At 72.5% G+C, this 57,086-nt stretch carries 49 protein-coding genes and 3 tRNA genes (2 of these 52 cut by a window edge); 28 read left to right on the top strand and 24 right to left on the bottom strand.

Translation table 11 applies throughout. From position 1 onward, the window contains the following. Positions 1-275, bottom strand: the beginning of a protein-coding gene (locus tag ACFZBB_RS03445) for a PTS transporter subunit EIIC (RefSeq protein ID WP_391117284.1). Its footprint begins 1,024 nt before the window's first position; only the first 275 of its 1,299 coding nucleotides appear in the window; its start codon is at positions 273-275; its stop codon lies beyond the left edge, outside the window. A 216-nt stretch (positions 276-491) separates the two neighbouring features. Between ACFZBB_RS03445 and ACFZBB_RS03440 the strand changes: the two genes are divergently transcribed. From ACFZBB_RS03440 to rdgB, 5 genes are all read left to right on the top strand, one after another. After that, positions 492-725 (top strand): glucose PTS transporter subunit EIIB, encoded by a 234-nt coding sequence (locus tag ACFZBB_RS03440; protein WP_188282159.1) that lies wholly within the window; start codon positions 492-494, stop codon positions 723-725. Between the two features lie 165 nt (positions 726-890). Further along, the gene (gene rph, locus ACFZBB_RS03435; RefSeq protein ID WP_355343104.1) at positions 891-1,622 is read left to right on the top strand and encodes a ribonuclease PH; all 732 of its coding nucleotides are present in this window, start codon (positions 891-893) and stop codon (positions 1,620-1,622) included. A 32-nt stretch (positions 1,623-1,654) separates the two neighbouring features. Continuing rightward, positions 1,655-1,915, top strand: a complete 261-nt coding sequence (locus ACFZBB_RS03430) for a type II toxin-antitoxin system prevent-host-death family antitoxin (RefSeq protein ID WP_391117282.1) — start codon at positions 1,655-1,657, stop codon at positions 1,913-1,915. Beyond that, positions 1,912-2,181, top strand: a complete 270-nt coding sequence (locus ACFZBB_RS03425) for a type II toxin-antitoxin system RelE/ParE family toxin (RefSeq protein WP_391117280.1) — start codon at positions 1,912-1,914, stop codon at positions 2,179-2,181. Before ACFZBB_RS03430 ends, ACFZBB_RS03425 begins: the two co-directional genes overlap by 4 nt. An 11-nt stretch (positions 2,182-2,192) precedes the next feature. After that, entirely contained in the window at positions 2,193-2,798 is a 606-nt protein-coding gene (gene rdgB, locus ACFZBB_RS03420; protein ID WP_391117278.1) for an RdgB/HAM1 family non-canonical purine NTP pyrophosphatase, read from the top strand. A gap of 52 nt (positions 2,799-2,850) precedes the next feature. Here rdgB and ACFZBB_RS03415 read toward each other — a convergent pair. Together ACFZBB_RS03415 and bcp are read right to left on the bottom strand one after the other, a co-directional pair. Further along, positions 2,851-2,937, bottom strand: a tRNA-Leu gene (locus tag ACFZBB_RS03415). A gap of 76 nt (positions 2,938-3,013) precedes the next feature. Continuing rightward, complete coding sequence (bcp, locus tag ACFZBB_RS03410) at positions 3,014-3,481, bottom strand: thioredoxin-dependent thiol peroxidase (protein WP_391117276.1); 468 nt, start codon at positions 3,479-3,481, stop codon at positions 3,014-3,016. Between the two features lie 112 nt (positions 3,482-3,593). Between bcp and ACFZBB_RS03405 the strand changes: the two genes are divergently transcribed. Then, on the top strand, positions 3,594-3,926 hold the full coding sequence (locus tag ACFZBB_RS03405) for a DUF3618 domain-containing protein (protein WP_355343113.1): 333 nt from the start codon (positions 3,594-3,596) through the stop codon (positions 3,924-3,926). A gap of 61 nt (positions 3,927-3,987) precedes the next feature. Next, on the top strand, positions 3,988-4,290 hold the full coding sequence (locus ACFZBB_RS03400) for a co-chaperone GroES (protein WP_188282170.1): 303 nt from the start codon (positions 3,988-3,990) through the stop codon (positions 4,288-4,290). 137 nt (positions 4,291-4,427) lie between these two features. On the opposite strand, the gene ACFZBB_RS03395 is transcribed toward ACFZBB_RS03400, so the two are convergent. Next, complete coding sequence (locus ACFZBB_RS03395) at positions 4,428-6,713, bottom strand: transglycosylase domain-containing protein (protein WP_391117274.1); 2,286 nt, start codon at positions 6,711-6,713, stop codon at positions 4,428-4,430. Between the two features lie 328 nt (positions 6,714-7,041). Here ACFZBB_RS03395 and ACFZBB_RS03390 point away from each other — a divergent pair, with 328 nt between their 5' ends. The 3 genes from ACFZBB_RS03390 to ACFZBB_RS03380 all read left to right on the top strand — a co-directional run bounded on the left by ACFZBB_RS03390 (position 7,042) and on the right by ACFZBB_RS03380 (position 9,875). Then, positions 7,042-7,845 carry an ABC-2 family transporter protein gene (locus ACFZBB_RS03390; RefSeq protein ID WP_355343119.1) on the top strand — a complete coding sequence of 268 codons (804 nt, stop codon included), beginning with the start codon at positions 7,042-7,044 and terminating at the stop codon, positions 7,843-7,845. Between the two features lie 187 nt (positions 7,846-8,032). Then, positions 8,033-8,797, top strand: coding sequence for an ABC-2 family transporter protein (locus ACFZBB_RS03385; protein WP_391117524.1), 765 nt, complete (start codon positions 8,033-8,035; stop codon positions 8,795-8,797). Between the two features lie 127 nt (positions 8,798-8,924). Beyond that, positions 8,925-9,875 carry an ATP-binding cassette domain-containing protein gene (locus ACFZBB_RS03380; protein ID WP_391117272.1) on the top strand — a complete coding sequence of 317 codons (951 nt, stop codon included), beginning with the start codon at positions 8,925-8,927 and terminating at the stop codon, positions 9,873-9,875. A gap of 137 nt (positions 9,876-10,012) precedes the next feature. Here ACFZBB_RS03380 and ACFZBB_RS03375 read toward each other — a convergent pair whose 3' ends face one another. Both ACFZBB_RS03375 and ACFZBB_RS03370 read right to left on the bottom strand, forming a co-directional pair. Next, entirely contained in the window at positions 10,013-11,155 is a 1,143-nt protein-coding gene (locus tag ACFZBB_RS03375; RefSeq protein ID WP_391117522.1) for a N(5)-(carboxyethyl)ornithine synthase, read from the bottom strand. A gap of 204 nt (positions 11,156-11,359) precedes the next feature. After that, complete coding sequence (locus ACFZBB_RS03370; protein WP_391117270.1) at positions 11,360-12,493, bottom strand: aminotransferase class V-fold PLP-dependent enzyme; 1,134 nt, start codon at positions 12,491-12,493, stop codon at positions 11,360-11,362. Positions 12,494-12,849: 356 nt separating this feature from the next. Here ACFZBB_RS03370 and ACFZBB_RS03365 point away from each other — a divergent pair, with 356 nt between their 5' ends. The 4 genes from ACFZBB_RS03365 (at position 12,850) to rox (ending at position 18,333) form a co-directional block, all read left to right on the top strand. Further along, positions 12,850-14,397: a DUF445 family protein gene (locus ACFZBB_RS03365; protein WP_391117520.1), complete on the top strand. Its 1,548-nt coding sequence runs from the start codon at positions 12,850-12,852 to the stop codon at positions 14,395-14,397. Positions 14,398-14,430: 33 nt separating this feature from the next. Beyond that, positions 14,431-15,327 (top strand): class E sortase, encoded by an 897-nt coding sequence (locus ACFZBB_RS03360; RefSeq protein ID WP_391117268.1) that lies wholly within the window; start codon positions 14,431-14,433, stop codon positions 15,325-15,327. A 433-nt stretch (positions 15,328-15,760) separates the two neighbouring features. Next, positions 15,761-16,615: a fumarylacetoacetate hydrolase family protein gene (locus ACFZBB_RS03355; protein WP_391117266.1), complete on the top strand. Its 855-nt coding sequence runs from the start codon at positions 15,761-15,763 to the stop codon at positions 16,613-16,615. A gap of 290 nt (positions 16,616-16,905) precedes the next feature. Next, on the top strand, positions 16,906-18,333 hold the full coding sequence (rox, locus tag ACFZBB_RS03350) for a rifampin monooxygenase (RefSeq protein ID WP_391117264.1): 1,428 nt from the start codon (positions 16,906-16,908) through the stop codon (positions 18,331-18,333). Positions 18,334-18,379: 46 nt separating this feature from the next. Here rox and ACFZBB_RS03345 read toward each other — a convergent pair whose 3' ends face one another. Both ACFZBB_RS03345 and ACFZBB_RS03340 read right to left on the bottom strand, forming a co-directional pair. Continuing rightward, entirely contained in the window at positions 18,380-18,862 is a 483-nt protein-coding gene (locus ACFZBB_RS03345) for a heme-degrading domain-containing protein (protein WP_391117262.1), read from the bottom strand. Next, a complete protein-coding gene (locus ACFZBB_RS03340) occupies positions 18,859-19,923 on the bottom strand; it encodes a Gfo/Idh/MocA family oxidoreductase (RefSeq protein WP_391117260.1) in 1,065 nt (354 codons plus the stop codon). Before ACFZBB_RS03340 ends, ACFZBB_RS03345 begins: the two co-directional genes overlap by 4 nt. 56 nt (positions 19,924-19,979) lie before the next feature. Between ACFZBB_RS03340 and ACFZBB_RS03335 the strand changes: the two genes are divergently transcribed. From ACFZBB_RS03335 to ACFZBB_RS03310, 6 genes are all read left to right on the top strand, one after another. After that, entirely contained in the window at positions 19,980-21,416 is a 1,437-nt protein-coding gene (locus tag ACFZBB_RS03335) for an ROK family protein (protein WP_391117257.1), read from the top strand. Between the two features lie 69 nt (positions 21,417-21,485). Then, positions 21,486-22,187, top strand: coding sequence for a UTRA domain-containing protein (locus ACFZBB_RS03330; protein ID WP_391117254.1), 702 nt, complete (start codon positions 21,486-21,488; stop codon positions 22,185-22,187). A 155-nt stretch (positions 22,188-22,342) separates the two neighbouring features. Then, entirely contained in the window at positions 22,343-22,594 is a 252-nt protein-coding gene (locus ACFZBB_RS03325; protein WP_391117252.1) for a hypothetical protein, read from the top strand. A 226-nt stretch (positions 22,595-22,820) separates the two neighbouring features. Next, on the top strand, positions 22,821-23,600 hold the full coding sequence (locus ACFZBB_RS03320; RefSeq protein ID WP_391117250.1) for an HAD-IIA family hydrolase: 780 nt from the start codon (positions 22,821-22,823) through the stop codon (positions 23,598-23,600). 290 nt (positions 23,601-23,890) lie between these two features. Continuing rightward, positions 23,891-24,502, top strand: coding sequence for a hypothetical protein (locus ACFZBB_RS03315; RefSeq protein WP_391117247.1), 612 nt, complete (start codon positions 23,891-23,893; stop codon positions 24,500-24,502). Positions 24,503-24,507: 5 nt separating this feature from the next. Beyond that, positions 24,508-25,188 (top strand): class F sortase, encoded by a 681-nt coding sequence (locus tag ACFZBB_RS03310; protein WP_188283612.1) that lies wholly within the window; start codon positions 24,508-24,510, stop codon positions 25,186-25,188. A gap of 205 nt (positions 25,189-25,393) precedes the next feature. Here ACFZBB_RS03310 and ACFZBB_RS03305 read toward each other — a convergent pair whose 3' ends face one another. Both ACFZBB_RS03305 and ACFZBB_RS03300 read right to left on the bottom strand, forming a co-directional pair. After that, positions 25,394-25,942: a hypothetical protein gene (locus ACFZBB_RS03305; protein ID WP_391117245.1), complete on the bottom strand. Its 549-nt coding sequence runs from the start codon at positions 25,940-25,942 to the stop codon at positions 25,394-25,396. Positions 25,943-26,140: 198 nt separating this feature from the next. Further along, positions 26,141-26,824: an ANTAR domain-containing protein gene (locus tag ACFZBB_RS03300; RefSeq protein WP_391117242.1), complete on the bottom strand. Its 684-nt coding sequence runs from the start codon at positions 26,822-26,824 to the stop codon at positions 26,141-26,143. Positions 26,825-27,332: 508 nt separating this feature from the next. On the opposite strand from ACFZBB_RS03300, the gene ACFZBB_RS03295 reads away from it, so the two are divergent. Next, positions 27,333-30,329, top strand: coding sequence for an FAD-linked oxidase C-terminal domain-containing protein (locus ACFZBB_RS03295; protein WP_391117240.1), 2,997 nt, complete (start codon positions 27,333-27,335; stop codon positions 30,327-30,329). On the opposite strand, the gene ACFZBB_RS03290 is transcribed toward ACFZBB_RS03295, so the two are convergent. From ACFZBB_RS03290 to ACFZBB_RS03275, 4 genes are read right to left on the bottom strand one after another with little or no spacing between them, the layout of a single operon-like run. Further along, positions 30,316-31,467, bottom strand: coding sequence for a SpoIIE family protein phosphatase (locus ACFZBB_RS03290; protein WP_391117238.1), 1,152 nt, complete (start codon positions 31,465-31,467; stop codon positions 30,316-30,318). The two genes, ACFZBB_RS03295 and ACFZBB_RS03290, sit on opposite strands and share 14 nt — an antisense overlap. Beyond that, positions 31,464-31,835 carry a monovalent cation/H(+) antiporter subunit G gene (mnhG, locus tag ACFZBB_RS03285; RefSeq protein WP_355343185.1) on the bottom strand — a complete coding sequence of 124 codons (372 nt, stop codon included), beginning with the start codon at positions 31,833-31,835 and terminating at the stop codon, positions 31,464-31,466. Before mnhG ends, ACFZBB_RS03290 begins: the two co-directional genes overlap by 4 nt. Continuing rightward, entirely contained in the window at positions 31,832-32,251 is a 420-nt protein-coding gene (locus ACFZBB_RS03280) for a monovalent cation/H+ antiporter complex subunit F (RefSeq protein ID WP_391117236.1), read from the bottom strand. The genes mnhG and ACFZBB_RS03280 overlap by 4 nt, the downstream gene beginning before the upstream one ends. Continuing rightward, positions 32,248-32,790 carry a Na+/H+ antiporter subunit E gene (locus tag ACFZBB_RS03275; protein WP_355343191.1) on the bottom strand — a complete coding sequence of 181 codons (543 nt, stop codon included), beginning with the start codon at positions 32,788-32,790 and terminating at the stop codon, positions 32,248-32,250. The genes ACFZBB_RS03280 and ACFZBB_RS03275 overlap by 4 nt, the downstream gene beginning before the upstream one ends. A 235-nt stretch (positions 32,791-33,025) precedes the next feature. Between ACFZBB_RS03275 and ACFZBB_RS03270 the strand changes: the two genes are divergently transcribed. Beyond that, positions 33,026-34,435, top strand: coding sequence for a M1 family aminopeptidase (locus tag ACFZBB_RS03270; RefSeq protein ID WP_391117233.1), 1,410 nt, complete (start codon positions 33,026-33,028; stop codon positions 34,433-34,435). Positions 34,436-34,449: 14 nt separating this feature from the next. Further along, on the top strand, positions 34,450-35,265 hold the full coding sequence (locus ACFZBB_RS03265) for a pentapeptide repeat-containing protein (RefSeq protein WP_391117231.1): 816 nt from the start codon (positions 34,450-34,452) through the stop codon (positions 35,263-35,265). Between the two features lie 181 nt (positions 35,266-35,446). On the opposite strand, the gene ACFZBB_RS03260 is transcribed toward ACFZBB_RS03265, so the two are convergent. The 5 genes from ACFZBB_RS03260 to ACFZBB_RS03240 form a co-directional block, all read right to left on the bottom strand. After that, a complete protein-coding gene (locus tag ACFZBB_RS03260; RefSeq protein WP_391117229.1) occupies positions 35,447-37,117 on the bottom strand; it encodes a Na+/H+ antiporter subunit D in 1,671 nt (556 codons plus the stop codon). Beyond that, a complete protein-coding gene (locus tag ACFZBB_RS03255; RefSeq protein ID WP_391117227.1) occupies positions 37,114-37,599 on the bottom strand; it encodes a Na(+)/H(+) antiporter subunit C in 486 nt (161 codons plus the stop codon). Before ACFZBB_RS03255 ends, ACFZBB_RS03260 begins: the two co-directional genes overlap by 4 nt. Continuing rightward, entirely contained in the window at positions 37,596-40,862 is a 3,267-nt protein-coding gene (mbhE, locus tag ACFZBB_RS03250; RefSeq protein ID WP_391117225.1) for a hydrogen gas-evolving membrane-bound hydrogenase subunit E, read from the bottom strand. The genes ACFZBB_RS03255 and mbhE overlap by 4 nt, the downstream gene beginning before the upstream one ends. 133 nt (positions 40,863-40,995) lie before the next feature. Continuing rightward, positions 40,996-41,069, bottom strand: a tRNA-Lys gene (locus ACFZBB_RS03245). A gap of 83 nt (positions 41,070-41,152) precedes the next feature. Continuing rightward, entirely contained in the window at positions 41,153-44,899 is a 3,747-nt protein-coding gene (locus ACFZBB_RS03240; RefSeq protein ID WP_391117222.1) for a S8 family serine peptidase, read from the bottom strand. Positions 44,900-45,026: 127 nt separating this feature from the next. Here ACFZBB_RS03240 and ACFZBB_RS03235 point away from each other — a divergent pair. Continuing rightward, positions 45,027-45,100: transfer RNA gene (locus tag ACFZBB_RS03235), tRNA-Lys, on the top strand. Between the two features lie 98 nt (positions 45,101-45,198). On the opposite strand, the gene ACFZBB_RS03230 is transcribed toward ACFZBB_RS03235, so the two are convergent. Further along, positions 45,199-45,954: an IclR family transcriptional regulator C-terminal domain-containing protein gene (locus ACFZBB_RS03230; RefSeq protein ID WP_391117220.1), complete on the bottom strand. Its 756-nt coding sequence runs from the start codon at positions 45,952-45,954 to the stop codon at positions 45,199-45,201. A 299-nt stretch (positions 45,955-46,253) separates the two neighbouring features. Here ACFZBB_RS03230 and ACFZBB_RS03225 point away from each other — a divergent pair, with 299 nt between their 5' ends. Further along, a complete protein-coding gene (locus ACFZBB_RS03225) occupies positions 46,254-47,537 on the top strand; it encodes an MsnO8 family LLM class oxidoreductase (RefSeq protein ID WP_391117218.1) in 1,284 nt (427 codons plus the stop codon). A 270-nt stretch (positions 47,538-47,807) separates the two neighbouring features. After that, complete coding sequence (locus tag ACFZBB_RS03220) at positions 47,808-49,544, top strand: glycosyl hydrolase family 18 protein (protein WP_391117518.1); 1,737 nt, start codon at positions 47,808-47,810, stop codon at positions 49,542-49,544. Positions 49,545-49,671: 127 nt separating this feature from the next. Here ACFZBB_RS03220 and ACFZBB_RS03215 read toward each other — a convergent pair whose 3' ends face one another. Continuing rightward, positions 49,672-51,495 (bottom strand): EAL domain-containing protein, encoded by a 1,824-nt coding sequence (locus ACFZBB_RS03215; RefSeq protein WP_391117215.1) that lies wholly within the window; start codon positions 51,493-51,495, stop codon positions 49,672-49,674. 252 nt (positions 51,496-51,747) lie between these two features. Between ACFZBB_RS03215 and ACFZBB_RS03210 the strand changes: the two genes are divergently transcribed. Further along, a complete protein-coding gene (locus ACFZBB_RS03210) occupies positions 51,748-53,091 on the top strand; it encodes a M6 family metalloprotease domain-containing protein (RefSeq protein WP_391117213.1) in 1,344 nt (447 codons plus the stop codon). Between the two features lie 4 nt (positions 53,092-53,095). Further along, positions 53,096-54,394 carry a M6 family metalloprotease domain-containing protein gene (locus ACFZBB_RS03205; RefSeq protein WP_391117211.1) on the top strand — a complete coding sequence of 433 codons (1,299 nt, stop codon included), beginning with the start codon at positions 53,096-53,098 and terminating at the stop codon, positions 54,392-54,394. A gap of 20 nt (positions 54,395-54,414) precedes the next feature. On the opposite strand, the gene ACFZBB_RS03200 is transcribed toward ACFZBB_RS03205, so the two are convergent. From ACFZBB_RS03200 to lysX, 3 genes are all read right to left on the bottom strand, one after another. After that, positions 54,415-54,843, bottom strand: coding sequence for an OsmC family peroxiredoxin (locus ACFZBB_RS03200; protein ID WP_391117209.1), 429 nt, complete (start codon positions 54,841-54,843; stop codon positions 54,415-54,417). A 70-nt stretch (positions 54,844-54,913) separates the two neighbouring features. Next, positions 54,914-55,966 (bottom strand): polysaccharide deacetylase family protein, encoded by a 1,053-nt coding sequence (locus ACFZBB_RS03195; RefSeq protein WP_391117207.1) that lies wholly within the window; start codon positions 55,964-55,966, stop codon positions 54,914-54,916. A gap of 129 nt (positions 55,967-56,095) precedes the next feature. Further along, positions 56,096-57,086, bottom strand: the end of a protein-coding gene (gene lysX, locus ACFZBB_RS03190; protein WP_391117204.1) for a bifunctional lysylphosphatidylglycerol synthetase/lysine--tRNA ligase LysX. 2,294 nt of this gene lie beyond the right edge of the window; only the last 991 of its 3,285 coding nucleotides appear in the window; its start codon lies off the right edge, out of view; the stop codon is at positions 56,096-56,098.

Raw genomic sequence — 57,086 nt, 5'->3', positions numbered from 1 at the left:
GCCATGCCGATGGCCACACCCACGCAGAACAGCAGCGGCAGACCGATCGAGCCGTCCAGCAGCGCGCCGCCCGCGCCGACGAAGACCCTGGCCACCCGGTCCCAGCCGAGGCCGTCGGAGCCGAAGACGTCCGGCTGGCCCAGCCGGTTCAAGATGCCCGCGGCGGGCAGGACGGCGATCGGCAGCTGGAGGCTGCGGCCCATCTTCTGGAGCCCTTGGAACAGCACGCTCAACCAGGGTTTGCGGGGCGCCGCTGACGCGGTGGCCGAACTCATTCGGTGTCCTCCCTGACTGCTGCCTGCGGGCGTTCGCGTACAGTGGCCGTACATTGGTTTAGACCACTTGCGCACAGGCGACGCCCGTCCGGCAGGGGGGCGCCGCTGAGCGCCATGGTGGTCCACCCGGGGGTCAACCGCCCGTGAAGTTGGGCCAACCGTGCGTTACCGTGACATATCGGACTCACGGTGGGTCAGGGAAACAGGAGACAAGAGATGGCCAGCAAGGCTGAGAAGATCGTCGCCGGTCTCGGCGGACTCGACAACATCGAAGAGGTCGAGGGCTGCATCACCCGGCTGCGCACCGAGGTACGGGACCCCTCCCTCGTCGACGAAGCCGCCCTCAAGGCGGCGGGCGCCCACGGCGTCGTCAAAATGGGCACCGCCATCCAGGTCGTCATCGGCACCGACGCGGACCCGATCGCGGCGGACATCGAAGACATGATGTGACGCGGCGCCCGCGCTGAACGTCCGAGGACCGCGTCACTCCCGTGGCGCGGTCCTCCCCGTTCCCGCCGACGGCCGCGGTCGGACCCCCGGCGGCTTCCGGAACGCCCGTGACGACCGCGACCACCCGGTCCTGCGCGGCGGCCTCACCCGGATAGGCTCACGCGCATGTCACGATTCGACGGCCGCACCCCTGACCAGCTCCGCCCCGTCACCATCGAGCGCGCGTGGAGCAAGCACGCCGAGGGCTCCGTCCTCGTCTCCTTCGGCGACACCCGCGTGCTCTGCACCGCCAGCGCCACCCAAGGCGTACCCCGCTGGCGCAAAGGCAGCGGCGAAGGCTGGGTCACCGCCGAATACTCCATGCTCCCGCGCGCCACCAACACCCGCGGCGACCGCGAGTCCGTCCGCGGCAAGATCGGCGGCCGCACCCACGAGATCTCCCGCCTGATCGGCCGCTCCCTGCGCGCCGTCATCGACTACAAAGCCCTCGGCGAGAACACCGTCGTCCTCGACTGCGACGTCCTCCAGGCCGACGGCGGCACCCGCACCGCCGCCATCACCGGCGCCTACGTCGCCCTCGCCGACGCCGTCACCTGGATGCAGACCAACCGCCTCATCCGCGCCAAGGCCCAGCCCCTCACCGGCACCGTCGCCGCCGTCAGCGTCGGCATCGTCGACGGCGTCCCCCTCCTCGACCTCGCCTACGAAGAAGACGTCAAGGCCGAAACCGACATGAATGTCGTCTGCACCGGCGACGGCCGCTTCGTCGAGGTCCAGGGCACCGCCGAAGGCCAGCCCTTCGACCGGGCCGAACTCGACGCCCTCCTCGCCCTCGCCGTCAACGGCTGCGCCGACCTCACCGCCGCCCAGCAAGCCGCCCTGGCGGCCACCGCCTGACGCGTGTACACGCCGCGGTGTACACTGCACGCATGACCGACATCGTCACCGTCAGAGAAGCGCGTGCGAACCTCGCCGAGGCGATCGACAAGGCCGTTGCGGGTGAGGCGACCGTCATCACCCGCAACGGTCAGCCCGCCGCGGCCTTGATCCCCATCGCCGACTACGACGCGCTGGAAGACGCGGCCGACGAACTGCTGGCCCGCGAAGCCGCTGAGCACCTGGACGAGCCGACCGTATCGATGTCCGAGGTGCTGGCTGACCTGTTCCAGGAAGGCACGCCTGCCGCGTGAAGTACGCACTGCGCTTCACGGTGTCAGCCCAGCGGCAACTCCGCGCGATCGACCGCACAGCCGCGATGACCATCCTCACCGCTCTCACGCCACTCGGCGACGATCCCTACCGTGCCGACGTGAACGTCAAGAAACACACGGGCCGGCACGATCTTTACCGCCTGAGGGTCGGCGATTTCCGGATCGCCTACCAGGTCGACGACGGCCAACTGGTCGTCCTCGTGGTCCGAGTCGGCCACCGCAGAGACGTCTACCGCAACTTGTAGATAATTCCCCCATGACCCGCCGCCTCGTACTCGCCACCCGCAACGCACACAAGGTCACCGAACTCCACGCGATCCTCGCCGACAGCGGCCTGGACGTGGACCTCGTCGGAGCCGACGCCTACCCCGAGATCCCCGACGTCAGGGAAACCGGCGTCACCTTCGCCGAGAACGCCCTGCTCAAGGCGAGGGCGCTGGCGGCCGGCACCGGACTGCCCGCCGTCGCCGACGACTCAGGACTCTGCGTCGACGTACTCGGCGGTGCCCCCGGCATCTTCTCCGCCCGCTGGGCGGGCAAGCACGGCGACGACGCGGCCAACCTCGACCTGCTCCTCGCCCAGCTCGGCGACATCGACACCCCCCACCGCGCCGCCCACTTCACCTGCGCCGCCGCCCTCGCCCTCCCCGACGGCACCACCCGCGTCGTCGAAGGCCGCCTCCGCGGCACCCTGCGCACCACCCCCGCCGGCACCAACGGCTTCGGCTACGACCCCATCCTCCAGCCCGACGGCTCCACCCTCACCTGCGCCGAACTCACCCCCGCGGAGAAGAACGCCATCAGCCACCGCGGCCAAGCCTTCCGCGCCCTGACCCCCCTGATCGCCGAGCTCCTGGCCTGACCCCGCGCATGGCAATGGCCTGCGACTCGACCTTTGAATCGCAGGCCATACATGGTGCGGCCGGTGGGATTCGAACCCACACGGGATTTCTCCCACTGGGATCTAAACCCAGCTCGGCTGCCTGTTACGACACGGCCGCGTGCAACCTCACCATGATATCGACCCGGTGTCGTATGCGGTACGTGGTCCCACCCGCCCCTGCGTACGTGGTCACGTCAGATGGAGAGGTCCTTGAGGAGTTTGGCGACGTGGCCGGTGGCCTTGACGTTGTAGAAGGCGTGGGCGACTTTGCCGGATTCGTCGACGATGACGGTGGAGCGGATGACGCCGGTGACGGTCTTGCCGTAGAGCTTCTTCTCCCCGAAGGCGCCGTAGGAGGTGAGGACGGCCTTGTCGGGGTCGGCCACCAGGGTGACCTTGAGGGATTCCTTCTCGCGGAATTTGGCGAGCTTTTCCGGCTTGTCGGGGGAGACGCCGATGACGTCGTATCCGGCGGAGGCGAGGACGTCGAGATTGTCGGTGAAGTCGCACGCCTGCTTGGTGCAGCCGGGGGTGAGAGCGGCCGGGTAGAAGTAGACGATGACCTTGCGGCCGCGGTGGTCGGCGAGGGAGACGGGCTTGCCGTCGGCGTCCGGAAGGGTGAAGTCGGGGGCGGTGTCGCCGGGGGCCAGGCGCTCGGACATGGGGGAAACTCCTTGTGCAATGGGGCGCATTCGGGGGTGCCGACGGGGCGCGGGCCGCGTCGTACTGACAGACTGTCCGAACGCTACCGAATCAGGCGATGGAGGAACCGCGGTGTCGGAAGGGTCGGAAGTCAGGACGGCCGCCCAGATCGAGGCGGAGATCACCCGCAGGCGGCAGGATCTGGCGTCGACGCTGGACGAGATCGCGGTACGGGTGCACCCGGTGACGATTGTCCGGGACACCAAGGCCAAGGCCGTTTCCGCGGTGGACCGCAGTGTCGGGCAGGCGTTTGTGGCGGCGAACCGCGCGGTCGGCAGGACGCGTGCGCACTTCGTCGACGAGAAGGGCGCGCCCCGGCCCGAGCGGGTCATTCCGGCGGCGGTCGCCGGGGTGGCGCTGGTCGCCGCGGTGGCCGGTCTCACGGTGTGGCGGCGCCGCCGGTAACGTCGTGGCCGTGAGTTCGAAGAGTTCGAAGAGCGAGCAGCACGACAAGCTGCCCATCCGTATGCTGCACGACCGCGTTCTGGTGCGCCAGGACAGCGGTGAGGGCGAACGCCGCAGTGGCGGCGGGATTCTGATTCCGGCGACCGCGGCCGTCGGTAAGCGCCTGGCGTGGGCCGAGGTCGTGGCCGTCGGGCAGAATGTGCGGACCGTCGAGGTCGGCGACCGGGTGCTGTACGACCCGGAGGACCGGGCCGAGGTCGAGGTGCGCGGGGTCGCGTACGTCCTGATGCGGGAGCGCGATCTGCACGCGGTCGCCGCCGAGCGGCTCCAGGGCTCGGAGGATTCCACCGGGCTGTATCTCTGAGACCGGTGGATTACGGAATCCCTGAGGCCGGTGGACTACCGGAATCCCCGAGACCGGTGGTTCCCGGGGGCCGGGCCGCTGAGGCCCCTGCCCGCAGCCCGGCCCCCGCACGTGCCGGGCCCCCGCGCCGGGCCCCCTCACCCGCCCGGTGAACTGTTCCCGTCCGGCCCCGCCGTACCGCTCCCGCCACCGCCGCCACTGCTCCCGCCGCCCGGACTCGTCCCGCCCGTCACCCCGCCGATCGGGTTGAACGTGTCGGACGGGGTCGGCTCGGTGGTCGGGGGCTGCGTCGTGGGCGGTTCGGTGGTCGGGGGCTGCGTGGTGGGCGGCACGGTGGTCGTCGGGGGAGGGGTGGTCGGCGGCTCGGACGTGGGCGGCGTCGACGTCGGGGTGTCGGTCGGGCTCGCGGTGGTCGCCGGCGGCTGCGTGGGCAGGCCGCTCTGCACGTCCAGCGAGAAGTTCTGCTTGGGCACGCCCTTGAGCGCCGCCGCCGTGTAGTCGGCCCACACCGAGCCGGGCGGCCCGCCGCCGTTGATCCGCGGCAGATTCATCGCGCCGTACAGCTTCTCCTGTTTGCCGTTGTCCGGGTTCATGCCCAACACGGCGACCACGGTGGCGAGTTTGGGCGTGTAGCCGGCGAACCAGGCGGCGATGTCGTCGTCCGCCGTACCGGTCTTGGCGGCCGACGGCCAGCCGGAGTCCTGGGCGACGGTCGCGGTCGCGCCGGGGCTGTCGACGACGCTGCGCAGGATGGACGTCGTGGTGTCGGCGGCCTGGCGGGGCACGGACTGGACGGCGTCCCGCTTGGGCAGGCTCACGTCGTTGCCGTCCTTGGTGATCTTCAGGACGAGCGAGTACGGGATCTCCTTGCCGTGGTTGGCGAGCGTGGCGTACATCTGCGCCATGTCCAGCGGGCTGGCCCCGAAGGCGCCGAGCGCCATCGCGGGTGTCTCGGGGATCTTGACGTCGTCGGGCATGCCCAGGTCGTGCGCGGTGTCGATCACCTTGCGGGTGCCGACGTCCTGCGCCATCTGCGCGAAGACGGCGTTGACGGACTTGTCCATGGCGCGGGTGACGGTGATGTCGGGGTAGGACCCCTGGTCCTCGTTCTCCGGCTTGTAGCCGGTGGGCCCGTCGGGGCCGACCACCTCGCGCTTGTTGGTGCCGTCGTAGACCGTCTTGGGGGTGATCGGCTCCTTGTCCTGCGTCGAGGACTCGTGCTGGACGGCGGAGGCGAAGATCACCGGCTTGAAGGTCGAGCCGGGCGGATACGTGGCGTTGGTGGCGCTGCTGACGTACTGCTTGGTGTAGTCGATGCCGCCGTAGAGGGCGACGACGTTGCCGGTGGCCGGGTCGATGGAGGCGCCGCCCGCGCGTACGTACTTGTCGACGGTCTTGTGGCCGAGCTGGTCGTAGATGTTCCTCTGGGCGGCGCCGACGAAGGCGTCTTCCTTGGGCTTCTGGATCGTGGTGACGATGCGGTAGCCGCCCAGGCGCAGGGTGTCGGCGTCGACGATGTGGTTGTCGGAGAGATAGCGGTTGACGGCTTCGATGATGTAGCCGCGCTGTCCCGCCTTGCTGGCGACGGGCTTGGGCTTGTCGATGCCGGGGAAGACCGTCGCGTTGCGCTCGGACTGGCTGAGCCAGCCCTCCTTGACCATGCCGTCCAGTACGTAGTTCCAACGGCCTTTCGCCGCCGGGGCGTTCTCCGGGTGGGCGACCAGGTCGTATTCGCTGGGCGCGTTCAACAGCGTTGCCAGATAGGCGCCTTGAGCGGTCGTCAATTCGCTGGCGTTGACGCCGAAGTACGCCTGGGAGGCGGCCTGGATGCCGTACGCGTTGCGCCCGTAGTAGCTGGTGTTGAGATAGCCCTCGAGGATCTGGTCCTTGGTCTCGTTGCGGTCCAGCTTGATGGCGATGAAGAATTCCTTGACCTTGCGGACCGCGGTCTGCGACTGGTTCAGGTAGTAGTTCTTCACGTACTGCTGGGTGATGGTGGAGCCGGATTGCCTGCCCTTGCCGGTGGCGGTGTTCCAGGCGGCGCGGAGCATGGCCTTGGGGCTGACGGCGGACTCGTGGTAGAAATTCCGGTCCTCCGCGGAGAGCACGGCGTGCTGCGCGGTCTTGGCGACGCCGCTGAGGGTGACGTTCTCACGGTTGATCGCGCCGTCGCGGGCGATCTCCGTCTTGCCGTCGGCGTACACGTACACATTGCTCTGCGCGGTGGCGGCGGCGTTCGGGTCGGGGATGGAGACCAGCGCGTAGCCGAGGAAGAAGCCGCCGATGAGGACGATCAGGACGGCGAGTACGCCGCCGGTGACCATGCGCCAGGTCGGCAGCAGCCGGCGCAGGCCGGTACGGCGCGGTCGTCCCCTGCGGTCGGTGGGCGTCGGGCGCGGTCCCCAGCCCTGCCCGCCGGTCATGCCCGCTCGCCCGTCGTCGGTTTCGGCTCGTGGCTCATATCTGTTGGGACTCCTCCGCCGCTGCCGGGGTTGGTCCGCGGCGGAACATGATGGACCAATCGTTACGTACGCTTACGTAGGCCGCCGCCGAACACTGTCGCACCATTAGCCCGCCGGGGTTCAACGCCGCGCATCCGTGACAGGGCTGTGACAGGCCGGACGGCGCACGCGTGTCACCCGTTGGGGTGGGCCTCCGGGGTGCGGAACGCCACGAAGAAAACCGGTGGTGGGTGGGGTTCGCCGCGTACTAGGCTCGCCGACTTGCGTCTTTTTCGGGGGTGAGTGAGTGATGGGCGGCTTCTACGGGGCCGTGGTGGTGCGCGGTTTCCGGCGTTACGCCACCTACCGGACGGCGACCGCGGCGGGTGTCTTCACCAATACGGTCTTCGGTTTCATTGTCGCCTACAGCTATGTGGCGCTGTGGGGTCAGCGCCCGCACCTCGGCGGCTACACCGAGGCGCAGGCGCTGACGTACGTCTGGATCGGGCAGGCGCTGCTCCAGACGATGGCGTTGATGGGCGGCGGTTTCGAGGACGAGCTGATGGAGCGGATCAGGTCGGGTGACATCGCGGTGGATCTGTACCGCCCGGCCGACCTCCAGGGGTGGTGGCTGGCGGCGGATCTGGGCCGGGCCTCTTTCCAGCTGATGGGGCGCGGTGTGATGCCGATGGTGTGCGGGGCGCTGGCGTTCGATCTGGCGCTGCCGACGCGGCCGGTGACCTGGCTGCTGTTCCTGGTGTCGGTGGCGCTGGGGGTGGTGGTGAGTTTCGCGGTGCGGTTCCTGGTGGCGCTGAGCGCTTTCTGGCTGCTGGACGGGGCCGGCGTCAGCCAGGTCGCCTTCCTGGCCGGGCTGTTCTTCTCCGGGATGCTGCTGCCGCTGACCGTCTTCCCGGGCTGGCTCGGCACGCTGGCGCGGTCGATGCCGTGGGCGGCGATGCTCCAGGTGCCCGCCGATGTGCTGCTGGAGCGGCACCGGGGGACGGACGCGCTGCTCGCGCTGGCCTTCCAGGCGGGCTGGGCGGCGGCGCTGCTGCTGACCGGCCGGGCGTTGCAGGCCGTCGCGGCGCGCAGGGTGGTGGTGCAGGGTGGCTGAGGAATCCACGGTCCGAGACGGCGCCGAGCGCGCCGAGGGCCCGGGCCCTCAGCGTCTCGGGGGCTCCCAGGGCTTCGGGGGCTTCGGCTCCGTCGAATCGGTCAGGGCCGCCGACCCGTACGACACCGCCGGCGGCGCGTGGTTCACCGTCCGTGAGACGTGGCGGACGTACCGGCTGATCGTCGGCATGTGGGTGCGGTCCACGATGGCGTACCGGACGTCCTTCGTCCTCACCGCGTTCGGCAACTTCGCCGCCACCGGCCTGGACTTCGTGACGATCCTGCTGATGTTCTCGCACATCACCGTGCTCGGCGGCTTCACCCTCGCCGAGGTGGCGTTCCTGTACGGCACCACGAGCACGTCCTTCGGCATCGCCGATCTGGTACTGGGCTCCATGGACCGGCTCGGCCGCCGGATCAGGGACGGCACGCTCGACACGCTGCTGCTGCGCCCGGTGCCGGTGCTCGCGCAGGTCGCCGCCGACCGGTTCGCGCTGCGCAGGCTGGGCCGGATCACCCAGGGCCTGATCGTGCTCGGCTGGGCGGTCGCGCACGCGGACATCGACTGGTCGCCGGTCACCGTCCTGCTGCTGCCCGTGACGGTGCTGTCGGGCGCGGTCATCTTCTGCGCGGTGTACGTGGCGGGCGGCGCCTTCCAGTTCTGGGCGGGTGACGCCTCCGAGGTGCAGAATTCGGTGACCTACGGCGGCAACACGATGCTCCAGTACCCGCCGGGCATCTTCGCCCGCGACCTCGTGCGCGGCGTCACCTTCGTGGTGCCGCTCGCCTTCGTCAACTGGCTGCCCGCCCTGCGCATCCTCGGCGAACCCGACCCGCTCGGCCTGCCCGGCTGGGTCGACTTCGCCTCCCCGCTGGTCGCGGCGCTCTGCTGCGGCCTGGCCGGGCTCGCCTGGCGCGCGGCCCTTCGTACGTACCGCAGCACAGGGAGTTGAGACGGCCGTGATCGAGCAACGCGCAGGAGCAACCGGAGCAACCGGAGCAACGGGAGCCACGGGAACGGGAGCCACCGGAGCCGGCGCCACAGGTGCCGGGGGCGAGCCGGGACCCGGCACAGACACCGTGATCGCGCTGGACGGCGTCGAGAAGGTCTTCGACGTACGCCGTAAAGCGGGCGCGCTGCGCAGGGTGCGCAGCCAGGTGCGGGCGGTGGACGGGATCTCCTTCACCGTGCCGCGCGGCGAGATCGTCGGCTACATCGGGCCCAACGGCGCGGGGAAGTCCACGACGATCAAGATGCTCACCGGCATCCTCAACCCCAGCGGCGGCCGGATTCGGATCTGCGGCCTGGACCCGACGCGCGACCGTACCCGGCTGGCGCGCAGGATCGGTGTCGTCTTCGGCCAGCGCACCACGCTCTGGTGGGACCTGCCGCTGCGCGACTCGTACCAACTGGTCCGCCGCATGTACCGGATCGACGACGCCCGTTACACCCGCAATCTCGCGGCCTGCGTCGAACTCCTCGACCTGGGGCCGCTGTTGGACGTGCCCGTGCGCCAACTCTCGCTGGGGCAGCGGATGCGCGGCGACATCGCGGCGGCGCTGCTGCACGATCCCGAGGTGCTGTACCTGGACGAGCCGACGATCGGGCTCGACGTGATCAGCAAGTCCAAGGTGCGCGACTTCCTGCGCACGGTGAACGCCGAACGCGGCACGACGGTGCTGCTCACCACGCACGACCTCACCGACATCGAGCAGTTGTGCCGCCGGGTGATGGTGATCGACCACGGCCGCCTGATGTACGACGGGGACCTCGGCGGGCTGCACGCGGTCGGGGAGAGCGAGCGGACCCTCGTGGCGGACTTCGCCCGCGAGCTGCCCCCGGTCCAGGTCGAGGGCGCCCGCTGCGTCAAGGTCGAGGGCCCCCGCCAGTGGCTGGCCTTCCCCGCGCAGGCCAGCGCCGCCCCGCTGGTCGCCGCGGTCGCCGCCGACTACCCGCTGGTGGACCTGTCGGTCCGGGAACCGGCCATCGAGGACGTCATCGCCCGGATGTACGGCGCGGACCGCACATGAACGGACCGCCCCTGACAGGCGCACCAGAACGGACCGCCTCCGACTAGGCGCACCTGACGGACCGCACCCGACGGGCCGGGGCGCGGACGACCGCGAGGCCGTACGCGCCCCGGCCGACGATTCGGCCGACGATTCGGCTACGGCCGTGCCGGGACGTGGTCGTGCGGATACTCCTCGGCGCGGTGCTGGAAGGCCAGCACCTTGGGGTTCTGCACGGTCCCGCCGCGGATCTCGATCGCCCGCCGCAGGGTGTCGTCCGCGTCCCAGCCCGCCGGGCCCTCCAGGACGCGCCGCAGATACGGCAGCAGCGCCTCGCTGATCTCCCAGGTGGCCGAGTTCCACAGGTACGACGGGCTGTGGTCGACGCCGTAGTACTGGACGTGGTCGCCGACGGTGAACATCGGATCGGCGAAGGTGGTGGGCCTGGCCCACGCGAAGCCCATGCCCTCGTCGCAGGACACGTCGATGATCAGCGTGCCGGGCGCGAGGCTGGGCAGGTCGTCCTCTATCAGGAACATCAGCGGCGCGTCGGTGTCCTGGAGCACGCAGTTGACGATGATGTCGTGCCCGGCGAGGAATTCGGCCAGCGGCTGCGGGCCGTCCTCGGTCAGGACGACGCTGCGCCGCGGGTCGAGGGTGTCGTCGGCCTCGTCGTGGTCGAAGTGCACGATCCGCGCGGAGTGGATGGGCGAGCTGACGGCCGTCACACCGCGGGCGGTGAGCACGTCCACATCGTGTACGCCCAGCGCGCCGAGCGCGGTGACCGCGCCGCGGGCGGTCGCGCCGAAGCCGATCACGACCGCGCGCTGCCGCCGCCCGTAGTCACCGGTGATCCCGGTGAGCTGCATGGCGTGCAGCACCGAGGAGTATCCGGCCAGCTCGTTGTTCTTGTGGAAGACGTGCAGGTTGAACGAGCCGTTGCGGTGCCAGTGGTTCATCGCCTCGAAGGCGATCAGGGTCAGCCGCCGGTCGATCGCGGCCTGGGTGACCTTCTCGTCCTGCACGCAGTGCGGCCAGCCCCACAGGACCTGGCCCTCGCGCAGTTCCGCCAGATCCTCGTGGAGCGGCTTGGCCAGCAGGACGACGTCGCACTCGGCGATCAGTTCCTCGCGCCGCCGGAAACCGGCGACGAGCGGCGCGAGCTGTTCGTCCGGCACACCGAAGTGCTCGCCGTAACCGGTCTGGAGATAGATGCTGCCGAGCAGGTCGGCGTCGATGCGTTCGAAGTGGGCCGGATGGATGGGCAGACGGTGCTCGTTCTCCTTGCGCGTCTGCGCCATGATGCCGAGCGTGAGGTGCGGCTGCTGCGGGTTCTGCCTGTGCTGCTTGAGCTGCTGCAAAATGCCCCTTTGGTTACTCCCTGTGTAGCACACGGGGAGTGGGCGCGACGCCCCCCGCGTCAGGGGCGACACGGGCGACGCGGGGGACGTTGGGGGGACAACCGCTGTGGGCGACACGCGTTGGCGGGGCCGCCCGCCGCCGGATCAGCGCAGCGACGTCAGGGCCGCGCGGACGCGGTCGACGGCCGCGAGCCGGGTGGAGGCGTGCGCGGACAGCCGTACCGAGTCCGTACGGACCGACGGCGTGACCCCGTGCGCGTGCAGGGCCTGCGCGACGTGCCGCGGGTCGGTGCCGGGCAGCCGGAAGGAGACGATCCCGGCCCGCTCGGCCGGATCGGCGGGGGACAGGACCTCGCCGCCGCAGGACCGGACGGCGTCGATCAACTGCCCGACCCGCGCGCGGATGTGCGCCTCGACGGCCGGTACGCCGACGCCTTCCACCAGCTCCAGCGCCGCGGCCAGCGCGGCGGCCGTGACCGGGCTCAGATTGGTGGTGCTCCAGCGCTGGGCGCCGGGCGCGGGCGGGTGCTCGACGTCGTCGAAGACGCCCGCGTCCTCGACGCCGGTCCAGCCGCCGAGCGTCGGCTCCAGACGGTCGAGCGCCAGGTCGGAGAGGATTCCGAAGCCGGTCGCCCAGCTCGCCCGCAGCCACTTCTGGCCGCCCGCGACCACCACATCCGCCGCCGCCCACGGCAGATCCGCCACCCCGAAGCCCTGGATGGCGTCCACCACCAGCAGCCGGTCCGGGCCGATCACCTCGCGCAGCGCCGCCAGATCCGCCCGGTAGCCGGTACGGAAGTCCACGGCGCTGACCGACACGGCCACGACGTCGTCGGTCAGGGCCGCCCGTACGGCGTCCGCGGTGATCCGCCCCCGCGCGTCCGGCTCCAGCACGCGCGGTACGGCACGGCCCAGCTCCGCGCTGCGCCGCCACGGGTAGTGGTTGGCGGGGAACTCGCCCGCGGGCACCAGCACCGTGCCCGCCGGGAGGCCGAAGGCCGCGTGGAACAGGCCGGTCGAGGTGTTCGGCAGCAGCACCGTGTGCGCCGCGTCGGTGCCCGCCAGCCGGGCGGCGGCCTCCCGCGCCCTGGGCTCGGCGCGCATCAGGTCGTTCACCGTGTCCTGGTCGGCGTGGGCCGACCTCTCCAGCGCCTCGGCCGTCGCGGTCAGCACGTCCCGCGAGGGCGGACCGTAACGGGCGAAGTCCAGATAGCCCTCCGGCTCCTCGAAGTGCTCGGCGTAACCGGGCAGCCCTCCGGTGGCGTGCGGCGCTGTCATCGCGGTGTGCTCCCTTGTCGCTGTCTGTCGCTCGTACGTGGCGGTGCCGTGCGGGGGTATGCGTGCGTCGTGGGCCCCGACCGGCGCCGGGAGGCACCGGGAACCCGCCGTTCGTTCCCCCATTGTCGGCGCGGGGGGAAAGCGCCGGCACGACGGGTACGAGCGCGCGGACGAGGAGGCGCACGGGAGCGGGAAGCGGGAGCGGGCACGGGAGCGCGTACGGGAGCGCGTACGGGCAGGCGTACCGGAGCGCGTAGGAGCAGGCGTACGTGCGCGCGTACGACAAGGATCACCGGGCCGTGACGGCCGCGGGCGGCGACAATACCCGGGTGGACACGCGGGCGGAGCGGGAGCGGATGGAAACGGCGAGCACGGGCGACGGGACCGGTACGGGCGGGGCGGCGGGGGCGGGCAGTGCGGCCCCGGCGGCCAACGGCGCACGGCCGGAAGCAGGCGGACGGATCGCGCTCGGGCCCGAGGCCGGGGACGCTGTGCCTACGGCCGGCGGCTCGGGCCCCGGCGGCGCGTCCCGGAACGGCTCCGGCGGCGGGGGTCACGGCGGCTCCGGCGGCTCGGGCTCCGGCTCCGGGCCCGGCTCCGCCCCGCGCGGGCGGCCCTCACCGCGCGGCGGACTGGCCGACGCGCCCGGCGGCGCCGCGGCCGAGGAGGAGCGCCGCAGGGGCCTGCGCCGGATGAAGCTGATCGCGACCGGCTTCCTGCTCGTCGCGACCGTCGTCTACGCGCTCGCGAAGTGGGCGGACTCGCGGGGCGCGGGCGGCTGGGCCGGTTACGTGGCCGCCGCCGCGGAGGCGGGCATGGTCGGCGCGCTCGCCGACTGGTTCGCGGTCACCGCGCTCTTCCGCCGCCCGCTGGGCCTGCCGATCCCGCACACCGCGATCATCCCGACCAAGAAGGACGCCCTCGGCGCCAGCCTCGGCGACTTCGTCGGCGAGAACTTCCTGTCGGCCGAGGTCGTCCGCACCCGGCTGCGGGCGGTCGGCATCGGCACCCGGCTCGGCGGCTGGCTGTCGGAGCCCGCCAACGCCGACAAGGTCACCGAGCAGGCCGCCGCCGCGCTGCGCGGCATGTTCACGGTGCTGCGCGACTCCGACGTGCAGGCCGTGGTCAGCGAGGCGATCACCCGGCGCGCGGAGGCCCAGGAGGTCGCGCCGGGGCTCGGCAAGATGCTGGAGCGGATCGTCGCCGACGGCGGCCACCGCCGCATGGTCGACCTGGTCTGCGTCCGCGCCCACGACTGGCTGGTCGAGCACGGCGACTCCGTCATGGACGCGGTGCAGGGCGGCGCCCCCGGCTGGACCCCGCGCTTCGTGGACCGCAAGGTCGGCGAGCGGGTCTACAAGGAACTGCTGCGCTTCGTCACCGAGATGCGCGATTCCCCCGGCCACCCGGCGCGCGGCGCCGTCGACCGCTTCCTCGGCGACTTCGCCGTCGAGCTCCAGGCGGACCCGGACACCCGCGCCCGCGTCGAGCGGCTGAAGAGGGACCTGCTGGCGCGCGGCGAGGTGCAGGACCTCATCGCGTCCGCGTGGAGCGCGGTGCGCACGATGATGGTCGCCGCCGCCGAGGACGAGCGCAGCGAGCTGCGGATGCGCGCCCGCGCCTCCCTGCTGTCGCTCGGCCGCAAGCTGGCCACCGACCCACGGCTCCAGGAGAAGGTCGACGTCTGGCTGGAGGACGCCGCCACGTATCTCGTGACCACCTACCGCGACGAGATCACCTCGCTGATCTCCGAGACCGTCGCGGGTTGGGACGCCGACCAGACCTCCCGCAAGATCGAGAACCACGTCGGCCGCGACCTCCAGTTCATCCGGATCAACGGCACCGTCGTCGGCGCCCTCGCGGGCCTGGCCATCTTCGCCATCTCCCGCCTCGCGGGGGGCTGACGGGCGGCGCCGTACCGCCGTATCGTTGCCGATGTGACGGTTCGTCAGATACGGCACGGTCGGCGTGATTCGACGTCCAGGCGGGGGTCGGGCCCGCCCCGGCGGCGGCGCGTCGTCGCCTACGGGCGCGGCTACGGCCGCCGCTACGGGCAGGCGTACGGCCCCGGTTACGGCCGCGGGCCCCGTCCGCGGCGCTCGCTGACCGGGCGACTGCTGTGGGCGGCGGCCGAACTGGCCATGACCGCAGGGGTACTCGTACTCCTGCTCGTCGTCCACCAGTTGTGGTGGACCAACGTGCAGGCGCACGCGGCGGCCCGGCGCGAAGTCGCCGCGTTGGAACGGAGTTGGGGCACGCCGTCGCCCTCTCCCGTGGCACCCTCGCCTGGGACCGGTGCGCCGAGTGACGATCCGGCCGTCACGCCGAGCGGCCCGGCCCCGTCCGCCTCCGCGCCGCCGCCCTCCTCGAAGGGCGGCACCCGCGATCTGGCCTTCGCCGTCATCCGCATTCCCCGGATCGGGATCACCGCGCCGATCGCCGAGGGCACCAGCAAGTCCGCGATCCTCAACCACGGTTACGTCGGCCACTACCCCGGCACCGCGGGGCCCGGCGCCACCGGCAACTTCGCCCTCGCCGGGCACCGCAACACCCACGGCGAGCCGTTCCGCTACATCAACCGGCTCCGCGTCGGCGACACCGTCGAGGTCGAGACGGCCGCCTACCGCTACACCTACGTGATCCGCGAAGTCCTTCCCGAGACGTATGCCTCCGACGGCACCGTCATCGCGCCCATTCCCTACAGCTCCGTCCACGCCTCCGCCCGTATGCGCGGGGTCGCGCACTACATCACGCTCACCACCTGCACTCCCGAATTCACCTCCCGCTACCGCCTCATCCTCTGGGGCACCCTCCAATCCACCGCTCCCCGCTGAGAGGGCGCCCCTCTCCGGGGCCCGGCCCCGTGCGGTTCTCCTGCCAGGGCGGCTGGCCGACCTTTTCAGGGGCGCTGGGGGCACCTCCCAGCGGTAGCTGGGGGAGGAACTGCGCGCTCAGCCCGCGCGGTGGCGCGCCTTTGAGAACCGGCCCCCGTGGGGCAGATGCTGGGTGCTTTCGGGCTGACCGCCCGGTGGGGGCTGGTCGCGCAGTTCCCGCGCCCCTCAAAAGATCGGCGTGCCGTCAGGCGCAAAAGGCGCCGTCCTGGGTGGCTGTCCCACGGGGTGGGCCGGGGGTTGCGCGGGCCGGGGGCGGAGTTGGAGGATCGGACAAGACATCCGATGACCGTTCCCGCCGGGTGCCAACCGATGACCGAGCCCCGGCCCGGGGCAGGTCGCCCAGAGGCGACCGGAAAAAAATGGGAGTACCCAAGTGAAGCTGCTGCGAGTCGGCCCCGCCGGGGCGGAGCGCCCGGCCCTGCTCGACGGAGACGGTGTCCTGCGTGACCTGAGCGGTCTGGTGACCGACATCGACGGGAAGCTCCTCGCCGATTCGGCGACGCTCACCGCGGTGGCCGAGGCCGCGACCGACGGCTCGCTCCCGTCGCTCGACCCGTCGCTGCGGGTCGGCCCGCCGCTGTCCCGGATAGGCAAGATCGTCTGCATCGGGCTCAACTACCACGACCACGCGGCCGAGACCGGCGCACAGGCGCCGGGCGAGCCCGTCGTGTTCATGAAGGCCCCGGACACCGTCGTCGGCCCCGACGACACGGTGCTGGTGCCGCGCGGCAGCGAAAAGACCGACTGGGAAGTGGAGTTGGCCGTCGTCATCGGCCGCGAACTGCGCTACGCCGCCTCGCACGAGGAGGCGCTGGCCGCCGTCGCGGGCTACACCATCGCGCACGACGTCTCCGAGCGCGCGTTCCAGATCGAGCGCGGCGGCCAGTGGGACAAGGGCAAGAACTGCGAGACCTTCAACCCTCTCGGCCCCTGGCTCGTCACCGCCGACGAGGTCCCCGACCCGCAGGCCCTGCGCCTCCGACTCTGGGTCAACGGCGAGCTGAAGCAGGACGGCTCCACCGCGAGCCAGATCTTCCCCGTCGCCGAAGTCGTCCGCTACCTCAGCCACTTCATGACGCTCTACCCCGGCGACGTCATCAACACCGGCACCCCCGCCGGTGTGGCGATGGGCCAGCCCGAACCCAAGCCGTACCTCCGGCCCGGCGACGTCGTCGAGCTGAGCATCGACGGACTCGGCACGCAGCGCCAGCAGTTCAAGTCCGCCTGACCGCCTGCGGCGCGCCGCCTCGTACGACCGTGAGCCCCGCCGGTGCCCAGCGCACCCGCGGGGCTCATCGCGAGCGGGCGCCGGGGCGCTCCCCGGAAACGACGACGGCCCCTCGTGAGGGGCCGTATCTCGTGCCGGACGGAGAGGAAAACCTACCTCTCGCCACTCCTAAGGTATAGCGCAAGGGGGGCCTTGCGGCAAGGGGCCCCTGGGGTCGCACAATGGGCGGCCGGAGGCCAGAGGTGCGGTGAATCTGGCGGAATGCACGGCTTTGTGGACGGGGACATCAGATGGTGGACGTGACCGTCGTCGGCAGTGGGCCGACGGGGTTGATGCTGGCGAGCGAGCTGCGGTTGCAGGGCGTGGACGTGGTGGTGCTGGACCGGGCGGCGGAGCCGACGTCGTTGGTGCGGGCGCTGGGGCTGCACGCGCGGAGCATCGAGATCATGGACCAGCGCGGGCTGCTGGAGCGGTTCCTGGCGCTGGGGACGCAGCACCGGGTCGGGGGATTCTTCGGGGGGATCGGCACGGAGTGGCCGCAGCGGCTGGATACGGCACACGGATATGTGCTGGGCATCTTCCAGACGGTCACCGAACGGCTGCTGACCGAGCACGCGCTGGAACTGGGCGTGGAGTTCAGGCGCGGCTGCGAGGTCGTGGGGCTGAGCCAGGACGACGAGGGAGTGACGGCGGAGCTGGCGGACGGGTCGCGGCTGCGGTCGCGGTACCTCGTGGGGTGCGACGGCGGCCGGAGCACGGTGCGCAAGCTGCTCGGCATCGGATTCCCGGGGGAGCCGAGCAGAGTGGAGACGCTGATCGGCGAGATGGAACTGGATGTCGACCAGGAGACGCTGGCGGCCGTGACGGCCGAGGTGCGCAAGACCGAGAAGCGCTTCGGGGCGATGCCGCTCGGGGACGGGACGTACCGGGTGGTCGTGCCCGCGAAGGGCGTCTCCGAGGACCGGGCGGTCCCGCCGACGCTGCAGGACTTCAAGGAGCGGCTGACAGCGTTCGGCGGCACCGACTTCGGCGTGCACTCACCGCGCTCGCTGTCGCGGTTCGGCGACACGACCCGCCTGGCGGACAGCTACCGCGTGGGCCGGGCGCTGCTGGCGGGGGACGCGGCGCACATCCACCCGCCGACCGGCGGCCAGGGCCTCAACCTCGGCGTGCAGGACGCGTTCAACCTCGGCTGGAAGCTGGCCGCCGCCGTCAACGGCTGGGCCCCTGAAGGGCTGTTGGACACCTACGAGACCGAACGCCGCCCGGTGGCCGCCGCCGTACTGGACAACACCCGCGCCCAGATGGAGCTGATGTCCACGGAGCCGGGAGCCATGGCGGTGCGCCGACTGCTGTCGGAGCTGGCCGAGTTCGAGAACGTCAACACGCATCTGATCGAGAAGATCACCGCGATCGCCATCCGTTACGACGTCGGCGAGGGGCACGAACTGCTCGGCCGGCGCCTGCGCGACGTGGAGTTGAAGCGCGGCCACCTGTACGGCCTGATGCACCAGGGGCGCGGTCTGCTGCTCGACCGGACCGGCGCGCTCTCGGTCGACGGGTGGGCCGACCGGGTCGACCACGTGGTCGACATCAGCGAGGAACTGGACGTCCCCGCCGTCCTGTTGCGCCCGGACGGCCATGTCGTGTGGGTCGGCGAGGACCAGGCGGACCTGCGCGCCCTGATGCCGAAGTGGTTCGGCGCCCCCGCCGACTGAGCGATCACGGCGACCATCAGGCCCACGGCCACCGCCGCGCTCGCCGTCAGGCATCCGCCTCCGCCAGATAGCGGGTGAGCGCCGCCACGACCAGCGCGTGGTCCTCGACCTGCGGGAGGCCGGAGACGGCGACGACCCCGACCACGCCGACTCCCGCCACCCGCAGCGGGAACGCGCCGCCGTGCGCCGCGTACAGGTCGGGGTCGAGCCGCGAGGACTCCTCGAAGCTGCTGCCCTTGGCCCGGAACCGCTCGCCGACCAGCAGCGACGAGGCGTGGTAGCGCTCGACGACCCGGGCCTTACGGGCCAGCCAGGCGTCGTTGTCGGGGGTGGTGCCGTCCAGGGCGTGGTGGAAGAGCTGCTGACCGCCGCGCCGGATGTCGACGGTGACGGCGGCGCCGCCCTCGCGCGCCATCTCGACCAGCAGGGAGCCGAGCCGCCAGGCGTCGTCGTGGGTGAACCGGGGGAACACCAACTCCGCTTCCTGCGCCACGAGTTCGGCGACCCGCTCGCCCCCGGGGGCGGTCACAGCGCCACCGTCCGACCCTGCGCGGCCGAGAGCTTCGCGGCCTCCAGGACGTCCAGGGCGGCGGCGGCCTCCAGCGCCGTGACCGGCGGCGGGGTGCCGTCGCGCAGGGAGGCCAGGACACCGGCGTAGAAGGCGGGGTAGTCGCCGGGCACGGACGGCACCCGGCGCGAGTTGTCGTCGGTGCCGACGGTGCCCCACGAGGACTCCGGCTCCGCGCCCCACGCCGTGCCCTCGCCGGGGCGCAGGCCCTCGCGCAGCGCGGCCTCCTGCGGGTCCAGGCCGTAGGTGACGTAGCCGCCGAGGCTGCCGAGGACGCGGAAGCGCGGCCCGAGTCGGGCGGTGGTGGCGCTCATCCACAGGTGGGAGTGGACGCCGTTGGCGTGGGTGACGGCGATGAACGTGTCGTCGTCCGCGGCGGCGCCGGGCCGCTGGACGTCGGACTCGGCGTAGACCAGGGCGGCCGGGCCGAACAGCGCGAGCGCCTGGTCGACGAGGTGGCTGCCGAGGTCGTACAGCAGGCCGCCGATCTCGGCCGGGTCGCCGGACTCGCGCCAGCCGCCCTTGGGCTGCGGGCGCCACCGCTCGAACCGCGACTCGAAGCGCTGCACCTCGCCCAACTCGCCCTTGTCCAGCAGCCCTTGGAGGGTGAGGAAGTCGCTGTCCCAACGCCGGTTCTGGAAGACCGAGAGCAGCAGGCCGCGGCGCTCGGCGAAGGCGGCCAGTTCGCGCGCCTCGGCCGCGGTGCCCGCGAGCGGCTTGTCCACCACGACCGGCAGCCCGGCGTCCAACGCGGCGGTGGCCAGCGGCACATGGGTGCGGTTGGGGGAGGCCAGGACGATCAGGTCCAGCTCGGACGCGCGCGCCCACAGCTCGTCGGCCGCGGCGGCGAAGCGTACGTCCGGGTGCTCGGCCAGCGCCTGGGCGCGGCGCTCGGGGCTGCCGGTGACGATCGTGTCGAGGACCAGGCCCTCGGTGGCGGCGATCAGCGGGGCGTGGAAGAAGGAGCCGGCCGGGCCGTAGCCGACGAGTCCGACGCGAAGGGGAGTGCCGGGGGTGCTCATGCGCTCCACTTTGGCAACAGTGTTGCCAAAGTGCAAGCGCGCGGGACAATGGCGGGGTGAACCCGTCCGCGCCCGGCGCCAACCTCCCCGCCCTCCGCAGCCACAACGCCGCGCTCGTCCTCGGCCTGCTCCGTACGGCCACGCTGTCGCCCGCCGACGGAGGCATGGACAGCGGGGGTACGAGCAGTGGCGGTACGGGCAGTGGCGGTACGAGCGGTGGCGGTACGAGCGGTGGCGGTACGGACGGCCGCGCGCGGGGCATCAGCCGCCTGGAGCTGGCCGAGCGGACCGGCCTCACCCCCCAGGCGGTCAGCAAGATCACCGCCCGGCTGCGGGCCGAGGGACTGGTCGAGGAGGCCGGGCGGCGCGCCTCCACCGGCGGCAAGCCGCGGACCGAACTGCGGCTCGTCAGCGGCGCCCGGCACGCCATCGGCGTCCACCTCGACGGGGAACGGCTCACCGCCGTCCTCACCGACCTCACCGGTCGTACCGTCGCCGAACGCGAGGCGCCGCTGGACCTCGGCCTGCCCGTGGAGTCCGCGCTCGCCGCGATCGTCCACGAAGTACGGCTCACCGCCGCCCGCGCCCCCGGCGCCGTCCTCGGCGTCGGCGTCGGCATGCGCGGCCCCCTCGACCACCGCACCGGCACCCTCCACCGCGTCACCGGCTTCCCGCACTGGCAGGACGTCCCGCTCCGCGCCCGCCTGGCCGCCGCCCTCGGCCTTCCAGTCGCCCTCGACAAGAACACCAACGCGGCGGCCCTGTCGATCCTGGCCGAGGCCGTCCCGGCGGGGAGCGTCCCGACCGGGGTCGTTCCGGCCGGGACCGGGGAGGTCTCACCGCCCCCGGCCGCCGCCCCCGGCGGGTGGTCCGCCCCGGCCCTCGTCACCGCCCCGGCCCCCGGAGCCGGTCCCGGAGCCGGTGGTCCCGCGTCCGGAGCCGGTGGTCCCGCGACGGAGTTCGACCCGGCCCCCGGCGGCGAGCCGCCGAGGACGGCGGAGTCCGCAGCCGTCCGTCCCCGCCCCGCCGCTGGCGGCCTCCCGGCCTTCGCGTATCTGCACCTCGGGGCCGGGCTCGGTGCAGGGCTGGTGCTGGGCGGGGAGGTGTACCGGGGCGGGCGGACCGGGGCCGGGGAGTTCGGGCACCAAGCGGTGGAGCTGGGAGGGGTGCTGTGCGAGTGCGGCAACCGGGGCTGTCTGGAGGCGCTGTGCCTGGCGGCGGCCGGGCGCGGTGACACCGTGGGCGCGGCCCGGCTGCTGGGCGTCGGGGCGGCGAATCTGGTCGCGCTGCTCGACATCGACCGGGTGGTGCTGGGCGGCAGGACCGTACTGGCCGCGCCCGCCGTCTTCGCGGAGCAGGTCGCGGCCGTGCTGGCCGAGCGCGGCCGGAGCGTGCCCGTGGGATTCGCCGCGGCGGGCCCCCGCGCGGTGGCAGAGGGTGCCGCCCTGCTCGTCCTGGCGCCGCTCTTCGGAAATGTCCTCACCCACGCCTGACGCGTCCCCGCCCGCCTGTGAGCAGGGCTCCGGGACCGGGCACCCCGTCCGGTCTGCGAGGATCGGGCAATGGCCGACGCAGATCCGCAGAGCCCGATCCGGGCGGGCGTCCCGGAGCACGGACGGGTGCCGAAGTGCTTCGCCGTCAAGACCCGCCTCGAAGTCGTGCTCGACGAACTGGGCGAGGGCGGACTGCTGCCCACGGAGCGGGAGTTGGCGGCCCGCTTCGAGGTGGCGCGGGAGACCGTACGGCAGGCGCTGCGGGAACTGCTGATCCAGGGCCGGGTGCGCAGCAGGGGCCGCGGCACCGTCGTGGCCGGGCCGAAGCTGGAACAGCCGCTGTCCACCGACAGCTACACCGAGGGCGTACGGCGGCAGGGCCGCGTCCCCGGCCGTCATCTGATCGCCCTGGAACGGCTGCCCGCCGACCCCGGTCTCGCCGCCGAACTGCGGCTCGCGCCCGGCGACCCGGTGTGGCACATGGAGCGCGTGCTGCTCGCCGACGAGGAGCGGGTCGGCCTGGAGAGCACGTATCTCGCGGTGGCCCGACTGCCGCACCTGGAAAGGGACTTCGCGCCCGACACCTCCTTCTACGCCTTCCTGCGCGAGCGGATCGGCGTCGAGCCGGTCTCGGTGGACGAGCGGATCGAGACGGTGCGCAGCAGCAGCGCGTGGCCATCGCCCGCGCGCCGGCGATCAGGCCGGCGGGTGCTGCTGCCCTCGCTCACCGCCGCCGCCGGACTCTGCTTCGCCCTGTCATGGGGGAGTTGAGCGCGACGATGATGCTCTACCCGCCCGACTGGCTGCCGCTGCCGGTCCAGATCTACGGCGCGACGAACCGCGGGTCGCTCTAGGACATCTTCTTCCCGGCCGCCGACGCCTCGGGCAAGCCGACCACCTTCGCGCTGCCGTACGCGGCCGGCCTGGTGAAGAACGCGCCGCACGAGGACGCGGCCAAGAGGCTGCTCGACTACTTCCTGACCGCCGAGGTCCAGCAGGAGGTCTCCTCGATCGGCGGCGGCTTCGCGGCCCGCACCGACGTGACCGCGACCGACGCCAACGCCGCCAAGCTCAAGCAGATCATGTCGGGCGTGGACGTCTTCACCCCCGACCGGTCAGACATCGACGCCCACCTGACCGACTACGTGGACGCGTGGAAGACCACCACCGGAAGCTGACTCCTGGCCGAGCGGTAGGTCGCCGATTGGCCGGCCGTCGGCTGACCGGGGGACCGCCGTGACGCGGCGGCCGACCAGCACGCGAGACGGCCGGGACGGGTGCCATCGGCCCCGGCTACGCTGGTGAGTGAAGCCGTGGGCTGAAGCCGTGCGCGGAAGCCGCGAGCGGATGCCCTGAGCGGATGCCCTGAGCGCGAGCTGTGCGAGGAACAGGAGAGCGGAACCCGTGTCGACACGCAGGCCCATCGAGTCGTGGCTCACCGACATGGACGGGGTGCTGATCCATGAGGGCACGCCCATCCCGGGCGCCGACGCCTTCATCAAGGGGCTGAAGGAGTCCGGCAAGCCCTTCCTGGTGCTCACCAACAACTCCATCTACACCCCGCGCGACCTGCACGCCCGGCTGACCCGCATGGGCCTCGACGTGCCGGTCGAGAACATCTGGACGTCCGCGCTGGCCACCGCCAAGTTCCTGGACGACCAGCGCCCCGGCGGCACCGCGTACGTGATCGGCGAGGCGGGGCTGACCACCGCCCTGCACGATGTCGGCTACATCCTCACCGACACCGACCCGGACTACGTCGTCCTCGGCGAGACCCGCACCTACAGCTTCGAGGCGCTCACCAAGGCGATCCGGCTGATCAACAACGGCGCCCGCTTCATCGGCACCAACCCCGACGAGACCGGGCCGTCCCCCGAGGGCGTGCTGCCCGCGACCGGCTCGGTGGCCGCGCTGATCACCAAGGCCACCGGCAAGGACCCCTACTTCGTGGGCAAGCCCAACCCGCTGATGATGCGCGCCGGGCTCAACGCGATAGGCGCGCACAGCGAGACCAGCGCGATGATCGGCGACCGGATGGACACCGACGTGCTGGCCGGCCTGGAGTCCGGCATGACCACGTTCCTGGTGCTGACCGGACTCACCAGGCCCGCCGACATCGACCGCCACCCCTTCCGCCCCTCGCGCGTCGTCAACTCGATCGCGGACCTCGTGTCGGAGATCTGAGTCCCGGCGCGCAGCCGCCGGAGCCCCGGCCCGCAGCCCCCAGAGCCCCAGCGCGCAGCCGCCGGAGCCCCGGCCCGCGGCCCCCAGAGCCAGCCCCCGAGCCGGAGCGCGGGTGCCAGAGCCCCGGGTCCTGGAAAGCCGAGCCGACACACCGATCCGTCACTCTCCGTAGAGCATCCCTCACCCTGATGGACGAGTGAGACGCCCCTCGGGGTGCGGGCGGCGGCCGTCGCAGGGATGTTCGTAAGCACCGGGCGCGAGTCCCCGCTCCCGGACGAGCGGAGGTCTCCATGTTCGGTCTGAAACTGCCCGTCATCGCCGCAGCCGGTGCCGTCGGAGTGTTCGCGCTCGGTGGCGCGTCAGGGCTGCCCAGCCAGGCCATCGCCGACTCGGGCGGAGGGGGATCGTCCTCTTCCTCCTCGTCGTCGTCCTCGTCCTCGTCGTCCAGCTCCTCGGACTCGATGGACGTGTCGCCCACCAGCGTGGCGCCGGGTGGTGTCGTGAGCCTGCACCTGGAGACCTCCTGCAAGTCCGGCGCCAAGGCCCGCGCCAGCGCCGAGGTCTTCGTGGACACCGTCACCCTCGCCCCGGCGAGCGACGGCTCCCACTCGCTGGAAGGCACCGCGTTCATCAAGTCCGACGCGGTCGACGGCTCTTACGAGATCTCCGTCGAGTGCAACGGCGCCTCCAGCTCCGCGTCCGCGTCCGTGACGGTCACCGGTGCCAGCACCTCGCTGCCGATCGCGCCCGTCCCCGCGGGCGGCGGCGGTACCGCGCAGCTCGCGGCCGGGCCCGGCACGGCCGGTTCCAACACCAGCGCGCTGCTGGTCACCGGCGGCTTCGCGGTCGTCGGCCTGGCGGGTCTCGTGATCCACCGGCGCCGCAGCTCCGACCGCGGCTGACCGGCATGGCGGAAGGGGCGGAGGCCGCGGGCGGCGGCGAGGACGGTCCACGGCCCGACAACAGGACCTGGACGACCGCGGCCGTCGCCCTCGTGCTGCTCGCGGCCTGGCTGTTCGGGCACGACGGCGGCGGCAGCGGTACGGAGGCCACCCCCGGCGGCCGGGCGCTGGCCGCCGCCGCTGCCGACCGCCCGCGCGAGGTCTACGCCCCCCACCTGCCGATGCCCGCCTCCACGCCGCTGCGCATCGACATCGCCTCGATCGGGTTGCACGCCAAGCTCGTCGGCCGCGGCCTGAAGGACGGCGCGGTCGACCCGCCGCCGTACGCCACCCCGGACGTCGCGGGCTGGTACCGCGACGGACCGTCGCCGGGAACGGCCGGCGCGGCGCTCATCGTCGGCCACGTCGACACCGAGACCCGCGCGGCCGTCTTCTACGGGCTGAGCACAGTGGAGCCGGGCGCGCTGGTCGAGGTGACCCGCGCGGACGGCACGGTCGCCGAATTCTCCGTCGAGGGCGTCGAGGTGGTGGAGAAGGACCACTTCGACGCCAACCGCGTGTACGGGTCCTCCGGCCGCCCGGAACTGCGGTTGATCACCTGCGGCGGCTCCTTCGACAAGGAGAAGCAGGCGTACTCGGCGAACGTCGTGGTCTTCGCGGCGCTGACCGGCAACCGCACGACCTGACGCACGGGGTACGGCCCGAGGCGCATGCGCCTGACGCACGGACGGCCCGACGCACGTACGGCCCGGCATGCGTCGGGTCGACGCACGGACGGCCCGGCATGCGGACGGCCTGATGTGCGTGTCGAGACCCGCACCCCTCCCGGGGTGCGTACCGCGCCCGGCCGGTGGCTCGCCTCCCCCGCGAAGCCGCCCGGCCGGGCGCTCCTCACCCTCGGGCGCCTGGACTGCGGGAGGCGTCCGGCGCGGCCGGGGGAGTGGGGGGAACCGTAGGGGCGTGGGGCAGTTGGGTCCTGAAGCGGATGAGCACGGCGCCGTCCACCGCGTGGTGCACCTGGACCCCGTCGATCGTCACCGGGTGGGCCGCGGCCTCGGCGAGCCGTCTGCACAGGTCCCTGGCCTCGTCGCGGGCCGGTTCCGGCACCGGCTCCGCGCCGTCGCCGGGCAGCCCGTGGTCGTAGCCGTAGTCGGTGACCGCGACCGCGCAGTGCCCGCCGTCCACGCCCAGGGTGACGCGGTAGCGCCGGGCCGGGCTGTGGGCGACCAGGTAGGCGCACGCCAGTGAGGTGGCGTCGGTGATCAGGGCGCCGATCGCGCCGTACGGGCCGCCGAGCGTGTCGAGGGCGGCGCGGGTCATACGGGCCGCCAGTTCGACGCTGCCGGGCAGGCGGCCGACGGAGAAGGTCCAGGACACGTCGAGCGCCGGGCGGTCGGCTTCGCGTGGGGGGAGGTACGCGGATGCCGCGAGCTTGACCATGGGCAAACCAAGTCCTGGCGTCGTCGGGCCGTGCCTGAGCGGACGGGAGAGTACGGGTCCGTGCGCCGCGGCCGGGGTCACGGGCCGCGAAGTGCCCCACACCCTAGAACACCGAACTCCCCCGCACCAGAGGGAATATGACGGTTGGTTACACGTTCCCTACGCAATGCGACGTCACCGGTCGTGACACCGGCGGCGTCACCGGCCGGGGCCCTCGCGCAGCTCCGCCGCGTCCACCGTGCTGTCGAGCAGGCCCTGCGCCAGATCGGACAGCCGGATGCGGCGCGTCCTGGCGTGGCTGCGCAGCGCGGTGAAGGCGGCGTCCACGCTCACCTGCCAGCGCTCGGCGAGCAGCCCCTTGGCCTGCTCGACCAGGACCCGGCTCTCCAGCGCGGACTGGAGCTGGTCGGCGAGCTGTTCGCGCTGCCGTCTGACCCGGCGCTGGAGCACCCCGATGGTGGTGACGTCGGCGAGCGCCTGGGTCAGCTCGGCGTAGCCGTCGGGGAGCGGGCCTGACGCCGTACGGAACAGCGTCAGGGCGCCGATGGTCTCCTCGCGCCAGCGCATGGGGACGGCGAGGACGGCGCCGTAGCCCGCGGCCAGCGCGGCCCCGGTGAAATCGGGCCAGCGGCCCGCCGCCGCGCCCAGCACGTCGGCGCGCACCGGCGCGCCCACGCGGTGGCACTCCCGGCCGGGGCCCTCGGCGGCGACCAGCGCCCGTACGGCCTCGTCCGTGACCGCGACCACCTCCGGCTCCGCGCTCCCGCGCGATTCCGCCACCAGCAGCAGCCCGGCCGCCGCCGCCCCGAGCACCCCGACACACCGCCCGACCAGCACGTCCCCGACCGCGCCGCCCCCGTCGAGCGTGTCGGCCACGGCCACGAAGGCCGCCCCGAGCGCGGCGGCGTACGGCTCGGGCGCCGGAGAGTCGGAGGGAGCGCCGGGCCGGACCCCGGAAGGGCCGCTTGTAGCGGGACCGTTCGGGGCGGCGCCGTTCGGGGCGGGGCCGTTCGAGGCGGGGCCGCTCGTGGCGGGACCCTTCGTGGGAGGGCCGGAAGGAACACCTGGCGCGCTGTGGCTCATTCTCGCTGCTCCCCGTTCGTGCCCGGCCCCCGTTGCCGGACTCGCAGCCGAGTATCCGCCGTCGGGTCGGCGCGGCGCCTCCGCCGTAGGTCGGAGACGGCGGAGTAGCGCGGGGCCCGCGGGGCGAGCGGGAACGCGGAGTCCGTCATACCTTGGCAATCGGTGTGCTCCTCCCGAGCACCGAGCACCGAGCACCGAGCACCCAGAGCCGAAGACCTGAGAACGACCACCGCGAGCCCGCCAACCCAGCGCCGACGACCGAGAACCGGAAACCACCACGTCCCACGGTCCGCCCGAGGAGGTCCGGATGCCCGTGCCCGATCCGCAGGCCGAGGCACTGCGCCCTGCGCCGCCCGCGAGCGCCGCGCCCGACCGGGTGGAGGAGTCGCGGGCCACCGGCACACCGCAGGGCCTCAAGGCCGCGCTGACCGAGCTGCTGGGCGCCGACAAGGTCCTCACCGGCGTCTCCGACCTCGTGCGCTACGCCTCCGACGCCAGCCCGTACCGCTTCGTGCCGCAGGCCGTCGTGCTGCCCGAGAGCGCGCAGGACGTCGTCAGGCTGCTGGCCTACGCCCGCCGCGAGCGCCGCCACCTGGTCTTCAGAGCCGCGGGCACCAGCCTGAACGGCCAGGCGCAGGGCGAGGACATCCTGGTGGACGTGCGCCGCCACTTCAGCGGCGTCGAGGTCGAGGCCGACGGCGCGCGGGCCCGTATCCTGCCCGGCACCGTCCTCGCGCGGGCCAACGCCACCCTGGCCCGGCACGGCCGGATGCTCGGCCCCGACCCGGCCAGCGCCGTCGCGTGCACGGTCGGCGGAGTCGTCGCCAACAACGCGTCCGGGATGGCCGCGGGCACCAGCCGCACCTCGTACCGCACCGTCACCTCGATGACCGTCGTCCTGCCGTCGGGCACCCTCGTGGACACCGGCGACCCCGACGCCGACGCGGCGCTGGCCGCCGCCGAGCCCGAGCTGTGCCAGGGCCTGCTCGACCTGCGGGACGAGATCGAGGCCGACGAGGAGCTGACCGCCAGGATCCGCGCGAAGCACGCGATCAAGAACACCAACGGCTACCGGCTCGACGCCTTCCTCGACGCCGAGACGCCCGCGCAGATCCTGCGCGGTCTGATGGTCGGCTCGCAGGGCACCCTCGGCTTCGTCGCCGAGGCCGTCTTCGAGACGCTGCCGATACGCGAGGCGGCCACCGCCGCCCTGCTGTTCTTCCCGACGCTGCCCGCCGCCGCCGCGGCCGTGCCGCTGTTCAACCAGGCGGGGGCCGAGGCCGTCGAGCTGATGGACGGCAACACCTTGCGGGCCGCCGTGGGCGTGCCCGAGGTGCCCGGCGAGTGGGCCGTGCTGCCGCGCGAGACGACCGCGCTGCTGGTGGAGTTCCGGGCCGCCGACGACACGGAGCTGGCCGCGTACGAGCGGGCCGCCGTCCGGGTCTGCGACGACCTCGGCCTGGTCACGCCCGTACCGTCCGCGGACAACGCCTTCACCCGCGACCCGGCGCGGATCGCCGACCTGTGGCGGATTCGCAAAGCCTTCGTCACGGCCGTCGGGAGCGCCCGCCCGTCGGGCACCACGCTGATCACCGAGGATTTCGCCGTACCGCCGGAGCTGCTCGCCGACGCCTGCGCCGAGCTGCTGGAACTCCAGGAGCGGCACGGCTTCGACGCGGCCGTCGCGGGCCACGCCGCGCACGGCAATCTGCACTTCCTGCTGACCTTCGACGCGGCCGACCCCGCCGACGTGGAGCGCTACGCCGCCTTCATGGACGACTTCTGCCACACCGTCGTCGAGCGCTTCGACGGCTCGCTGAAGGCCGAGCACGGCACCGGCCGCAACATCGCGCCCTTCCTCGAACTGGAGTGGGGCGCGAAGGCCACCGCCCTGATGTGGCGGGTCAAGCGGCTGCTCGACCCGGACGGCGTCCTCGCCCCCGGCGTCGTCCTCGACCTGGACCCGCGCGGCCACCTGCGCGGCCTCAAGACGATCCCGGCCATCGAGGCCGTCGCCGACGCCTGCATCGAGTGCGGCTTCTGCGAGCCCACCTGCCCCAGCCGCGACCTGACCACCACCCCCAGGCAGCGGATCGTGCTGCGCCGCGAGATGCTCCGCCAGCCGTCCGGCTCCCCGGTCCTCCAGGCGCTCCTGGACGCGTACGGATACGACGCCGTCGACACCTGCGCGGGCGACTCCACCTGCGCGCTGGCCTGCCCGGTCGGCATCGACACCGGCGCGATGATGCGGGACTTCCGGCACGCAGGGCACTCCCGTACCGAGGAGCGGGTCGCCGCCTCCGTCGCCACCCACTGGAAGGCCGCGGAACGCGCCGCCCGCGCCGCCGTGGCCGCCGCCGACGCGGTACGCGACCGGGTCGGCGACCGCCCGCTGACCGCGGGCACCGGCCTGGCCCGCAGAGCCGTACGCCCGGACCTGATACCCGAATGGCTCCCCGAGATCCCCGGCGCCGCCCCCCGGCTGCCCCGGACCGAGAAGGACGGCGCGACCGCCGTGTACTACCCGGCCTGCGTCAACCGCGTCTTCGGCGTCCCGGCCACCCGGTACGGCTCGCTGCCGCAGGCCGTCGTCAGCGTCTCCGCGCGGGCCGGCCGCCCGGTGTGGATCCCGGACGACGTGACGGGCACCTGCTGCGCCACCATCTGGCACTCCAAGGGCTACCTGGCGGGCAACGCGGTGATGGCCAACCGGATCGTGGAGGCGGCCTGGCTGTGGACCGGCGGCGGACGGCTGCCGATCGTGGTCGACGCCAGCTCCTGCACGCTCGGCCTGGCCCGCGACGTCGTGCCGTACCTCACCGACGCCAACCGTGAGCTGCACGGCGAGCTGACCGTCATCGACTCCGTCGTCTGGGCCGCCGAGCACCTGCTGCCGCGGCTGACGGTCACCGACACCGTCGCGTCCGCCGTCCTGCACCCGACCTGCTCGATGCGGCACCTCGGCGACACCGGCGCGCTGGAGACCGTCGCGCGGGCCTGCGCCCGCGAGGTCGTCGTACCCGACGACGCGGGCTGCTGCGCCTTCGCGGGCGACCGCGGGATGCTGCACGAGGAGCTGACCGAGGCCGCGACGCGCCCCGAGGCCGAGGAGGTCGCGGCGCGCGGCTACGACGCCTATCTGTCGGCGAACCGGATGTGCGAGCTGGGTATGGAACACGCCACGGGCGAGGCGTACGAGTCGGTGCTGATCGCGCTGGACCGCGCGACACGCGGTCTGCCGGTCACCCACGCGGCGCCCGCGCCGGACGCCCGGGACACGACGACAGCGGTCACACCGGATTGAGCGGCGGGTCCTGCGGGTGGGCCGGCAGGGGCCGTTGCTGGGGCGCGAGCAGCAGCAGGACCACGTCGTCGGTGAGCGAACCGCCCGCGTGCTTCAGCAGATCGCTGTAGACCCGCTCCACGGCGTCGTCCAGGTCGTACGAGGCACCGGCCACCAGTCGGCCGACCCGCTCGGCCAGCGGGTAGAAGGAGTTGTCCCGAGGGCTGCGCGCCTCGATCACCCCGTCGGTGCACAGCACCAGCACGTCGCCCGGCATGAGCGGCACCCGCCACGGGGTGGGCCCGTCGGCCACCATGTCGGCCAGGCCCAGCGGCAGCCACGGCTCGTTCGGGTACAGCGTCTCCACCTCGCCGTCCCGCGAGACGCGCAGCGGCGGCACATGGCCGTAGTGCAGCAGTTCCACGCTGTCCGGCTTGTCGAACTGCGCGAACAGCGCCGTGATGAAGTCCCCGCCGGTCACATGCCGGCCCACGCTGGTGTCCACCCGCCGGGCCACCCGGTCGAGTCCGCCCTCGTCGAACGCGGCCTCGCGGAAGGCGCCGAGCACCACCGCCGAGGTCTGCACCGCGCCCAGGCCCTTGCCGCGCACGTCGCCGATCAGCGCCCGAACGCCGTACGGGGTGTCGAGCACCGCGTACAGGTCGCCGCCGATCTGCGCCGCGTCGGCCGCCGACACGTACCGCACGGCCAGTTGGATACCGCCCACGCGCGGGGCGGGCGGGCGCATCAGGGCGTGCTGGGCCGCCTCGGCGACGGAGGTGATGGCGCTGAACGCCTTCGCGCCGGTCTCGCGGCGCCAGGCGATGTAGACGCTGAAGAGGGTGACGGCGCTGTAGGCGAAGATCTGGCCGAAGAGCAGGTCGTGGTCGGGCAGTTCGGTGATGCCGTCGTAGGGGGCGAGCGCGCCCTGGACGGCCAGGCCCAGCACGCCGATGAACAGGGTCCTCCGCCAGTTGACGGTGATCGCGGCCAGGGGCGGCGCGGCGACGATGCCGGGCGTGATGAAGTTGTCCCGGCCCGCCGCGAGATCGGCGACCACGACCAGCGCGATCACCAGCAAGGGGAGCGACATACCCATACGAGACAGGTATTCGTCCTCCACGTGCTGGAGGGCCCTGACCACCCGGACATCCTTCACACGGTGAACCTATCTGGCCTTTCCGGCCGGGTCAGCCGCTCGTCCAACTCGTCAAGGACCAGCCGGTCGCCGTCCACCTGGCCCGTGCGGTACGCCGCGCGGCCCACGATATGAGCCGCGACCGGCACAGTCATCAGCTGAAACGTGCCAATCAGTACCAGCGTTCCCAGATCCACCCAGGAACGCAACCGCAGGGCGACCCCGAGCAGCACCAACAGCAGCCCGAGCACCTGCGGCTTGGTCGCCGCGTGCATACGGGTGAGGGTGTCGGGCAGCTTCAGCAGCCCGACCCCGGCCACGAAGCTCAGCCCCGCGCCGAGCAGCAGGCACACCGCCGCGGCCCAGTCGCCCACCGCGGTCCAGCTCATCCGCCCGTCTCCTCACCGCCGGCGCCCGTACCCTCCCGGCCGTCGTCCCTTTTCGGCCGCTCGGTCCGCTCAGCCCCCTCGGGCTCCACCGGCCCCCCTGGCTCCCCTGGCCGCCCTGCCCCCGCTGGCTCTTGCCCGCCCGGCCGCTCCGGGGGCTCCGCGCCGCGCACCGCGATGAAGCGGGCGCTGGCCACCGAGCCGGTGAAGCCGAGGAAGGCCAGGACCAGCAGCACCGGCAGGGTGTACGGGGTGCGCGCCTCGGCGGCCCGCGCGCCGAGTCCGGCCACCACGACCGCCAGCAGCGCGTCCACCGCCACCGCCCGGTCCAGCATCGAGGGGCCGCGCGCCAGCCGGACGAAGACCATCACGCCGGAGGCGACCAGCAGGGCGAGCACCACCCCCGTCACCCAGTTCACGGCGCACCCGTACCCGGTTCGGGGGCCGTCAGGTCCGCGATCTCCGCGCGGGTGCCGAACGCCCGTACCACCAACTGCTCCAGGCGTCTGACCTCGGCGCGGGCCTGGTCCGTGCCCGCGCTGTCGGAGCCCATGACGTGGACGAAGAGCGTGCCGGTGGAGCGCTGGATCTCCAGTACGGCGCTGCCCGGCACCGCGCAGACCGCCACGGCCGTCGCGGTCAGCATCAAGTCGCTGCGGGAGCGCAGCGGTACGGCGAGCACCGCGCAGGGCAGCGGCGACGGGGTGAGGATCTGCCAGACCGTACGCAGCCCGGCCACCGTCAGATCGGCCAGGAAGTAGGCGGCGAAGCGGACCAGGCCCACCGGATGCAGCCGCAGTTCGAGTTCGAGCGGCGGGAGGGGGAAGGCCAGGCAGAGCACGACGCCGACGGCCAGGCCGGTCAGCACATTGCCCGCGGTGACCTTTCCCCACAGCAGCACCCAGACCACGGCCAGCCAGAGCACCAGCGGCCACTGGATTCTCCGCAGGGTACGCACCCGCCGAATGCTCGCAGACCGGACACGTGTGACGCGCCTACGACACGGGTGTCACGTTCCGGCCGTTGTGTTGCGCCGGGTGAACGTTCTGCGACAGCAGTGAGTACAGGGGTGGCTGGGATGGTTGGGGCTCCTTAGGGTCGCCGTGTACCTGCCATTCGGCCGCCGCCACCCGCCCCGCGGCGGCGGCCACTTGGCACCTGCCGCTTGTCGTTCACCGTGCTGGAGGACCCCTGTGCGTAAGAGAGTCATCGCGTCCACTGCCGCCGCCCTCGGCCTGCTGCTGGCGATCCCGGCGGCCGCTGCCGACACGGGCCCGGGCGCGCCCGGCATCGGCGACCCGTACTACCCGACCTACGGGAACGGCGGCTACGACGTCTCCCACTACGACCTGAACCTCGACTACCAGCCCAGTACCGACCTGCTGTCGGGCACCGCCGTCATCACGGCGACCGCCACCCAGGGGCTGACCAGCTTCGACCTGGACTTCGCGCTGACCGTCAGCCGGGTCACCGTCGACGGGAAGCCCGCCGCCTTCGCCACCAGCGGCGAGCAGGAACTGGTCATCACCCCCGCCAGGCCCATCGCCAAGGGCCACCGGATCACCGTCGCCGTCACGTACTCGGGCGTCCCCTCCACCGTGAAGCGCTACGGCTTCACGTCCTGGCAGCGCACTCCGGACGGCGCGGTCGCCGCCAACGAACCCGAATCCGCGTGGTGGTGGTTCCCCAGCAACGACCACCCGGCCGACAAGGCCACCTACGACGTGCGCGTCAAGGTCCCCGACGGCGACCAGGCGATCAGCAACGGGCTGCTGGTCTCCCAGAAGTCCGAGGGCGGCCGGACCAGCTACCACTGGCGCGAGACCAAGCCGCAGGCGACGTACCTCACCACGCTGGCCGTCGGCCACTTCGACATCACGCACAGCCGCACCCGCACCGGCGTCCCGGTCATCAACGCGTACAGCGCCGACCTTCCCGCCGCCACCGCCGCCAACGCCCGCGCCAGCGTGGAGCGGACCGCCGAGATCGTCGACTTCCTCAGCGGCTGGTTCGGCCCCTACCCCTTCGACGCGGCCGGCGGCTACGTGCCCAACGTGACCTCGCACTTCGCGCTCGAAGCGCAGACCCGCGTCTTCTACAGCCCCAGCTCCTTCGCCACCAAGGCCAACACCAACGTCGTCTCGCACGAACTGGCCCACCAGTGGTGGGGCGACGACGTGTCGCTGGAACGCTGGTCCGACATCTGGCTCAACGAGGGCTTCGCCAGCTACGCCCAGTTCCTGTGGGCCGAGCACGAGGGCACCGGCACCCCGCAGCAGCTCGCCCGGGACATCTACGACGCGCACCCCGCCGACGACCCGTTCTGGACGGTCAAGCCGGGCGACCCCGGCCCCGACAACCAGTTCGACGACGCCGTCTACGACCGCGGCGCCGTCGCCATCCAGGCGCTCCGCGACACCATCGGCGACCGCGACTTCCGCACCCTGCTCAAGGCGTGGCCCGCCCTGCACCGCTACGGCAACGCCACCATCGCCGACTTCCAGCGGCTCGCGGAGCGGATCTCCGGGCAGCACCTCGGCGCCTTCTTCCAGACCTGGCTCTACACCGCCGCCAAGCCCGCCGTCTTCCCCTCGGCGCCGTGAGGCACCATTGACCGGTGAATACGCCGACGGGTGAGACGAGTGAGCTGCGGGCCGACTGCGGCAACTGCTTCGGGCTGTGCTGCGTGGCCCTCGCCTTCACCCGCTCCGTGGACTTCGCCGCGGACAAGGCCGCCGGGGAGCCCTGCGGGCACCTCGGCGGCGACCATCGCTGCGGCATCCACCGCGAACTGCGGGGCCGCGGCTACCGGGGCTGCACCGTCTACGACTGCTTCGGCGCGGGCCAGAAGCTCTCCCGGATCACCTTCGGCGGGCAGGACTGGCGCGACGCCGCCGACGGGGGGCGGTCGATGTTCGCGCTGCTGCCGGTCGTCCGGCAGCTCCACGAACTCCTCCGTTACCTCGGCGAGACGCTGGCGCTGCCTTCCGCCCGGCCCGTGCACGCCGCCGCCGAAGTGGCTGCCGCCCGGATCTCGCAGCTCACCCTCGGCACGCCCGAGGCCCTGCTCGCCCTCGACGTCGCCGCCGAGCGCGCGCCCGTCAACGAGATCCTGCTGCGCGCCAGCGCCCTGGCCCGCGCGGGCACCCCCGGCCGCGACCGCCGCGGCGCCGACCTCATCGGCCGCGGGTTCCGCGGGGCGGACCTGCGCGGCACCGACTTCCGCGGGGCCTATCTGATCGCCGCCGACCTGCGGCGGGCCGACCTGCGCCTCGCCGATCTCATCGGCGCCGATCTCCGCGACGCCGATCTGCGCGGGGCGGATCTGCGCGGGGCGCTCTTCCTCACCCAGCCCCAACTCACCGCCGCCCGCGGCGACTCCACCACCGTCCTTTCGCCAAGTGGCCCGCCCCGCCCCTCCCACTGGACCTGACGCCCAGGACGCTTCCTTCAGCGGAGGCGCTGAGCCGATCTTCTAGGGGGCTGGGAGGCCCCCAGCGCCCCTAAAAACCAGGCCCTGCGTCAGGCAGCCGACCGGGGTCGCGTCCCTGAAAGCCAGGGCCCTGCGCAAAGGAACCGACCGGGGGTGGGGCCGGGAGAGCGCGGACCGCAGGTCAGTGGCGGAGGACCGCCGAGACGTACGGGGTTCGGGACAGGAGCTCGCTCGCAGAGCGATCGGCGAGGCCGGTGAGGGGCCCGGCCAGGACGGTGAACGACAGACCGAGCGCGACCATGGCGCAGGTGGCGAGAAGCATCGGCGCGGGGAGGGCCGCCGTGGTGGTGATGGGCCGCCCGCTGAGGGACGCGGCGTGGGGGGCCCCGGCGGGCAGCGGCACGGCGGTCGCCCCGGAGTCCTCCCCGGGCGACGGCGGCACGGGGGCCGGCCCCGGGTCACCCTCCTCCGCGGCAGCGGAGTCCTCGTCGGATTCGAGGACGGTGCCGTCCTCGCACAGATCGGGCGGGGCGGCACGCCAAAAGGCCAGGTTCCAGACCTTGGCCAACGCGTACAGCGTCAGCAGGCTGGTGACGATGCCGCCCGCGACCAGGACGTACGCCCAGCCGCCCCCGTTGGCGATGCCGGCGCGCAGCAGGCCGAGTTTGCCGAGGAAACCGGACAGCGGCGGAATACCGGCGAGGTTCATGGCGGGGACGAAGAAGACGACGGCGAGCAGCGGCGAGATCCGGGCCAGGCCGCCCAGCCGCAGCAGATCCGTCGTGCCGCCGCGCCGTTCGATCAGCCCCGCGACGAGGAAGAGCGTGGTCTGCACGGTGATGTGGTGGGCCACGTAGAAGACGGAGCCCGCGATGCCGCCGCGTGAGGCGAGCGCGATACCGAAGACCATGTACCCGATGTGGCTGACGAGCGTGAAGGACAGCAGCCGCTTGAGGTCGGTCTGGGCGACCGCGCCCAGGATGCCGATCACCATCGACAGCAGGGCGACCAGCATCAGCGGGTCGGCGAGCCGCCCGCCGGGGAACAGCAGCGTCTGGGTCCGCAGTATCGAGTAGACGCCGACCTTGGTGAGCAGACCGGCGAAGACGGCGGTGACCGGCGCGGGCGCGGTCGGGTACGAGTCCGGCAGCCACGCCGCCAGCGGGAAGACGGCGGCCTTGATGCCGAAGACGGTCAGCAGCGCCAGTTGCAGCACCAGCCGTACGCCGGAGGGCAGTTCCGCCAGCCGCCCGGCGAGCAGCGCCAGATTCACCGTCCCGGCCGCCGCGTAGACCATCCCGATCGCGACGAGGAACAGCACCGACGACAGCAGCGACACCACCACGTACGTGGCGCCCGCCCGCATGCGGGCCGCCGTACCGCCGAGCGTCAACAGCACATAGCTGCTGGTCAGCATGATCTCGAAGCCGACGTAGAGGTTGAACAGGTCACCCGCGAGGAAGGTGTCGCAGACCCCGGCGACCAGGATCAGATACGCCGGGTGGAAGACGGACAGCGGTGTCGCCGCGTCCTGGTCGGCCATGCCCTGGCCGATCGAGTAGATCAGCACGCACAGCGTGACCGCGGCCGACACCACCAGCATCAGCCCGGACAGCCGGTCGGCGACCAGCGTGATGCCGACCGACGCGGGCCAGGTGCCGGTGTGCATGACCTGCGGCCCGTCCCGGTCGGCGGCCACCAGCAGGGCGAGCGACGCGCCGAGCACCGCGCACAGCACGCCCGCGCTGATGAACCGCTGCGTGCGCGGCAGCCGTTGGCCGATCGCCAGCTTCACCCCGGCCGCGAGCAGCGGCAGCGCCACCGGCAGCGGCAGCAGGTCGGACGCGGTCACCGGTCGGCCCCCAGTACGTGGTCCCAGACCTCGTCGTCGAGGTCCTCGGTCTCCTCCGCGCGGGCCTGCCGCACCCGGTCCGCCCGCAGCACGGCCCGCAACTCCGCCCGCGTGCCCTCGTGTTCGGCGCGCAGCGCGATCCGGATGTCCTCGACGTCGTCCTGCACGTCGTCGTTCCCCGACAACTGCCAACTCCGGTACGCCATCGCCAGCAGGAAAGCCGTCAGCGCCAGCGTGATGACGATCGCGGTGAGCGCCATCGCCTGCGGCAGCGGGTCGGTGACGTCCTTCGGGTCGGTGCCCGGATACAGCAGCGGCGGCTTCCCCGCCTTGCCCGACGTGGCGAGCACCAGCAGATTCGCCCCGTTGCCGAGCAGCACCGCGCCCAGCAGGATCCGGGTCAGCGGTCTGGACGTCAGCAGCGCGGTGCCGCAGCCGAACAGCACACCGCCCACCGCGATGAGCGCGATCGTCGCCTTCACGTGACCTCCCTCTCCCCGCGGCCGTCCCGTTCGATCTGGAGGTCGATCTCGGCGCCCAGGCCGCGCAGCACGTCCAGGACGACGCCGAGCACCAGCAGGTAGACCCCGAAGTCGAAGAGCACCGGGCTGGCCAGATGGATCGAGCCGAACAGCGGCAGCCGGGCGTGGTAGGTGCCCGCGTCGAGCACCGCGCGGCCGAACACCAACCCGCCCAGGCCCGTACCGACCGACACGACCAGGCCCGCGCCCAGCAGGAAACCGGCGTCCACCGGGGCCGCGGCGGCCAACTCGTACCGCCCGCCCGCCAGATAGCGCACCACCAGCGCCAGGCCCGCGACGAGCCCGGCCGTGAAGCCGCCGCCGGGCAGATTCTCCGCGCAGAACAGCAGGTAGAGGGAGAGCACCAGGATCGGGTGGAAGGTCAGCCGGGCCACCACCTCGAAGACCACCGAGCGGCGCTCCTCCGCGAGGGTGCCGCTCGCGGACAGCCAGGTCCGCTCGGGGGCCAGTGACGCCGGGCCCGGTGCCTCGCGCGGCCCCGCCCGCCATACGGTGCCCGGCTCCTCGACGTCAGCGGCCCGTGGCAGCGAGCCCGCGCGGCGGCGCAGGAACAGCAGACTCGTCACGCCGACCGCGGCGACCGCCAGCACCGCGGACTCGCCCATCGTGTCCCAGGCGCGCAGATCCACCAGGATCGTCGCCACCACGTTCTTCACGCCGTCGTGCTCGGTCGCCTCGATCAGCGCTGCGCGGGCGTCGCTCGCCCGGCGGGCCGCCGCCGTCAGATACGTCAGGCCCGCGACGAGGGCGCCCGCAGCAGCGCCCACCGCGTAGTTCGCCGCGCGGCGGCGCGGGGCGGTGCGCGGGAAGCGCGCCGGGAGGCGGCGCAGCACCAGCACGAACACCACGATGCTGGCCGTCTCCACGGTGAACTGCGTCAGGGCCAGGTCGGGGGCGCCCTGGAGGACGAACAGCACCGCCGTGCCGTACCCCGTGGTGCCCGCCAGCACCACCGCCTTCATCCGCAGCCGGGCCGTCACGCACAACACCGCCGCCGCCGTCACCGCGACCGCCACGGCGGCCTGCGCCGCGTCGTCCGCCAGGCGGGGGCCGCCGCCGGGGGTGTGCCAGGGGGCGTCGTGGACCAGGGCGTACGACTCGGCGCCGGTGAACACGAGGAGGGCGGTGGTCAAGTAGACCGCGAGCGAGCCGCGTTGCACCGTGCCGGTGAGCTGGAGGGCGAACCATTCGGTGCCGCGGATCATGCGGGCGAAGGCCGCTTCGGCGGTGGGGAGGGCCGTTTTCCGGGCGAGTCGGATCAGGGGGGTGTTCGCCGCGAAGAGGGCTGCGCCCAGGGCCCAGGCGACCAGGGACAGGGCCAGGGGGGTGCCCCAGCCGTGCCACAGCGCCAGGTGGTACGGCGTGGCGCCGTCCGCTTCCGGTACGGAGTGGGCGTACTGCCCGAGCAGCGGTTCGAGGTGTGTGACGTAGGGGCCGAGGACCGTCCCGGCGAGTGCCAGCGTTCCTACGGGCACCGCCTTCTCCCAGCCCTTCAGGTGTGCGCTTGCCGTGTGTGCGCGGGTTGTGTGTGCGCTTGCCGTGTGTGCGCGGGTCGGTCCCGGGCCGGGGTACCTCCTCGAGCTGCGTGCTGCCTGCTCCTGCGCATCCGTCGCCGCCCTGTCGGCACGCAAATCTGCGGGGGCACCCCGGCCCGTCCCCTCCGGTCCGTCGGCGGCTGCGGGGGGATGGTCGGCAGGGGGTTCCGGTGTGTCGGGGGCTGCGGGGGGATGGTGGTCCGTCGGGCCTTGCGGTCGGGGCGCGGTTGCGGGGGGATGGTCGGCAGGGGGCTCCGGTGTGTCGGGGGCTGCGGGGGGATGGTGGTCCGTCGGGCCTTGCGGTCGGGGCGCGGCTGCGGGGGGATGGTCGGCAGGGGGTTCCGGTGTGTCGGGGGCTGCGGGGGGATGGTCGGCAGGGGCCTTCGCCGCGGCTCTTTCTCCGAAGGCGCCCCACAGGAAGCGCAGGGTGTACGCGACGGTCAGGGCGGAGCCGAGGACGGACAGGGACAGGGGGAGGGGGGTCAGGGCGTCGAAGGCGGCTTCTTTGGCGGGGAAGCCGAGGAAGGGGGGGAGGCCGGTCATGGAGGCGGCGGCGAGGGTGGCGGCGGCGCACAGGAGGGGGGAGGTGCGGGCCAGGCCCGACAGGCGGCGGATGTCGCGGGTGCCGGTGGTCTGGTCGACGGCGCCGACGACGAGGAAGAGGGCGGCCTTGAAGAGGGCGTGGGCGAACAGGAGGGTGACTCCGGCGAGAGCGGCGTTGTGGGAGCCGGTGCCCACCAGGGCGGTGAGGAAGCCGAGTTGGCTGACGGTGCCGTGGGCGAGGATCCGTTTGAGGTCGAATTCGCGCAGGGCGCGCCATCCGCCGAGGAGCATGGTGGCCAGGCCGAGGCCGACGGTGAGGGCGCGCCAGGGGCCGACCGGGGCGAAGGCGGGGGAGAGGCGGGCGACGAGATAGACGCCGGCCTTCACCATGGCCGCCGCGTGCAGGTAGGCGCTGACGGGGGTGGGCGCGGCCATCGCGCCGGGCAGCCACAGGCTGAAGGGCCACACGGCGGACTTGGACAGGGCGCCCGCGAGGACCAGGACGAGGGCGACGCGTACGGCGGGACCGGTGGCGGGTGGGTGGGCGATCAGCGCGGACAGGCGGTAGGTGCCGGCGCTGTGGCCGAGCATGAGCAGCCCGACGAGCATGGCGAGGCCGCCCGCGGTGGTGACGACCAGGGCCTGGAGGGCGGAGCGCCGGTTGGCCTTCTTCTCGGCGCTGTGGCCGATCAGCAGGAAGGACAGGACGGTGGTCAGTTCCCAGAAGACGTACAGGATCATCAGGTCGTCGGCGAGGACGAGGCCGAGCATGGCGCCCGCGAAGGCGGTCAGGGTGCCCGCGAAACCGCCGAGTCCCGGCTCGTCGTCGCGGAAGTACCCGGCGCAGTAGACCAGGACGAGGGCGCCGACGCCGCCCGCGAGGACGGCGAGCAGCAGGCTCAGCGCGTCGAGGCGCAGCGCGATCTCCAGGTCGAGGGCGGGCGCCCAGTGCCAGGTCTGTTCGCGGACCCGGCCGTCGGCGACCGCGTTCCACTGGAGGGCTGCCCAGACGGCGGTCGCGGCGGGTGCGGCGGCGAGCACGAGGAAGGCCCGGCGGCCCCACCACCGCGTGAACACCCCCGCGAAACCCGCCAGCACGAAATGACCCACGATCAGCCCCAGCACGGGCCGACCTTCCTCCGCCCGTCCCGCCCCGTACGCCTGCCGCGCCCGCCGCCGCCCAGGACCACCCGTGCGGAGCACACCGGCGGGCACACGGAGAAGGCCCTCCGCTCGCGCGGAGGGCCTTCTGGGCAAGTGCGCCGCCAGGGACTCGAACCCCGGACCCGCTGATTAAGAGTCAGCTGCTCTAACCAACTGAGCTAGCGGCGCTTGCGGGGACCATCATACGTGGTCGGAGGGGGTGGTCTCGACCACCCCCTCCGACCATCCCCTCCACCTGGTGGGTCAGCCGGTCACTTCAGGCCGAAGGCCCTGATGATCTCCTGGCTCACCGAGCCGCCCGCTCCGTCGGACGCGCTCGCCTTCAGCGACACGGAGCCGCCGGGGTCGCGCGGAGTCCGGATCAGCGTCGTCCAGTGGCCCTTGCCGTCCTTGATCAGCAGCGTCGGCAGCCAGGTCCTGCCGTCGTCGTAGGAGACCGACAGCTTCGCCGAAGCCGCCTTCGTCGCGCCGTCCAGCCACTCCTGCGTGGTGGACCCCAGACCGACCGGGATCAGCCGGCCGCCGCGCACCTTGCCCGCGGTGTCGGTGGGCACGTCGTAGTCGAGTTGGAGCAGCTTGACGTCGTCCTGGCCGACGCCCTCGGGCAGCGGCCCCGAGACGAAGTTCCACTCGGTGTGCGTACGGATCGAGGTCCGCCACTCCTTGGCGTCCCGCGCCGAGTCGAGCACCAGCCGGTAGGGCAGCTTCTTCGCGGGCTGGTCCCAGATGCCGCCCGCCCGGCCGACGCCCTGGGCGACGAGGGTGTCCCCCTGGTAGGCGGCGTAGGTGGTGCGGCCGTCGTACTCGTCGGCGGGCATGTCACCGGAGTGGCCCGCGCCGCCGTCCGTCCACGGCGTGATGTTGAACTGGATGTCGTTGTACGACGACCGGTTCGGCCCCCAGAAGGCGGAGCCGAGGCGCGGCCGGAAGATCCCGCCGAACCAGGAGACCGCGTACGAACGGCCCGCTGCGAACAGGTCGTTGCCGCCGCGCTCCTCCAGGAGCTGGTTGCTGTAGTCCGCGTCGTAGACGGAGTGGTCCTCGTACCAGAATCCGGCGCCGTGCTCGGGCGAGACGTACTCGGTGCGGGTGCCCGGGTAGGACTCCTGCTCGGCGAAGCCGATGCCGTGGCCCCAGGCGGGGATGTCGTAGCGGAAGCCGCCGCCGTTGCGGGCGCGGTCGCCGTTGTAGGTGGCGGTGACCTTGGCCAGGTCGCGCTTGGGGTCGGGGGTGTAGGCCAGGGTGCGGTCCGGGATGGTGCCGTCGTGCTGGTCGAGCAGGTCGTAGACCACCCGGGTGTACTTGCGCTGTTCGACGCTCAGCGAGAGCTTGCCGCCCTTGGCGTCGGCGACGAGCTTCGCGCCCGCGCCCCGCTGGACGGAGACCACGGTCAGCGGCGTGTCCCGGTAGCCGTTGTCGGGGTCGGCGTAGGACTCCAGCAGCCTGCCGCGGCCGTCGTTGACGACGATCAGCAGCTTCGCGCCCGCGGCGGTCGCCGCCGCGGCCCGCTGGACCGGAGTGACGGCGTCGGAGCGCTCGACCACCACGACCTTGCCCTTGGCGTCCAGACCCCGGTAGTCGGCCGCGCCGCCCTGCCCGGCGTAGACCGCGCGGAGCGTGCCCTTGCCGTCGGTGACGGTGGCGCCGGGCTGCGGGGTGGTGTCCAGGTCCTGCCCGCGCCCGGTGACGGCGACCTGCTGCTCGCCGAGCCGCCAGCGGGTCAGGAAGTTGAAGGTGCCGTTGCCGACCTTGGCCGTCGGCGACGCGTACAGCGTGTCGTACGTCAGCGGCAGGACCGCCGCGTCACGGACCACCTCGCCGTCCGCGAAGGTGCGGGCGATGTCCACGTGGAGCTGCCGCGTCTGGGTCCGCTGACCCGGCACGGCCGCGCTGACCTTGCGCGCCTTGCTCGCGTCGAGTGTGACGGTGGTGTCCTTGCTGAGCACCGTCTCCGGGTTGATCAGCACGGCCAGGCCCAGCGAGTCCGGCGCGTCGCCGGCCACGTCGATCTCCGCGTACGCCATGTACGTGCCGGGCGCCAGCCGCAGCGTGCGCTCGCCGTCGACCGCGATCGGCGACGGGTACGGGTTGCCCTCCTGCGCCAGTACGACGGTGCCCGCGGCGGGCTTTCCGTCCCGGCCGCGCAGCTTGACCGTGTAGTCGTACAGCTCCTGTTCCTTCTCCAGCGCGAAGCCGGTGTGCGCGACGAGGTGTCCGGTCGCCGTGTCGGTGGCCAGCACCTGGCCGGAGAAGGTGGTCGCCGACGGCACCCCGGCCGGGTCGAGCGTCAGCGTGACGTCCGCGCTGCCGCCCGCGGGGACGGTGACGGACGGCGCCGACAGCGTGTACGCCGGGTCCTTGGTATCCGTCGCCAGATCCAGCGTGACCGGGGCCTTGCCGCTGTTGCGGTACGTGATCACGCGGGTGGCCGGCGCCGCGTCGTCGTGTGGCCAGGAGTAGACGGCCGTGTCGACCGAACCGGTGGCCTGGACGGGGGAGTCGACCGCGGCCAGTACGTCGACCCGGCCGGTGCCCTGCTCGAACGGCGTGTAGTCGGCGAGCACCTTGGACGTGCTCATCAGCGCGTCCTTGAGCCGCGCCGCCGTCCAGTCGGGGTGTCGTTGCTTGAGGATCGCGGCGGCGCCCGCCACGTGCGGGGTGGCCATCGACGTACCGGACATCGTCTGGTAGCCGCCGCCCGGCATGGCCGCGGTGATGTCGACGCCGGGCGCCGACAGGTCCGGCTTGAGACCGTAACCGCCGCTCAGCGGGCCCATGCTGGAGAAGTCGGCGCGCTGGTCGGACTTGTCGACGGCGGCCACGGTGAGCGCGTCGCGCGCCGAGCCGGGGGCGCCGATGGTGCCCGCGCCGTAGGAGTTGCCCGCGGCGATCACGTACAGCGGACCGCCGTTCGCCGACAGGGAGTTGACGGCCTGGGCCATCGGGTCGGTGCCGTCGTCGGGTATCGAGGAGCCGAGGCTCATGCTCACCACGTCGGCGCCCTGGGCCTTGGCCCACTCCATGCCCGCGATGATCCAGGAGTCCTGGCCCTCGCCCTCGTTCGAGAGCACCTTGCCGACCAGCAGCTTCGCGCCCGGCGCGACGCCCTTGTAACTGCCGTCGGAGGCCGCGCCGCTGCCCGCGATGGTGGAGGCGACGTGCGTGCCGTGGCCGTTGCCGTCGGTGACGGCCTGGCCGGGCACGAAGCTCTGCTCGGTGGCGATCCGGTCCTTCAGGTCGGGGTGGGTGTCGTCCACGCCGGTGTCCAGGACGGCGACTTTCTCGCCGGCGCCGTCGTAGCCCTCGGCCCACGCCTGCGGCGCGTTGATCTGCGGCACCGAGTCCTTGAGGTCGGCCGTCACCCGGCCGTCGAGCCACAGCTTGTCGATGCCGGTGGCGACGTTGAGCGAACGGGCGTTGCCCGCCGGGCCCGCCAGGCCGGTCCAGAAGGCGCGGGCCCGCTTCTTGTCGGCCTTCAGGGCCGCGCCGCCGATGCTCGGCAGCGTCCGTACGGTGCGCGCGCCGGCCGGCGCCGCGGGCTGCGACCGTGCCGTGCGGGCGGCGTCCGTCCAGGTGGCGATCAGCGGCAGTCCGGCGCTGTGCGCGTCGTCGTAGCCCATGGCGGCCAGGGCGGACACGTCGAACAGCCGCCGGTCCAGCTTCCCCGCGGCCAGCAGCGGCTCCGCCTCGTCGGGAATGACGTACGTGTCACCGCCGTACTGCTGGATCCGTACGATCCCGCGCGCTCCGGGCGCGCGGTCGACGGTGACGGTGTCCTGCTTGCCGGGGCCGTCGGCGATGTGCACGACATCTCCGGTGAGCAGGGTGACGGTGGTCGAGGTGGCGGAGGGGGTGGAGTTGGCTGACGAGGGCGCGGACCGCGGGGCCGCCGCGGGGGTCGCCGCGGCGGCGTGGCCCGTGGGCAGCAGGAGAGCGGTACCGAGGGCGAGCACGGTGGTGCCCGCCGGTACGGTGATCCGGCGTCGAGTCGAAGTCATGCACATGATCTACCGGCCGTACGCCCGCCTGCGCACGGATCGGCGGTGGCGCGATTCCGCCTGGCGGCAATCCGCCGCCGCTTTGAGCCCGGCCCCGACCATCGGGTACGATCTCCCACGTCAGCAGGCGCCGCTAGCTCAGTTGGTTAGAGCAGCTGACTCTTAATCAGCGGGTCCGGGGTTCGAGTCCCTGGCGGCGCACGTGCCGACGAAGGCCCTCCGTTCACACGGGGGGCCTTTGTCGTACCGAACTTTCGTCGTACCGGGTCTTCGTCGTGCCGAGCCTGTGCCGTGCCGGATCAGATGCTGAAGGAGAGCAGGACCGGGGCCGCGCGGGTGTGGAGGGTGTCCACGGCGGGCTTGAGGCGGTGGGCCTGGGCGTACGGCATCGACAGCGCGAGGCAGGCGACCATCTTGCCGATGGTGACCGGGATCGCGGCGCAGACGGTGCCGACCGCGTATTCCTGGAGGTCGAGCGTGGGCACCGAGGTCGGCTGGCGTTCGAGCTTGGTCAGCAGGACGCGGTCGTCCACGACGGTGCGCGAGGTCAGCCGGGCAGGGCGGTGCCGCGAGAGGTGTTCCATCCGGCCGTTGTGGTCGAGCTGCGAGAGCAGGCACTTGCCGACCGCGCTGGCGTGGGCGGAGGAGCGGAAGTCCACCCACTCGTTGACCTTCGGCGCGTTGGGGCCGTCGGCGAAGTCGATGACGTGCACCTCGCCGTCGTCGTACCGGCTGAAGTAGACGGCCGCGCCCACCTCGTCGCGCAGTTCGGCCAGGACCGTCTGGAGCTTCTCCGCGAGAGCGTGGTCGCGGTTGGCGGCGCCGAGGAGCACCATGGACTCGCCGATGACATATCCGCCGCCGGGCAGAAATCCGAGATAACGCTCGCGGCGCAGCATTGCCAGCAGATGGGAGAGATAGTCCAGCGGCACACCGATTTCGCGAGCCAACTGTTCGGCGGTGACGCCGTGCCGATGGGTGTCGACGGATTCGAGCACGCGCAGCGCGTACTGGACCGCGTACACCGGCTCGATCTGTCGGTGTTCAAGCGCCACGGTAGCCCCCTGCAGGTATGACCGTTTGCGTCCTGGCTGTCGCCGCCGGTCACGGACGGGGATACGAAACGACCGGACCCGGCGGCTGGGCCGGTCTCCACGATAGCCCCAATCCCGTTTCAGGTAGAGGCGGTTGGCCAGTTATCCGGGGCTCTTCAAGCGTATATGCAGGAAGGGGCCACCCTGGCATATGCCTACGTCATTACCCGAAAAGGAAACAGCGGGGGAACCGTACAATCCGCGCCCGGGAATAACCGGACGTGGGCTCCGGTTGTCGGTCGCGCAGGGGTGGGGCAGACATGGGCACGGAAACGATCGAGGAGGCGCCCGCCGTGGGTGACGAACGACAGGGCGAACAGCAGGGCGAACGGACGGACGGGCGGTCCGTTACGGACGGCCGGTCCCGTACGGACGGCCGGGACGGCGACACCGGTACGCTCCGCGGCCGGGGCATCCGCGGCCCGGTCCGCGGCACCGCCCCCGTACCGCTGTCCGTACTGGATCTGGCCACCGTCGGCAGCGGCTTCACCGCCACCGACGCGCTGCGCACCAGCGTCGAGATCGCCAGGACCGCGGAGACCCGCGGCTACCACCGGATGTGGGTGGCCGAGCACCACTCGATGCCGGGCGTCGCCAGCTCCTCGCCCGCGGTGATCCTCGCCCACCTCGCCGCCCACACCCGCACGCTGCGGCTCGGCTCCGGCGGGGTGATGCTGCCCAACCACGCGCCGCTGGTGATCGCCGAGCAGTTCGGCACCCTGGAGGCGCTGGCCCCCGGCCGGATCGACCTCGGTCTCGGCCGCGCGCCCGGCACCGACGGCGCGACGGCCGCCGCGCTGCGCCGCACCGACCGGCTGCACGAGGGCGCGGACGAATTCCCTCAGCAGCTCGCGGAGTTGACCCGGTTCCTGGACGACGACTTCCCCGACGGGCACCGCTACGCGCGCATTCACGCCATTCCCGGCCCGGTGCAGGGCACGGCGCCCGGCGGCGTCCAGTCGGCGGGCCGCCCGAGCGTGTGGCTGCTGGGCTCCTCCGGCTTCAGCGCGCGACTGGCGGGCACGCTCGGCCTGCCGTTCTCCTTCGCGCACCACTTCTCGGCCGCCAACACCGTTCCCGCGCTGGCCCTTTACCGCGAGTCCTTCCGGCCCTCGGAGATCCTGGACCGCCCCTACGCCTCGATCGGCGTCGCCGCCCTGGCCGCCGACGACCCGGCCGAGGCGCGCCGCCAGGTGCTCTCCGGCGCGCTGAGCATGCTGCGGCTGCGCACCGGACGCCCCGGCCTGGTGCCGACGCCCCAGGAGGCCGAGGCGTACGAATTCAGCCCGGCGGAAAGGGACTTCGTGGACTCGTGGCTGGTGAACATCATCCACGGCGACCCGGACACGGTGCGTACCGGACTCGACCAGCTCGTGGACCGCACCGGCGCCGACGAGTTGGTGATCACCGCCAACGCGCACACGCCGTCGGTCCGGCTGCGTTCCTACGACCTCATCGCGGACGCGTACGGCTTCCCGAAGGACATCGCGACGGCCTCCGCCGAGGCCGCGTCCGGCGTCTCGTCCGAGGTCGCCGCCGGTTAAAGACTCGTTTCCGGCCGGTGCGTGGTCCAACGTCGCACGACGGCCCTGACCAGCCTTAAGTCAGCGTTAAAGCCGCTTGTCACCCGGTTGACGAGCGGCTTTGCCGTTGTCGCGGAACGCTACCGGCCGGTCGCCTTCCGCAGGATTGGTCTAGTCCTAAGTCTGGTTCAGACCATTGACGTGCACTTGACGAGGGGTTATCCATTCACCAGCCCCCTGTTGTTCCTCCCTCTCCCCCCGGAGGTACTCGTGCAGTCCAGGAAGAGAGCGATCGTGGCAGCCGTCACGACCGCCGCCCTCACCGCCGGAGCGCTCACCGCGCTCGTCGCCGGAGTGGGCACAGCCCAGGCGGACACCACCGCCGCCGCCAAGCCCGCGGCCGCCGCCGCGAGCAGCGGCGGCGTGAAGATCGCCTATTACGACCAGTGGAGCGTGTACGGCAACGCCTACTACCCGAAGAACCTCGACACGTCGGGGGTGGCGGGCAAACTCGACATCCTCAACTACTCGTTCGAGAACATCGACCCTTCGAACCTGACCTGTTTCGAGGCCACCAAGGCGTCGGACTCCACGAACGAGTCCAACCCCAACGCCGGTGACGGCGCGGGCGACTCCTTCGCCGACTACCAGAAGTCGTTCGGCGCGGACATCAGCGTGGACGGCGTCGCCGACACCTGGAACCAGCCGATCGTCGGCAACTTCAACCAGCTCAAGAAGCTGAAGGCGAAGCACCCCAACCTGAAGATCGTCGCCTCGATCGGCGGCTGGACCTACTCCAAGTACTTCTCCGACGTGGCGGCCACGGACGCCAGCCGGAAGAAGTTCGTCAGCTCCTGCATCGACATGTTCATCAAGGGCAATCTGCCCGTGCAGGGCGGCTACGGCGGCCCCGGCAGCGGTGCCGGGATCTTCGACGGCTTCGACATCGACTGGGAGTACCCCGGCTCGCCCAACGGCCACGTGGGCAACCACTACAGCCCCAACGACAAGGCCAACTTCACCGCGCTGCTCGCGGAGTTCCGCACCGAGCTGAACGCGTACGGCACGGCCAACGGCAACAAGAAGATGCTGCTGACCGCCGCGCTCCCGGCCGGCCAGGACAAGATCGCGCAGATCGAGACCAACAAGGTCGGGCAGTACCTCGACTACGCGAACATCATGACGTACGACATGCACGGAGCCTGGGACGCGACCGGTCCGACCAACCTCCAGGACCCGCTGTACCAGTCGCCGACCGACCCGTCCACGGCGATCCCGCCGGGCACCGAGAAGTACAGCACCGATCACGCCATCAACGCGTGGATCAACGGTAATTCGGCCTACGGCATCGCGGGCGGCTTCCCGTCCACGAAGATCACCATGGGCTACCCGCTGTACTACCGCGGCTGGACCGGCGTACCCGCGGGCAGCAACCACGGCCTGTACCAGTCCGCTTCGGGCCCCGCCCCGGCGCGCGGCATCAGCCAGGTCGCGGGCACGGCGTACTACAAGGAGCTCACCGGGCTCGTGGACAACGCCTCCACGACGTTCTACGACCCGAGCACCCAGGCCAACTGGTTCTACAACGGGACCGAGTTCTGGACCGGCCTCGGCGCCCAGGCGATCCAGGCCAAGGCGGACTACGCGCACTGCCACAACCTGGCCGGCTCGATGATGTACTCGCTGCTCGACCTCGATCCCGCCGCCACCCTCTTCAACAAGATCGTGACGGCGACCAACGGGTCCGCGTCCGGCTGCGGCACGACCACCACGCCGCCGACCACGCCTCCCACCACCCCGCCGACGACGCCCCCCACGACGCCGCCGACGACCCCGCCCACCACGCCTCCGACCACCCCGCCGGGCGGCACCTGCACCCTGCCGTCGTGGTCCGCCTCCGCGGTCTACGTCGGTGGCAACCAGGTCTCCTGGAAGGGCCACAAGTGGAACGCCAAGTGGTGGACCACCAATGAGGAGCCCGGCACGACCGGGGAATGGGGCGTGTGGCAGGACCTCGGGGCCTGCTGACGCGGCTCACCTCCTGACCGCATGACCCGGGGTCCGCGTCCTTACTCCCCCCAAGGACGCGGGCCCCTTCCGCGTGCCGCCGCCGTCCTGCGGCGCGTGCCGCCCCGCTCCCGCGGCGCGTGCCGCCTCAGTCCAGCAGCGCGGAGATCGCCGCCGCCGCCACGGGGCGCGAGTAGTGCCAGCCCTGGCCCGTGTCGCAGCCGATCCGGCGCAGGCGCTCCGCCTGCTCCGCGTTCTCCACGCACTCCGCCGTCACCGTCAGGCCGAGGCGGTGGGCCAGTTCGACCAGCGCCTCGACGATCGTCTCGTCGGCCGGGTTGGGGTGTTCCGCGGAGCGGAAGCCCTGCACGAAGGAGCCGTCCAGCTTCAGGGCCGAGACCGGGAGGCGGCTCATGTAGGCGAGGTTGGAGTAACCGGTGCCGAAGTCGTCGATGGCGATCCGTACGCCCATCTCGTCCAGGGCGTGCAGCGCCTGGAGGGGACGGCCGGCGGAGCCCATCACGGCGGACTCGGTGAGTTCGAGCTGGAGCAGCCGCGGCGGCAGACCGGTGTCGGCGAGGATCGCGGCGACGTCGGCGACCAGGTCGGAGTCCCAGACCTGGCGTACGGCCACGTTGACACTGACCACCAACGGCGCCTCGGGGTGGGCCAGTTGCCAGGCGCGGGCCTGGCGGCAGGACTCGGCGAGCACCCAGCGGCCGAGCTGGACGATGGAGCCGTCCTCCTCGGCGAGACCGATGAAGCGGTTGGGCGCCAGCCGCCCGAAGTGCGGGTGCTCCCAGCGCACCAGCGCCTCCACACCGCGCAGCTCGCCCGAGTCGAGGGCGACCAACGGCTGGTAGTCCAGGACGAATTCGCCGCGCTCGACGGCCTGCCGCAGCGTACGGGACAGGGCCTGACGGGTCATCCGGTGCTCGTTGCGCTCCGGGTCGAAGAGCGTCCAGCGCGCCTTGCCGTCGGCCTTGGCCCAGTACAGCGTGGTGTCGGCGGCCTGCATCAGACCGGTGGCCGACGTGCCCGCCGCCTCCCGTTCGACCACGCCGATGCTGGCGGAGACCGCGAGCCGGTGGCCGCCCACGTCGAACGGCGGCTGGAGCGCGGCCAGTACGGCCTCGGCCAGATCCGTCGCCTGCCCCGTACCGGTGGAGTCCCGTACCAGCAGGGCGAATTCGTCGCCGCCGAGCCGCGCCACCAGGTGCCCGCCGGGCTCGGCGCAGGCCAGCAGGCGGCGGCCCACGGCGGCCAGCAGTTCGTCGCCGACGCGGTGGCCGAGCGTGTCGTTGACCGCCTTGAAGCCGTCCAGGTCCAGATAGCACAGGCCGATCCGGCCGGTACGGCTGCCGTGGTCGCCGACGGCGGCCGACAGCCGCTCGAAGAACAGCGCGCGGTTGGGCAGTCTGCTGACCGGGTCGTGCATGCGCAGGTGCCGCAGCTGCTCGCGCAGGGTGTCCCGCTCGCCGACGTCCTCGACGGACAGCAGCAGCGGGCGGGCGCCGGTGCGCGAGAGCGTGATCTCGGCGTGCACGGTGCTGCCGTCCGGCCGGGTGATGCCGCGCGTGCAGCGCAGCCGTTCGCGGCGGCCGGTGAGCACGTCGTGGAAGGCGGCGCGGGCGTGCCGGTCGCCGCTCAGGCCGAGGAGCGCGGCGGCGCCCGTGGCGCTCATCCGCTCGGGCGAGGCGCCCAGCAGCGCGCCGAGCGCGCCGTTGGCCTCCAGGACCGTGCCGTCGGGGGCGAGCAGCGCCATCGCGGTCTGGGCGATGGCGAAGGCGGCCCGGTAGTCGCGCAGGTCGGCGTCGCCCGGCCGCGCGGCCGTACCTCCCTGCCCCGCCGTCCGTCCGGCCGGCTGCGGTTCCGTGCCGCCGCCGGAGTGTGGGGCAGAGGTGTGACTGTGCGTGATGACTTGTGCTGTGCTTTCGGGCTCGACACCTGGGCCGCCCGAGGGTCCGCCCATGGCCCGCTCCCCGCTTCGCGCTCGTCTCGATCGCGATCATATGGGCTGGCGGAGTTGGTGTTCCAGCGCCCTGGTGGTGATTCTCCGCACGTGTGCTGACGGATCGACCGAACGTGTCCGAACGGATCGCTCAGGTGATCGCATCCCCGGGGACATTACGCACCGTAGTGACCGCCGTGCGAGGCCCGTACGCCTCCCGCGCACCGCCCGGCTGGAGCAGTCGGACAGGACATATCGTCACATTCCATAGCAATGTGGGGGAGGTGTCCCGAACGGGTTCACGAATCCTCCCCGGAGGTCCATGTGCGGCGGTCAGCCAGCTCGTCAGGCTCTTCAGTCGTCTCGATAGGCGTACCGCCCCGCGCGCGGCGGCGTGTCCTGCGCTCCGCCGCGGCGGCGCTCAGCGTCTTCAGCGCCGTGGTCGCCTGGACGCTGACGACCGGCCCCGCCGCGTCCGCCGCCGTCGGCAGCGCCTGCCTCCTGCCGCGCACCGGCGCCCACCACTCCGAGGGCGTCGACACCTGGGAGAGCGGCTACGCCCGGCCGACCGGCCACATGAAGGCCCTCATGGTCTTCCTCGACTTCCCCGGCACCGCGCCCGACCTCACCACCCAGCAGGTCGCCGCCGACCACTTCCCGGCCACCACCCGCTTCTTCGACCGCGCCTCGTACGGCCGCTTCGACCTCGGCGTCCACCCCGTCACCCGCTGGCTGCGCATGCCGCGCCCCGCCACCGACTACGCGATCAGCCGCGACTGGAACGCCGCCGACCGCACCGCCTACCTGCGCGACGCCATCGCCGCCGCCGACCCGGTGGTCGACTTCCACGGCTACGACGTCGTCTACCTCGTCGCCGACCCCGACGCGCCCGGCGTCGACTCCGACGCCACCAAGGTCGTCAACCTCTCCACCCCGATCACCGTCGACGGCACCCCGCTGCGCCGGCTCGTCACCGTCTTCGAACGCCACCCGCCGGACCGCAACGTGCTCGCCCACGAGACCGGCCACGTCTTCGACCTGCCCGACCTGTACTACCGGCCGCCCGCGGGCAGCAACGCCGACTGGGACACCCACGTCGGCGACTGGGACCTGATGGGCAGCCAGTTCGGCCTCGCGCCCGACCTCTTCGCCTGGCACAAGTGGAAGCTCGGCTGGATCACCTCCGACCAGGTCGGCTGCGTCACCCGCGCGGGCACCACCTACCGGGACCTCAGCCCCGACGAGACCCCCGGCGGCACCAAGCTGATCGTCGTACGCACCGGGCCCGACACCGCCCTCGCCATCGAGGCGCGCACCGCCACCGGCAACGACCACGCCGCCTGCCGCCAGGGCGTCCTGCTCTACAAGGTGCGCTCCGACGTCGAGTCGGGTGACGGCCCCATCGCGGTGATCGACGGCCACCCGCACACCTCCGCGTGCCGGGCCACCTCCGTCTACCCGCCGCTGGCCGACGCGCCGCTGGGCGTGGGGGAGTCCTACGCCGTACCCGACGGCTCCACCCGCGTGACGGTCACCGCCCACAATTCGGACGGCACCTGGACGGTCAAGATCGTCGAGGGGTCGCCCGTCGGCGACGACACCGGCCACAGGAGCTAACGCCATGGCCTCCACCAAGGGGTCTGGACCGCGCCGCCCGGCCACGACGGGGTCAGGGCCGCGCCGGCTGACCCGGACCGGACTGCGCTGCACCGCGCTCTTCGCGCTCGGGCTGCTCGCCGTCGGCAGCACCGTCTCCGCGGGCCCGCGCACCGCCGCGCTCAACGCCTCGCCGCCGCCCGCCGCCCGGCCCTGCGCCCTGCGGGCCGTCCCCGGCGTCGCCATGTCCGAGGGCTTCCCCGACAGCTCCAGCCGCGGCCCCAACGCCGAATTCGCCCCCTCCACCGGCACCCTGCACGCCCTGACCCTGCTGATCGACTTCCCCGACGCGCCCGCCCAGTACAGCGCCGCCGACCGCTACGGCGAGTTCTTCCCCGCCGTCAAGAAGTGGTACGCCGTCAGCTCGTACGGCCGCCTCGACTACGAGTCCACGCCCGTGCTGCGCTACATACGGATGCCGCGGCCCTTCAGCGCGTACGGGATCGGCCGCGGCTACGGCTGGGACGCCCACACCGAGATGATGCGCGACCTGCTCAAGGTCGCCGACCACTCCATCGACTTCCGCGGCTACGACCTGGTCAACATCCTCGTCACGCCCAACGCGGGGCCGCCCGCCGACGAGGCGGTGCTCTCGGTCACCTGGACCGGCGCGTCCGCCGCGACCACCGACGACGGTGCCCACCTCGACAAGGTCTCCCTCATCTACGGCCACGACCAGTCGGGCCCGCGCGTCCTCAGCCACGAGAACGGCCACGCGCTCGGCCTGCCCGACCTCTACGCCGCCGACGACTTCCCGCGCACCGACACGCTCGCCGGGCAGTGGGACAGCATGTCGCTCGACTGGGGGCTGCAGGGCGACCTGTTCGCCTGGCACAAGTGGAAGCTCGGCTGGCTCGACGACAACCAGATCGCCTGCGTCACCGGCCGCACCGACGCGACCTACGAGCTCGGCGCCGTCGAGATCCCCGGCGGACGCAAAGCCGTCGTGATCCCGTACAGCCGCACCGGGGTCTTCGTCCTGGAGGCCAGACAGCAGCTCGGCAACGACAAGGACGCGTGCCGCGCGGGCGTGCTCGCCTACCGGGTCCGTACCGACGTCGACTCGGGCAGGGGCCCGGTGACCGTCGTGGACGCCCATCCCCGCACCTCCGCCTGCGACTTCAGCAGCGGCGCCTTCAACTCCCTGAACGACGCGCCCTTCGGCGTCGGCGAGAGCTACACGGACAAGGTGTCGGGCCTGACCTTCACGGTGCTGGGAAGGACAGCGGCGGGCGCGTGGAAGATCCACGTCACCCGCCGCTGATCGGGCGTCAGAGACCGTACTCAGTCCAGCAGTTCGGCGTTGAGCGTGATCGTCGTGCCCGCGAGCGCCTTGCTGACCGGGCAGTTCTCCTTGGCGCCCTGCGCCGCCGCCTCGAAGTCACCGGCGGAGATGCCGGGGACGCGCGCCTTCACCGTCAAGACGATGCCGGTGATGCCCTCGCCCGGCTGGAAGGTCACGTCGGCCTGCGTCTGCACCGTCTCGGGCGGGGTGCCCGCGCCCGCCAGGCCGTGCGAGAGCGCCATCGAGAAGCAGGAGGAGTGGGCCGCGGCGATCAGCTCCTCGGGGCTGGTCTTGCCGTTCGCCTCCTCCGCGCGGGAGGCCCACGTCACGTCGTACGAGCCGACGCCCGAGGTGTCGAGCGAGACGGTCCCGGCGCCGCCCATCAGCGGGCCCTTCCACTGGGTCGTCGCGGTGCGGGTGGTTGCCATGGTGAAGCCTCCAAGAGGTACCGACGGATGGCGGGAACGCCTCCTGAACGCTACCTCGCGCGCGCCCCGATCAGCGCGCGGGGAAGCTGTATGTCCAGCCCTGCGCGTCGAGCCTGTCCAGCAGCCGCGACAGCGCCTGCACGGTCTGAGTGCGGTCGCCGCCGCCGTCGTGCATCAGCACGATGGAGCCGGGGCGCAGTTGACGGTCGATGTTCGCCAGCACCTTGGCGGTGCCGGGCCGCTCCCAGTCGCGGGAGTCCACCGTCCAGCCCAGCGGGCGCAGCCCGTGGCCGGCGGCGATGTGACGGATCGTCGGGGTGAAGTCGCCGCCGGGCGCCCGGTAGTACCAGAGCTTCGCGTCGGCGCCCGCGGCCTTGGCTATCTCGCGCTGCGCGTCGACTATCTCGTGCGTGTTGTACGCCGCGGACCTGCTGCTCTGCCGCTCGTTGTGGTGCACCGAGTGGTCGCACAGCCGGTGGCCCGCCGTGGTGATCTGCCGGACCAGGTCGGGGTGGGCGGCGGCGTTGGGGCCGATCTCGCAGAAGGTCGCCTTCGCGTGGTGCGCGGCGAGCAGCGCCAGGACCTGCGGGGTCCAGCGCGGGTCGGGGCCGTCGTCGAAGGTCAGCGCGACGGACCTGCCGCCGTCCTCGGTGGAGTGCTGGATCGACTCGCCGGCCGGGGCGCCGGTGGTGGGGCTCCCCGAGGGGTCGGCCGGACCGGCCGAGGGGTCCAGGGGCCCGGTCGGCTGCCCCGGGATCGTCTGCGACGGGACGGCCCCGGACGGATCGGCTGCCCCGGGACCCGTCTGCGACGGACCGGTCGGTGCGGGACCGTTCTGCGTGGGACCCGGCCCGGACGGCTGCGAGCCGGACGGATCGCCCGGCGGAGAGGTCCGCTGGGACGGGATGCCCGCGGCCGGACCGGACGTCTCACCCGACGCGGTCGACGACGGCGCGCGCGACGAGGCCCGCGCGTCGTCCGCCCCGCTCGCCGCGGCCCCGCCGTGCTGTGTGCCGCACGCCGCGAGCGCGGTCCCGGCGAGCGCCGCGGTGGCCACCGCGGCGGCGGTCCGCCGTACGGCCGTGCGGCTCAACATCCCAGATCGTCCGGTTTTGTACGTCATGCGCACCACCGTAAACATGCTCCGAACGGGTGATGCAAGGCCCCCCGCCCCGCGCCCGGCCCCTGGGAACCCGCCCCGCGCCCCCGCGAATCCGGCCGCGAACCCCCCGCGACCCGCCGCGCGGCACGGTCAGCGGCGACGTACCAACGGGAAGGGCAGCGTCTCACGGATCGTCCGGCCCGTGAGGAACATCACCAGCCGGTCCACCCCGATCCCCAGCCCGCCGGTCGGCGGCATCGCGTACTCCAGCGCCGTCAGGAAGTCCTCGTCCAACTCCATCGCCTCCGGGTCGCCGCCCGCCGCCAGCAGCGACTGCCGGGTCAGCCGGGCCCGCTGCTCCACCGGATCGGTCAGCTCGGTGTACGCCGTGCCCAGCTCCGTGCCGTACGCCACCAGGTCCCAGCGCTCGGCCAGCCGCGGATCGGTGCGGTGCTGCCTGGTCAGCGGCGAGACCTCGGCCGGGAAGTCCTTGTAGAAGCACGGCGTGGTGGTGCGCTCCTCGACCAGCCGCTCGTACATCTCCAGCGCCACGTCGGCCGGCCCGTCGTCCGGGCCGTACGGCACCCCCGCCCGATCGCACAGCGCGCGCAGCCGCGCCAGCGGCGTCCCCGCGTCGACCTCCTCGCCCAGTGCCCGCGAGATCGCCCCGAACACCGTCCGCACCGGCCACCGCCCCGACAGGTCGACCTCCGCGCCGTCCGGCCGCCGGGCGGTCTGCCCGCCGTTCGCCGCGACGGCCGCCGCCTGGATCAGCTCCCGCGCCAGATCGAGCATCACGTCGTAGTCCGCGAACGCCTGATACGCCTCCAGCATCGTGAACTCGGGGTTGTGCTTGTGCGACACGCCCTCGTTGCGGAAGGTCCTGCCCAGCTCGAAGACCCGCTCCACCCCGCCGACGCACAGCCGCTTCAGATACAGCTCGGGCGCGATCCGCAGATACAGGTCGAGGTCGTACGCGTTGATGTGCGTGGTGAACGGGCGGGCGTTCGCGCCGCCGTGCACCGGCTGGAGCATCGGCGTCTCGACCTCCAGGAAGCCGCGGTCGGCCAGCGTCGTACGGACCGCGCCGACGGCCGCGCTGCGCGCGGTGAGCAGGGAACGCGCCTCGGGGGAGACCACC

It is taken from the genome of Streptomyces sp. NPDC008139 (assembly GCF_042957025.1).
GTDB lineage: Bacteria > Actinomycetota > Actinomycetes > Streptomycetales > Streptomycetaceae > Actinacidiphila.
Note: the sequence above shows the minus strand (reverse complement) of the source record. Positions and strands in the feature narration are given on the sequence as shown.

What these genes read in the sequence shown, in the direction of transcription:
- ACFZBB_RS03200 (WP_391117209.1), bottom strand. Translation starts at nt 54,843, where the DNA reads ATGGCAACCACCCGCACCGCGACGACCCAGTGGAAGGGCCCGCTGATG.
- ACFZBB_RS03215 (WP_391117215.1), bottom strand. Translation starts at nt 51,495, where the DNA reads ATGGGCGGACCCTCGGGCGGCCCAGGTGTCGAGCCCGAAAGCACAGCA.
- rdgB (WP_391117278.1), top strand. Translation starts at nt 2,193, where the DNA reads ATGACCCGCCGCCTCGTACTCGCCACCCGCAACGCACACAAGGTCACC.
- ACFZBB_RS03310 (WP_188283612.1), top strand. Translation starts at nt 24,508, where the DNA reads ATGGCGGAAGGGGCGGAGGCCGCGGGCGGCGGCGAGGACGGTCCACGG.
- ACFZBB_RS03365 (WP_391117520.1), top strand. Translation starts at nt 12,850, where the DNA reads ATGGAAACGGCGAGCACGGGCGACGGGACCGGTACGGGCGGGGCGGCG.
- ACFZBB_RS03195 (WP_391117207.1), bottom strand. Translation starts at nt 55,966, where the DNA reads ATGACGTACAAAACCGGACGATCTGGGATGTTGAGCCGCACGGCCGTA.
- bcp (WP_391117276.1), bottom strand. Translation starts at nt 3,481, where the DNA reads ATGTCCGAGCGCCTGGCCCCCGGCGACACCGCCCCCGACTTCACCCTT.
- ACFZBB_RS03430 (WP_391117282.1), top strand. Translation starts at nt 1,655, where the DNA reads ATGACCGACATCGTCACCGTCAGAGAAGCGCGTGCGAACCTCGCCGAG.
- ACFZBB_RS03225 (WP_391117218.1), top strand. Translation starts at nt 46,254, where the DNA reads ATGGGCACGGAAACGATCGAGGAGGCGCCCGCCGTGGGTGACGAACGA.
- ACFZBB_RS03295 (WP_391117240.1), top strand. Translation starts at nt 27,333, where the DNA reads ATGCCCGTGCCCGATCCGCAGGCCGAGGCACTGCGCCCTGCGCCGCCC.
- mnhG (WP_355343185.1), bottom strand. Translation starts at nt 31,835, where the DNA reads ATGAGCTGGACCGCGGTGGGCGACTGGGCCGCGGCGGTGTGCCTGCTG.
- ACFZBB_RS03315 (WP_391117247.1), top strand. Translation starts at nt 23,891, where the DNA reads ATGTTCGGTCTGAAACTGCCCGTCATCGCCGCAGCCGGTGCCGTCGGA.
- ACFZBB_RS03390 (WP_355343119.1), top strand. Translation starts at nt 7,042, where the DNA reads ATGGGCGGCTTCTACGGGGCCGTGGTGGTGCGCGGTTTCCGGCGTTAC.
- ACFZBB_RS03340 (WP_391117260.1), bottom strand. Translation starts at nt 19,923, where the DNA reads ATGAGCACCCCCGGCACTCCCCTTCGCGTCGGACTCGTCGGCTACGGC.
- ACFZBB_RS03210 (WP_391117213.1), top strand. Translation starts at nt 51,748, where the DNA reads ATGTGGGGGAGGTGTCCCGAACGGGTTCACGAATCCTCCCCGGAGGTC.
- ACFZBB_RS03440 (WP_188282159.1), top strand. Translation starts at nt 492, where the DNA reads ATGGCCAGCAAGGCTGAGAAGATCGTCGCCGGTCTCGGCGGACTCGAC.
- ACFZBB_RS03240 (WP_391117222.1), bottom strand. Translation starts at nt 44,899, where the DNA reads ATGACTTCGACTCGACGCCGGATCACCGTACCGGCGGGCACCACCGTG.
- ACFZBB_RS03370 (WP_391117270.1), bottom strand. Translation starts at nt 12,493, where the DNA reads ATGACAGCGCCGCACGCCACCGGAGGGCTGCCCGGTTACGCCGAGCAC.
- ACFZBB_RS03205 (WP_391117211.1), top strand. Translation starts at nt 53,096, where the DNA reads ATGGCCTCCACCAAGGGGTCTGGACCGCGCCGCCCGGCCACGACGGGG.
- ACFZBB_RS03385 (WP_391117524.1), top strand. Translation starts at nt 8,033, where the DNA reads ATGTGGGTGCGGTCCACGATGGCGTACCGGACGTCCTTCGTCCTCACC.
- ACFZBB_RS03400 (WP_188282170.1), top strand. Translation starts at nt 3,988, where the DNA reads ATGCTGCACGACCGCGTTCTGGTGCGCCAGGACAGCGGTGAGGGCGAA.
- ACFZBB_RS03330 (WP_391117254.1), top strand. Translation starts at nt 21,486, where the DNA reads ATGGCCGACGCAGATCCGCAGAGCCCGATCCGGGCGGGCGTCCCGGAG.
- rph (WP_355343104.1), top strand. Translation starts at nt 891, where the DNA reads ATGTCACGATTCGACGGCCGCACCCCTGACCAGCTCCGCCCCGTCACC.
- rox (WP_391117264.1), top strand. Translation starts at nt 16,906, where the DNA reads ATGGTGGACGTGACCGTCGTCGGCAGTGGGCCGACGGGGTTGATGCTG.
- ACFZBB_RS03375 (WP_391117522.1), bottom strand. Translation starts at nt 11,155, where the DNA reads ATGGCGCAGACGCGCAAGGAGAACGAGCACCGTCTGCCCATCCATCCG.
- ACFZBB_RS03395 (WP_391117274.1), bottom strand. Translation starts at nt 6,713, where the DNA reads ATGACCGGCGGGCAGGGCTGGGGACCGCGCCCGACGCCCACCGACCGC.
- ACFZBB_RS03305 (WP_391117245.1), bottom strand. Translation starts at nt 25,942, where the DNA reads ATGGTCAAGCTCGCGGCATCCGCGTACCTCCCCCCACGCGAAGCCGAC.